The sequence below is a fragment of the Actinoalloteichus hoggarensis genome (genome assembly GCF_002234535.1).
In the GTDB taxonomy this organism is placed as follows: domain Bacteria; phylum Actinomycetota; class Actinomycetes; order Mycobacteriales; family Pseudonocardiaceae; genus Actinoalloteichus_A; species Actinoalloteichus_A hoggarensis.
The window spans coordinates 5,348,725-5,406,395 of record NZ_CP022521.1 but is presented as its reverse complement, the minus strand read 5'-3'; the positions used below and the strand labels follow the sequence as shown (position 1 = coordinate 5,406,395).

45 protein-coding genes (1 of these 45 running past the window's edge) are annotated in these 57,671 nt (G+C 71.6%); 25 read left to right on the top strand and 20 right to left on the bottom strand.

What is annotated here, in order from left to right; translation table 11 throughout:
* Positions 1–1,076, top strand: the 3' portion of a protein-coding gene (locus AHOG_RS23110; protein WP_093943218.1) for a branched-chain amino acid aminotransferase. It extends 25 nt beyond the left edge of the window; only the last 1,076 of its 1,101 coding nucleotides appear in the window; its start codon lies off the left edge, out of view; it ends in the stop codon at positions 1,074–1,076.
* 294 nt (positions 1,077–1,370) lie between these two features.
* On the opposite strand, the gene cobS is transcribed toward AHOG_RS23110, so the two are convergent.
* From cobS to AHOG_RS23095, 3 genes are all read right to left on the bottom strand, one after another.
* On the bottom strand, positions 1,371–2,120 hold the full coding sequence (gene cobS, locus AHOG_RS23105; protein ID WP_093943217.1) for an adenosylcobinamide-GDP ribazoletransferase: 750 nt from the start codon (positions 2,118–2,120) through the stop codon (positions 1,371–1,373).
* Positions 2,121–2,434: 314 nt separating this feature from the next.
* On the bottom strand, positions 2,435–3,502 hold the full coding sequence (gene cobT / locus AHOG_RS23100) for a nicotinate-nucleotide--dimethylbenzimidazole phosphoribosyltransferase (protein WP_093943216.1): 1,068 nt from the start codon (positions 3,500–3,502) through the stop codon (positions 2,435–2,437).
* A 22-nt stretch (positions 3,503–3,524) separates the two neighbouring features.
* Positions 3,525–4,109: a bifunctional adenosylcobinamide kinase/adenosylcobinamide-phosphate guanylyltransferase gene (locus tag AHOG_RS23095; RefSeq protein WP_093944725.1), complete on the bottom strand. Its 585-nt coding sequence runs from the start codon at positions 4,107–4,109 to the stop codon at positions 3,525–3,527.
* Between the two features lie 226 nt (positions 4,110–4,335).
* Here AHOG_RS23095 and AHOG_RS23090 point away from each other — a divergent pair, with 226 nt between their 5' ends.
* Entirely contained in the window at positions 4,336–4,536 is a 201-nt protein-coding gene (locus AHOG_RS23090; RefSeq protein ID WP_093943215.1) for a hypothetical protein, read from the top strand.
* A 174-nt stretch (positions 4,537–4,710) separates the two neighbouring features.
* Here the strand turns inward: AHOG_RS23090 and AHOG_RS23085 are convergent, their stop codons facing one another.
* Together AHOG_RS23085 and AHOG_RS23080 are read right to left on the bottom strand one after the other, a co-directional pair.
* Positions 4,711–5,694 (bottom strand): aldo/keto reductase family protein, encoded by a 984-nt coding sequence (locus AHOG_RS23085; RefSeq protein WP_093943214.1) that lies wholly within the window; start codon positions 5,692–5,694, stop codon positions 4,711–4,713.
* 55 nt (positions 5,695–5,749) lie between these two features.
* The gene (locus AHOG_RS23080; RefSeq protein WP_093943213.1) at positions 5,750–6,406 is read right to left on the bottom strand and encodes a DUF3043 domain-containing protein; all 657 of its coding nucleotides are present in this window, start codon (positions 6,404–6,406) and stop codon (positions 5,750–5,752) included.
* 511 nt (positions 6,407–6,917) lie between these two features.
* Between AHOG_RS23080 and AHOG_RS23075 the strand changes: the two genes are divergently transcribed.
* Together AHOG_RS23075 and AHOG_RS23070 are read left to right on the top strand one after the other, a co-directional pair.
* Positions 6,918–8,045, top strand: a complete 1,128-nt coding sequence (locus tag AHOG_RS23075; RefSeq protein WP_093944724.1) for a glycerate kinase family protein — start codon at positions 6,918–6,920, stop codon at positions 8,043–8,045.
* Positions 8,046–8,190: 145 nt separating this feature from the next.
* Positions 8,191–8,562, top strand: coding sequence for a HesB/IscA family protein (locus tag AHOG_RS23070; protein ID WP_093943212.1), 372 nt, complete (start codon positions 8,191–8,193; stop codon positions 8,560–8,562).
* A 393-nt stretch (positions 8,563–8,955) separates the two neighbouring features.
* Here the strand turns inward: AHOG_RS23070 and AHOG_RS23065 are convergent, their stop codons facing one another.
* Entirely contained in the window at positions 8,956–9,162 is a 207-nt protein-coding gene (locus AHOG_RS23065; protein WP_093943211.1) for a hypothetical protein, read from the bottom strand.
* Between the two features lie 229 nt (positions 9,163–9,391).
* Here AHOG_RS23065 and AHOG_RS23060 point away from each other — a divergent pair, with 229 nt between their 5' ends.
* Positions 9,392–10,327: a carbohydrate kinase family protein gene (locus tag AHOG_RS23060; RefSeq protein WP_093944723.1), complete on the top strand. Its 936-nt coding sequence runs from the start codon at positions 9,392–9,394 to the stop codon at positions 10,325–10,327.
* A gap of 130 nt (positions 10,328–10,457) precedes the next feature.
* On the opposite strand, the gene asnB is transcribed toward AHOG_RS23060, so the two are convergent.
* Positions 10,458–12,386 (bottom strand): asparagine synthase (glutamine-hydrolyzing), encoded by a 1,929-nt coding sequence (gene asnB / locus AHOG_RS23055; RefSeq protein WP_093943210.1) that lies wholly within the window; start codon positions 12,384–12,386, stop codon positions 10,458–10,460.
* Between the two features lie 218 nt (positions 12,387–12,604).
* Here asnB and ctaC point away from each other — a divergent pair, with 218 nt between their 5' ends.
* Both ctaC and AHOG_RS23045 read left to right on the top strand, forming a co-directional pair.
* Positions 12,605–13,522, top strand: coding sequence for an aa3-type cytochrome oxidase subunit II (gene ctaC, locus AHOG_RS23050; protein ID WP_093943209.1), 918 nt, complete (start codon positions 12,605–12,607; stop codon positions 13,520–13,522).
* Between the two features lie 51 nt (positions 13,523–13,573).
* Positions 13,574–13,972, top strand: a complete 399-nt coding sequence (locus AHOG_RS23045) for a cytochrome c oxidase subunit 4 (protein ID WP_093943208.1) — start codon at positions 13,574–13,576, stop codon at positions 13,970–13,972.
* An 840-nt stretch (positions 13,973–14,812) separates the two neighbouring features.
* Here AHOG_RS23045 and trpD read toward each other — a convergent pair.
* The 3 genes from trpD to AHOG_RS30380 form a co-directional block, all read right to left on the bottom strand.
* On the bottom strand, positions 14,813–15,883 hold the full coding sequence (gene trpD, locus AHOG_RS23040) for an anthranilate phosphoribosyltransferase (protein WP_093943207.1): 1,071 nt from the start codon (positions 15,881–15,883) through the stop codon (positions 14,813–14,815).
* A 14-nt stretch (positions 15,884–15,897) separates the two neighbouring features.
* Positions 15,898–16,308 (bottom strand): hypothetical protein, encoded by a 411-nt coding sequence (locus AHOG_RS23035; protein WP_093943206.1) that lies wholly within the window; start codon positions 16,306–16,308, stop codon positions 15,898–15,900.
* A 62-nt stretch (positions 16,309–16,370) separates the two neighbouring features.
* Positions 16,371–17,081: a hypothetical protein gene (locus AHOG_RS30380; protein WP_184451131.1), complete on the bottom strand. Its 711-nt coding sequence runs from the start codon at positions 17,079–17,081 to the stop codon at positions 16,371–16,373.
* Positions 17,082–17,179: 98 nt separating this feature from the next.
* On the opposite strand from AHOG_RS30380, the gene ctaE reads away from it, so the two are divergent.
* Genes ctaE through qcrB form a run of 4 tightly spaced genes read left to right on the top strand, consistent with a single transcriptional unit; the run spans position 17,180 to position 21,472 of the window.
* A complete protein-coding gene (gene ctaE, locus AHOG_RS23020) occupies positions 17,180–17,791 on the top strand; it encodes an aa3-type cytochrome oxidase subunit III (protein WP_093943205.1) in 612 nt (203 codons plus the stop codon).
* Positions 17,792–17,841: 50 nt separating this feature from the next.
* On the top strand, positions 17,842–18,651 hold the full coding sequence (gene qcrC, locus AHOG_RS23015; RefSeq protein ID WP_093943204.1) for a cytochrome bc1 complex diheme cytochrome c subunit: 810 nt from the start codon (positions 17,842–17,844) through the stop codon (positions 18,649–18,651).
* A complete protein-coding gene (gene qcrA / locus AHOG_RS23010; protein WP_093943203.1) occupies positions 18,648–19,775 on the top strand; it encodes a cytochrome bc1 complex Rieske iron-sulfur subunit in 1,128 nt (375 codons plus the stop codon). The genes qcrC and qcrA overlap by 4 nt, the downstream gene beginning before the upstream one ends.
* Positions 19,772–21,472: a cytochrome bc1 complex cytochrome b subunit gene (gene qcrB / locus AHOG_RS23005; RefSeq protein WP_093943202.1), complete on the top strand. Its 1,701-nt coding sequence runs from the start codon at positions 19,772–19,774 to the stop codon at positions 21,470–21,472. Before qcrA ends, qcrB begins: the two co-directional genes overlap by 4 nt.
* Positions 21,473–21,685: 213 nt before the next feature.
* Here the strand turns inward: qcrB and AHOG_RS23000 are convergent, their stop codons facing one another.
* Entirely contained in the window at positions 21,686–21,970 is a 285-nt protein-coding gene (locus AHOG_RS23000; RefSeq protein ID WP_093943201.1) for an Lrp/AsnC family transcriptional regulator, read from the bottom strand.
* Positions 21,971–22,082: 112 nt separating this feature from the next.
* Positions 22,083–23,801 carry a DEDD exonuclease domain-containing protein gene (locus tag AHOG_RS22995; protein WP_093943200.1) on the bottom strand — a complete coding sequence of 573 codons (1,719 nt, stop codon included), beginning with the start codon at positions 23,799–23,801 and terminating at the stop codon, positions 22,083–22,085.
* Between the two features lie 682 nt (positions 23,802–24,483).
* Between AHOG_RS22995 and AHOG_RS22990 the strand changes: the two genes are divergently transcribed.
* From AHOG_RS22990 to AHOG_RS22975, 4 genes are all read left to right on the top strand, one after another.
* Positions 24,484–25,887 (top strand): NYN domain-containing protein, encoded by a 1,404-nt coding sequence (locus AHOG_RS22990; RefSeq protein ID WP_376700108.1) that lies wholly within the window; start codon positions 24,484–24,486, stop codon positions 25,885–25,887.
* 479 nt (positions 25,888–26,366) lie between these two features.
* Complete coding sequence (locus tag AHOG_RS22985) at positions 26,367–27,368, top strand: C40 family peptidase (protein WP_245856402.1); 1,002 nt, start codon at positions 26,367–26,369, stop codon at positions 27,366–27,368.
* 356 nt (positions 27,369–27,724) lie between these two features.
* The gene (locus AHOG_RS22980; RefSeq protein ID WP_093943197.1) at positions 27,725–29,185 is read left to right on the top strand and encodes a hypothetical protein; all 1,461 of its coding nucleotides are present in this window, start codon (positions 27,725–27,727) and stop codon (positions 29,183–29,185) included.
* A gap of 298 nt (positions 29,186–29,483) precedes the next feature.
* Positions 29,484–30,620, top strand: coding sequence for a glycosyltransferase family 4 protein (locus AHOG_RS22975; RefSeq protein ID WP_184451123.1), 1,137 nt, complete (start codon positions 29,484–29,486; stop codon positions 30,618–30,620).
* A 155-nt stretch (positions 30,621–30,775) separates the two neighbouring features.
* On the opposite strand, the gene AHOG_RS22970 is transcribed toward AHOG_RS22975, so the two are convergent.
* Positions 30,776–32,587, bottom strand: coding sequence for an AMP-dependent synthetase/ligase (locus tag AHOG_RS22970; protein WP_093943195.1), 1,812 nt, complete (start codon positions 32,585–32,587; stop codon positions 30,776–30,778).
* Between the two features lie 106 nt (positions 32,588–32,693).
* Between AHOG_RS22970 and AHOG_RS22965 the strand changes: the two genes are divergently transcribed.
* The 6 genes from AHOG_RS22965 (at position 32,694) to AHOG_RS22940 (ending at position 37,956) form a co-directional block, all read left to right on the top strand.
* Positions 32,694–33,092 carry a hypothetical protein gene (locus AHOG_RS22965; RefSeq protein WP_093943194.1) on the top strand — a complete coding sequence of 133 codons (399 nt, stop codon included), beginning with the start codon at positions 32,694–32,696 and terminating at the stop codon, positions 33,090–33,092.
* Positions 33,093–33,263: 171 nt separating this feature from the next.
* The gene (locus tag AHOG_RS22960; protein WP_093943193.1) at positions 33,264–34,049 is read left to right on the top strand and encodes a metallophosphoesterase family protein; all 786 of its coding nucleotides are present in this window, start codon (positions 33,264–33,266) and stop codon (positions 34,047–34,049) included.
* A gap of 54 nt (positions 34,050–34,103) precedes the next feature.
* Entirely contained in the window at positions 34,104–34,568 is a 465-nt protein-coding gene (locus tag AHOG_RS22955; RefSeq protein ID WP_093943192.1) for an SRPBCC family protein, read from the top strand.
* Between the two features lie 8 nt (positions 34,569–34,576).
* A complete protein-coding gene (locus tag AHOG_RS22950) occupies positions 34,577–35,776 on the top strand; it encodes an ArsA family ATPase (protein ID WP_093943191.1) in 1,200 nt (399 codons plus the stop codon).
* 6 nt (positions 35,777–35,782) lie between these two features.
* Positions 35,783–37,012 (top strand): hypothetical protein, encoded by a 1,230-nt coding sequence (locus tag AHOG_RS22945; protein ID WP_093943190.1) that lies wholly within the window; start codon positions 35,783–35,785, stop codon positions 37,010–37,012.
* Entirely contained in the window at positions 37,006–37,956 is a 951-nt protein-coding gene (locus AHOG_RS22940; protein ID WP_093943189.1) for an ROK family protein, read from the top strand. Before AHOG_RS22945 ends, AHOG_RS22940 begins: the two co-directional genes overlap by 7 nt.
* A gap of 514 nt (positions 37,957–38,470) precedes the next feature.
* On the opposite strand, the gene AHOG_RS22935 is transcribed toward AHOG_RS22940, so the two are convergent.
* Together AHOG_RS22935 and AHOG_RS22930 are read right to left on the bottom strand one after the other, a co-directional pair.
* On the bottom strand, positions 38,471–38,965 hold the full coding sequence (locus tag AHOG_RS22935; RefSeq protein WP_093943188.1) for a hypothetical protein: 495 nt from the start codon (positions 38,963–38,965) through the stop codon (positions 38,471–38,473).
* Positions 38,962–39,732 (bottom strand): alpha/beta hydrolase, encoded by a 771-nt coding sequence (locus AHOG_RS22930; protein WP_093944722.1) that lies wholly within the window; start codon positions 39,730–39,732, stop codon positions 38,962–38,964. Before AHOG_RS22930 ends, AHOG_RS22935 begins: the two co-directional genes overlap by 4 nt.
* A 223-nt stretch (positions 39,733–39,955) precedes the next feature.
* On the opposite strand from AHOG_RS22930, the gene AHOG_RS22925 reads away from it, so the two are divergent.
* The 3 genes from AHOG_RS22925 to AHOG_RS22910 all read left to right on the top strand — a co-directional run bounded on the left by AHOG_RS22925 (position 39,956) and on the right by AHOG_RS22910 (position 43,423).
* Positions 39,956–40,702 carry a lysophospholipid acyltransferase family protein gene (locus AHOG_RS22925; protein ID WP_093943187.1) on the top strand — a complete coding sequence of 249 codons (747 nt, stop codon included), beginning with the start codon at positions 39,956–39,958 and terminating at the stop codon, positions 40,700–40,702.
* Between the two features lie 611 nt (positions 40,703–41,313).
* The gene (locus AHOG_RS22915; protein WP_093943185.1) at positions 41,314–41,835 is read left to right on the top strand and encodes a polyadenylate-specific 3'-exoribonuclease AS; all 522 of its coding nucleotides are present in this window, start codon (positions 41,314–41,316) and stop codon (positions 41,833–41,835) included.
* Positions 41,836–42,397: 562 nt separating this feature from the next.
* Positions 42,398–43,423 carry a 6-phosphofructokinase gene (locus AHOG_RS22910; RefSeq protein WP_093943184.1) on the top strand — a complete coding sequence of 342 codons (1,026 nt, stop codon included), beginning with the start codon at positions 42,398–42,400 and terminating at the stop codon, positions 43,421–43,423.
* Positions 43,424–43,717: 294 nt separating this feature from the next.
* Here AHOG_RS22910 and AHOG_RS22905 read toward each other — a convergent pair whose 3' ends face one another.
* Positions 43,718–48,949, bottom strand: coding sequence for a DUF6531 domain-containing protein (locus tag AHOG_RS22905; protein WP_093943183.1), 5,232 nt, complete (start codon positions 48,947–48,949; stop codon positions 43,718–43,720).
* 658 nt (positions 48,950–49,607) lie between these two features.
* Between AHOG_RS22905 and AHOG_RS28885 the strand changes: the two genes are divergently transcribed.
* Positions 49,608–49,754 (top strand): hypothetical protein, encoded by a 147-nt coding sequence (locus AHOG_RS28885; protein WP_157737011.1) that lies wholly within the window; start codon positions 49,608–49,610, stop codon positions 49,752–49,754.
* Between the two features lie 235 nt (positions 49,755–49,989).
* On the opposite strand, the gene AHOG_RS22900 is transcribed toward AHOG_RS28885, so the two are convergent.
* From AHOG_RS22900 to AHOG_RS22885, 4 genes are all read right to left on the bottom strand, one after another.
* The gene (locus AHOG_RS22900; protein ID WP_157737010.1) at positions 49,990–50,571 is read right to left on the bottom strand and encodes a type VII secretion system-associated protein; all 582 of its coding nucleotides are present in this window, start codon (positions 50,569–50,571) and stop codon (positions 49,990–49,992) included.
* Between the two features lie 573 nt (positions 50,572–51,144).
* Positions 51,145–55,212 (bottom strand): type VII secretion system-associated protein, encoded by a 4,068-nt coding sequence (locus tag AHOG_RS22895; protein WP_093943181.1) that lies wholly within the window; start codon positions 55,210–55,212, stop codon positions 51,145–51,147.
* A 62-nt stretch (positions 55,213–55,274) separates the two neighbouring features.
* Positions 55,275–57,011 carry a WXG100 family type VII secretion target gene (locus AHOG_RS22890; protein WP_157737009.1) on the bottom strand — a complete coding sequence of 579 codons (1,737 nt, stop codon included), beginning with the start codon at positions 57,009–57,011 and terminating at the stop codon, positions 55,275–55,277.
* Positions 57,012–57,216: 205 nt separating this feature from the next.
* The gene (locus AHOG_RS22885) at positions 57,217–57,555 is read right to left on the bottom strand and encodes a hypothetical protein (RefSeq protein WP_157737008.1); all 339 of its coding nucleotides are present in this window, start codon (positions 57,553–57,555) and stop codon (positions 57,217–57,219) included.
* Positions 57,556–57,671 lie beyond the last annotated feature (116 nt).

The following is a 57,671-nucleotide window of genomic DNA, read 5'->3' as shown; positions in this document are numbered from 1 at the left end:
GGACCCTGAATCCGAGCCCCGCCACGCCGGAACGCATCGCCGAGGTACTCGCGAACCCCGGCTTCGGTCGGCACTTCACCGACCACATGGTGCGCGTCGACTGGAGCGCGGATCGCGGCTGGCACGAGGCGGGAGTGCTGCCGTACGCGCCCTTCGAGATCGACCCGGCGGCGATGGTCCTGCACTACGGCCAGGCCATCTTCGAAGGCCTCAAGGCATACCGACAGCCGGACGGCACCGTGGCGAGCTTCCGGCCGGCGGACAACGCGGCCCGCTTCCGGGCCTCCGCCCGCAGGCTGGCGATGCCGGAGCTGCCCGACGAGCTGTTCCTGGGCTCGTTGCGGGAACTGGTCGCGGTGGATCGACGCTGGGTGCCCGAGCACGCCGAGGAGTCGCTGTACCTCCGACCGTTCCTGTTCGCCACGGAGGTCGGCCTCGGCGTCCGACCCGCGGTCGACTACGTCTACCTGCTGATCGCCTCGCCGGCGGGCGCCTATTTCGCGGGCGGGCTCAGCCCGGTCACCGTGTGGCTGAGCACCGAGTTCGTCCGCGCCGCCCCCGGCGGGACCGGGGCCGCCAAGTTCGCAGGCAACTACGCGGCCTCCCTGCTCGCCCAGGCCCAGGCCGCCGAACAGGGCTGCGATCAGGTGGTGTGGCTCGACGCGGTGGAGCGCCGCTGGGTCGAGGAGATGGGCGGCATGAACCTCTGCTTCGTCCGGGGTTCCGGGGCGGACGCGACCATCGTGACCCCGGAGCTCACCGGGACGCTGTTGCCGGGCATCACCAGGGACTCGCTGCTGCGGCTGGCCCGCGACCTCGGCTACCGGACCGAGGAGCGTCGGATCTCGGTCGAGGAGTGGGAGGCCGACGTCGCCGCGGGCGAGATCACCGAGGTGTTCGCCTGCGGCACGGCGGCGGTGATCACTCCGGTCGGCGGCGCCAAGTACGAGGGCGGCGGCTTCGTCATCGGCGACGGCACGACCGGCGAGGTGACTCAACGGCTGCGGGACGCCCTGGTCGCGATCCAGCGGGGCACGGCTCCCGACGACCACGGCTGGATGCACGGCCTCGGCTGAACCGCTCCGGTCGTCGGGGTGATCCGGTCGTCGGGGCGATTCGGCGGGCCGGCGCGATCCGGTTTGTCGGCGCGGTTCGGCGGGCGGCGGGGATAGACGGGCGTGATCCGGCGGGCGGCGTCTACTCGGACGTCGGGGCGGTTCGGCGTTGCGGCGGACAGGCGCCGGGGTCCGGCGTCGCGGCGGACGTCTAGGACCGGTACGACTGCCGGGTCTTCCGCGTCCCGGTCCGCAGGCTGCGGGGACTCGGGGACTCGGCGAGGTCGTCGCTCGCCGCCGAGCCGGGCGGTCCGCTCAGTGCGCGGCGGCAGCGGCGACCAGGACGATGGTCACCGCCGTCTCGCAGGCCGCGCCGAGGACGTCGCCGGTCATCCCGCCGAAACGTCGAGTGGTGTGTCGAGAGAGGACGGCCACCGCGCCGAAGGCGGCGGCCACCCCGATCGCGGGCGCCCAGGGGCTCTGCGGCGCCGTCGCGGCCGCCGCGATCAGGATCACCGCCCACCAGCCCAGCGCGACCGATCGGCGTTGTCCGCCCGCGACCAGCGCGCCGAGCCCGTCCGGCCGCGCGGCGGGCACTCCGCGTCGCGCACACCAGACGAAGGCCGCTCGGCCCGCCGCGAGCGCCACGGGGAGGACGTGCCAGGCGCCCGCCTCGGCCAGCGCCGCCAGGGCCGCCGCCTGCACCCCCAGGGCGACGACGAGGGTGACGACGGCGAACGGGCCCGCGCCGCCGTCGCGCATCACCGCCAGCGCGCGCTCCCGCGGCCCGTAGCACCCGAGTCCGTCGGCCGTGTCGGCCAGGCCGTCCAGGTGCATGCCGCGCGTGGCCAGGGCGAGGAAGCCCACCACGAGCAGTCCGACGGCCGCCGACGGCACCCCGACGGCGGCGAGTCCGAGCAGCACGCCCGCGCCCAGCAGCCCGAGCAGGCCGCCCACCAGCGGCGCCAGCGTGATCGCGTGTCGGGCGGTGCGGGCGTCGACGACCGTGGTCGGCACCGGCAGCACGGTGAGCCAGCTCAGCGCCAGCCGCAGTCCACCGCCCATGTCGCCGCTCCCCGTTCTGCCGTCTCTCCGTGCCCCGTCTCTCCGTGCCCCGGCCGTCCGTGCCCCGGCCGTCGGAGTGTCGCGGCGCCGTCCTGTCCGGCGCTCATGACTCGGTGGGCCGTCGTCTTGTGAGCAGGCCCGACGCGCTCCGACCGCCTGGCGAGCATCGGCGGACACAGCGAGGTCGGCTCGGCGAGTCGCGTGCCCGGCCAGGGCCCGCGCACCGGATCCGGATCGGCGCGCCGCGACGACGACGCCGTGGACCGACGCCGGCGTCGGGTTCGCCGAACACCGTGACCGCCCGCCATCCTCGCTCAGGCCGTGCCGGTCACCCCGGCCTCGTCGAAGGTGGCCATCTCGGTCAGCACGCGAGTGGCGAGGGTCAGCAACGGCAGCGCCGCCAACGCACCGGAGCCCTCGCCGAGCCGCAGGCCCAGGTCCAACAGCGGATCGAGGTCGAGCTGGTTCAAAACCAGTGCGTGCCCCGGCTCCGCCGAGCGGTGGGCGGCCACCCACCAGTGGCGCGCACCCGGTGCCAGCTCCTCGGCGATCAACGCCGCCGCGCCGACGATCAGGCCGTCCAGCAGCACCGGCGTCCGACGCACGGCGGCCTGGGCGAGGAAGCCGGCGATCGCCGCCAGATCGGCGCCGCCCGCGACCCGCAGCAGCGCCGACGGGTCACTCGCGACCGGCCGGGCTCGACGCAGGGCGTCACGGATCACCACGGTCTTGCGCATCCAGCCCGCGTCGTCGATGCCGGTGCCGCGCCCGACGACGGCCACCGGCTCGGTGTCGGTGAGGGCGGCGATGAGGATCGAGGCCGGGGTGGTGTTGCCGATGCCCATGTCCCCGGCGATCAGCAGATCGGCTCCGCCGTCGATCTCCTCGTCGGCGATCGCCCGGCCCGCCGCGAGCGCCGCGGCCGTCTCCGCCTCGGTCAGCGCGTCCTCCCGGTTCACCGCGCCCGAGCCGCGCCGGACCTTGTGTGACGCGATCAGCTCCGGAGTGTCGCCCGCCACCGCGATGTCGACGACCCGGACGGTGGCGCCCGCGTTGGTCGCCGCCACGTTGACCGCGGCCCCGCCGGTGAGGAAGTTCGCGACCATCTGGCCGGTGACCTCGCTCGGATAGGCGGAGACGCCCTCGGCGGCGACACCGTGATCGCCCGCGAACACGACCACCCTGGGCCTGCTGAACGGCCGGGGCGGGCAGAGGCCCTGGCAGGACGCGATCCACACGCCCAGCTCCTCCAGCCTGCCGAGGGAACCGGCGGGCTTGGTGAGCTGCGCGTGCCGGGCCACCGCCTGCCTGCGGGCCTGCTCGTCCGGCGGCGTGATCGCGGGGAACGCTGCCTTCGATCCGTCGGCGTCTACCGTGCTCACGTCCTGCCTTTCGTCGGGCCCGTCACCGCAGCCGCAGCGGCAGTCCGGCGACGAGCAGACACACCTCGTCGCAGACGTCGGCCAGCCGTGCGTTGAGCGCGCCGAGTTCGTCGCGGAAGAGCCTGCCAGAGCGGGTGGCGGGGACGACACCCAGGCCGACCTCCGCGGAGACGATCACCAGCCGTCGATCGTGTTCCGCGACGGCGGCCACCAGTCCGTCCAGTCGGGCGCGGGCCTGCATCCAGCCCGCCTGCGAGCCGGACCAGACGTCGTGGTCGTCGAACAGGCCCGTCAGCCAGGTCGCCAGATCATCGATCAGCGCCGCGTCCGAGCCCGCGCGCAGCTCGGCGAGTCGGGTGGGCAGCTCGGCGGCCGCGGTCACCTCCACGGTTCGCCAGGACTCGGGGCGTCGTCGTTCGTGGGCGGCGATCCGCGCGGTCCAGTCCGCGTCGGCGGGGTCACGGCGGCCGGTCGCCAGGTAGACGGCGGGCTCGTCGGCGGGCAGCAGTCCCTCGGCGTGGGCCGACTTCCCGGAACGGGCGCCGCCGAGGATCAGGCTCCGGCGGCCGGTGGTCGACCGCACGGTGTTCGACTGCACGGGGGTCATCTGAGTCCTTCGTCGCGGGCGTCCTCGGTCGGCGTACGGCCGTCGCGGCCTGTCGTCGCCGTGCGTCACCGGGCAGGTCGACCGCGCCCGACTTCCCGGCCGGATCGTCGGTGCGGTTGCCACCGCGAAGTATCGGACGTCTCCGGGGTCGGCGGGCCGCCGGGTCTGACAGGCTGGTCACGATGGGGCGGCGACGCCAGAACCCCGAGGACGACGAGGAGTTCCGATGGCCTATCACTGGCGATATCACGACGGGGCCGGTCGCGAGATTCCCGGACCGCAGATCGGCTTCGCGGAGCAGACCGCCGCGGAGCGCTGGTTCGAGGACCAGTGGCCGGAACTGGCCGAGGCGGGCGTCGAGCAGGTGACCCTGGTGCACAACGGAGCCGACGTCTACGGGCCGATGAGCCTGAGCCCGGAGGACTGAGCCGGCTGGTCGATCGGTGCGGCCAGGGGCCCGCCCGGACGTTCGGAGCAGGCATCGGCTAAGACGGAAGGCCGATCGGCCGCCACGTCCGCCGCCGAGTCGACCCGAGTCGACGCCGAAGCGCGCAGGCCCGGACCGCCGCCCGTTCGGGCGAGGTCCGGGCCGGTCCGGCACTCAGGGGGAGACGGTGAGCATCGGGTCACGCTCGACGACGTCGCCGAGGATCGAGTCGATCTTGTCGAGGACGTCCTGGTCCAGCGTCACGCCAGCCGCCTTGACGTTCTCCGTGACCTGTTCGGGCCGGGAGGCGCCGATGATCGCCGAGGCCACGTTCTGGTTCTGCAGCACCCAGGCCACCGCGAGCGCCGCCATGGACAGCCCGAGATCGGCAGCCACGGGCTTGAGCTGCTGCACGCGCTCGAGCACGTCGTCCCGCATGAAGCGGGAGATCATCTTGCCACCCGCCTCGTCGGTGGCCCGCGATCCGGCGGGCGGCTGCTCGCCCGGCAGGTACTTGCCGGTCAGGACGCCCTGAGCGATCGGGGACCAGACGATCTGGCTGATGCCCTCGCGCTCACAGGTCGGCACCACCTGCGGCTCGATGACCCGCCACAGCGCCGAGTACTGCGGCTGGTTCGAGATGAACGGCACCTTCAGCTCTCTGGCCAGCTCGGCACCGCGGGCGATCTGCTCGGCATTCCACTCGGACACGCCGATGTAGAGCACCTTGCCCTGTCGGACCAGGTCGGAGAAGGCCAGGAACGTCTCCTCCAGCGGCACGGTCCTGTCGAACCGGTGGGCCTGGTAGAGGTCGACGTAATCCGTCTGAAGCCTCTCCAGCGATGCGTTGCAGGACTCGATGATGTGCTTGCGGCCGAGGCCACGGTCGTTCGGCCCCTGGCCGGTCGGCCAGTAGACCTTGGTGAAGATCTCCAGGCTCTGCCTGCGCTTGCCCGCGAGGGCGCGGCCCAGCACCGACTCGGCCTTGGTGCCTGCGTAGACGTCGGCGGTGTCGAACGTGGTGATGCCCGCGTCGATGGCGGCCTCCACACACGCCTTCGCCCGCTCCTCCTCCACCTGCGAGCCGTGGGTGAGCCAGTTGCCGTACGAGATCTCACTGATGGACAGGCCGCTGCGGCCCAGACGACGGAACTCCATACGGACGATCCTAAGGGTCGTTCGCCGGGGTAACGATCGATGTGACGCAGTCGCCTCAGCGCTTGGCCGCCCACAGCTTCGGCGCGTCGGTGTAGGTCACCCTCGGCCGAGGCACCCGCAGCTTGCGGATCTGCGTGGCGCGCGTGAAGCAGTACCAGCCGATGCCGAAGCCCTTGTCCCGCGCCTCGGGGAACCTCGCCCTGACCCGCTTGGTGACCATCCGCCCGAGCATCACGCCCTCGAAGATCATGGTGATCAGCATCAGCGAGGTCGCCAGGCTGGCGTACTGCTGGACGGCCGCCGAGGGCAGCAGGATGGCGACGAACACCAGGATCGCCAAGGGCATGAACAGACCCATGATGTTGCGCCGGGAGTCGACCAGGTCTCGGATGTAGGCCCGCACCGGGCCCCGGTCACGCGGCAGCAGGTACCGGTCGTCGCCGGACATCATCCGCTCACGCCGTTCGGCGCCCGCCTTGCGCCGGTCCTCCTTGGTGCCCCGCATCCGCTGGACGGCCTCGCGCTGATTCTTCGGGGCCGACACCGGGCCCCGCCGCTTGCCCTCGGCCTCCCGACGGGAGGGCGTGGGGCGGCCCTTGGCGGGTGTGTAGCCCTTGGGGCGTGTCTCCGCCGCCGTGTCCTGCACGGTCGCCACCGATTCGGCGGCGTCGGTCGACACGGTGTCACTCGTATTGCGGCGAAGGAACCTCACGCCACCAGAGTAAAGGAGGCCGCTCTCGCCTCGTGGGCGCGGCAGGAATGCGGCAGGAATGCCGCGGGAACGCGGGGGACGGCGGCTCGGCGGCACGAGTCCGCCCGCCCCGCCTCGACCCCGACCGCCCCGCGGCCCCGTCGACGCGCGCGGGGCCGACGGCGCCGACGGTCGACGGGCTCGCGGCGCGGCAGGCGCCGGGCCCGGTCGGGCCGATCCGGTGCGGCGGGTCGGAGTGGCAGGCCACCCCGCGCATCCGGCCTTGAGCGGCGCAGTTCCACCACTCCGCCTGCCGTACCTCTCCCAGGGCGGCCGCTGTCCGCGACCGGCCGCTGTCCGCCACTGACTGCCGGCCGCCACCGGCCGCTGACCGCCACCGACCACGGCCCGCCCGCGCACCGATCACCGCCCGCCCCCCACCCGACACGCCGGGGGAACGGCCCGTTCGGGCCGAGGAAAGTCGCCGTGACGTCGCAGGCGAAGGCCCCGCCGCTCGCTAGGCTCTGTGGGCATGCGCATCCTGGTGGCACCTGACTGTTTCGGCGGCACGTTGACGGCACGCGAGGCGGCGGAAGCCATCGCGGCGGGCTGGCGACGCGGCGCGCCCGGCGACGAGCTTGCGATCCGGCCGCTGGCCGACGGCGGGCCCGGCTTCGTCGAGGTGCTCGCCGTCGCCCTCGGCGGCACCGTGCGTCGATCCGAGGTGACCGGTCCGCTCGGCGAGCCGGTGACCGCCGAGTGGCTGACGGTCCCCGGCGACGACGGCGACACCGCCTACCTGGAGGCCGCGCAGGCCTGTGGACTGCATCTCGTCCCCGGCCGCGACCCGGCCTCGGCGGTGCGCGCCACCAGCCGGGGCGTCGGCGAACTGATCGCGGCCGCCCGTGACGCCGGAGCCCGTCGAGTCGTGATCGGGCTGGGCGGATCGGCCTGCACCGACGGCGGCGCCGGGATGCTGGCCGCGCTCGGCGCGGTGCCGGTCGACGTCGCGGGTCGGGTGCTCGCCGACGGCGGCGCCGCGCTGCGGGACTGCGCGGCCCTGGCAGGCGAGGCCGCGCTGGGCGATCTGATCCTGGTCGCCGCCTCCGACGTCGAACACCCGCTGCTCGGCGAGCACGGCGCCGCCCACGTCTTCGGCCCGCAGAAGGGCGCCGACGCGGCGGCGGTGGCCGCGCTGGACGCGGCGCTGACCGTCTGGGCGGACGTCCTGGCGACCGCGACCGGTCGGGACGTGCGTGCCGTGCCGTCGGCGGGCGCCGCGGGCGGCCTCGGCGCGGGGCTGCTCGCGCTGGGCGCGAGCGTCGAGTCCGGCGCCGAGCTGGTGCGGCGGCTCACCGGGCTCGACGACGCGCTGAACGCCGCGGACCTGGCGGTGACCGGCGAGGGCAGCTTCGACTGGCAGTCGCTGCGCGGGAAGCTCGTCACGGCGGTGGCCCGCGGCGCGGCGGAGCGCGGTCTGCCGTGCCTGGTGCTGGCAGGCCAGGTCTCGGTCGGGCGTCGGGAGGCCGCCGCCGCCGGGGTGGAGCGTTCCTACGCGGTGGCCGAGCACGCCGGATCGGTCGACGCGGCCTTCGCCGACCCGGCGGGCACGCTCACGGCGCTGGCCGCCGACGTCGCCCGTCAGTGGAGCACCGGCTGACAGCGACTACCGTCGAGGGTGCGCCGCACGCCGCGGGGCGAGTCGACTCGGACTCGTACCGCATCGGGCGGGGCAGTCGGGAATATCCCGCTGCCTGCTCGCGTTAGGCGAGTCGGTACGGGCAAGTTGGGACTTGAGGAGAGCCATGACCGGCCAGGACATTGGGATCGACGTGCAGACTGACGCGCCGGCACACGGCGTGAAGCTCAGCGACGCCGCCGCGGCGAAGGCCAAGGCGCTGCTCGACCAGGAGGGCCGCGACGACATGCACCTGCGGATCGCGGTGCAGCCGGGCGGCTGTGCGGGACTCCGCTACCAGCTGTTCTTCGACGAGCGCTCCCTCGACGGCGACGCACGGGTGGACTTCAACGGCATCGGCCTCGTCGTCGACCGCATGAGCGCCCCGTACATCCAGGACACCGTGATCGACTTCGTGGACACCATCGAGAAGCAGGGCTTCACCATCGACAACCCGAACGCGGGCGGCTCCTGCGCCTGCGGCGACTCCTTCCACTGACACTCGGTCACCCGCACCGGCAGGCGTCTCCTCCGGGGTCCGCCTGCCCTTCCGCGCTCCGGGCCGGGCACGCCATGCGTGATGCGCGCGGCGTCCCCGGCCGGGTGAGCGGATCGCCCGGCGGCGTCCGTGGTCGAAGCAGGCCGCGTCGCAGACGCCCCGGACCCGAAGTCCCCGGCGCGGCGGGTCGGCCGCACCGTGCCGACGACGTGGCGACGCCGACGACGCCGCGGCGCTCGCCCGCGGGAGGCCCTGTCGACGGCCGAGCCGCGCCGACGCCCGTCCCGCACCCTCGAACGACGGTCGCCGACGATCGGAGAAGGCGCGACGGCTGGAGGAGGTCCGGCGGGACCCGTGGGTGCCCGGGCCAGGCCGACCCGGCGTGCGCCTGCCTCAGGTGCCGTAGTCGTCGAGTCCGCCCAGCTGCTCCCGGCATGCCCGGTCGATGCGCAGGCTCGCGGGTCGTGGGGCGGCCGAGGCGCGCCGGGTCCGCTCGGCGGTGAACCGGGCGGGCAGCGCCCGGCAGTCCCGGATGAGCTGGGGCAGTGAGTCGGGCTCGGTGGAACCCGGCCTCGTGGCGTCGGTCCTCCTACGGTCCATGACCTCGACGGTAGGTCGGTCTGCCGCCGCCCGCACCCTTACCAGCCGGTAGTCTTCCTCGCTCGGACTTCGAGACCGATCAGCTCGTCTCATGGCAGGGTTGTCCTGCTTCGACGTGTCCTTCGGGCCCGATGCGTCGAGGTGACCAGCCCGGTGGGCTCTTCAAGACGAGCGAGGTGTGCAGGACGTGCCTGTTGCTGTGACGGGAAGCATCGCCACAGACCATCTGATGCACTTTCCGGGGAGGTTCGCCGACCAGCTCATCAAGGAACAGCTCGACCGGGTCTCGTTAAGCTTCCTCGTCGACGACCTGGTCATCAGACGTGGCGGGATCGCCGCCAACATCGCCTTCGGGATGGGTGTGCTGGGTGCCCGGCCCCTGCTGGTCGGCGCGGTGGGCTCCGACTTCGCCGACTACCGCTCGTGGTTGGAGCGGCACGACGTGGACTGCACCGGGGTGCACGTCTCGGAGCTGGCGCACACCGCCCGCTTCGTCTGCACCACCGACGAGGACATGTGTCAGATCGCCTCCTTCTACGCCGGAGCGATGGCCGAGGCCCGCAACATCGAGCTCGCGCCCGTCGCCGAGCGTGCGGGCGGGCTGGAACTGGTGCTCATCAGCCCGAACGATCCCGAGGCGATGGTCCGGCACACGCGGGAGTGCCGCCAGCGCGGCCTGCCCTTCGCGGCCGACCCCTCGCAGCAGCTCGCCAGGATGGACGGCGAGCAGGTGCGGGACCTGATCGACGACGCCCGCTACCTGTTCTCCAACGACTACGAGTGGGGTCTGCTGCTGCAGAAGTCCGGCTGGAGCGAGCAGGAGATCCTGTCCAGGGTGGAGATGCGGGTCACCACCCTTGGTGAGAAGGGCGTGGAGATCGTCGGTCGGGACATCGAGCCGCTGCACGTGGCGGCCGTGCCCGAGACGGCGAAGGTCGACCCGACGGGCGTCGGCGACGGCTTCCGCGCCGGTTTCCTCGCGGCCCGCTCCGCCGGGCTCGGTCTGGAGCGTGCGGCGCAGCTGGGCTCGCTGATCGCCGTGCACATCCTCGAGACGGTCGGCACCCAGGAGTGGACGCTGGACCCGGACGCGGCCCTCGCCCGTGCCGAGGCGGCCTACGGTTCGGCGGCAGCCGAGGAGCTGACGCCGCTCGTGCGGCGCTGAACGACGCCGAAGGCGGGGCAGGCGCACCCGTGGTCACCAGGGAACGCCTGCCCCGCCTCCGCGTGCGACCGTCGGGCGGTCCGGTGTCGGCGGAGCCGACCCCAGCGGCGGGTGCCGGGCCCGCCGTCGCTCAGAGCTTCACCGGGTAGTGCGGCTCCGGGATGATCGGGTTGATGCGGTTCTCGATGAAGATCCCGTGCCAGATCATGAAGACCAGCAGCGCCCAGATCCGCCTGCTGTGGTCCAGGGTGCCCGCCTTGTGCTCCTCCAACAGGACCAGCGCGGCGTTCTTGTCGATCAGCGCGGCGGTGTCGGACCGCTGGATGATGTCGCGGGCCCAGCCGTACATCTCGTCCTTGAGCCACAGGCGCAGCGGTACCGGGAAGCCGAGCTTGCGCCGGTTGAGGACGTGCGCGGGGACGACGTCGCGCAACGCCTGCCGCAGTGCGAACTTGGTCGTCTCCTTGGTGATCTTCTCCGACTGCGGGATCTGCGCGGCGACCTTGAACACCTCGGCGTCCAGGAAGGGCACCCGCAGCTCCAGCGAGTTGGCCATGGTGACCTTGTCGGCCTTGGCGAGGATGTCGCCTCGCAGCCAGGTGAACATGTCCACGTACTGCATCCGCGTCACCGGGTCCCAGCCCTCCGACTCGCGGTAGGCGCGCGCGGTGATGTCGGTGTGCGACACGGCCGGGTCGAAGGTGTTGAGCACCCGGCGGAGCTGGTCGTCCCGGAAGATCCGGGCGTTGCCGTAGTAGCGCTCCTCCAGCGACAGCGAGCCTCGGCGGAGCAGGTCCTTGCCGCGCACGCCCTCCGGGATGTGGGTGGAGACCTTGCCCATGATCCGTCGCAGTCCGCCGGGCACCCGGTCGAACGGCGCCAGCGACAGCGGCTCGCGGTAGATCGTGTAGCCGCCGAACAGCTCGTCGGCGCCCTCGCCGGAGAGCACCACCTTGACGTGCTGCCGCGCCTCGCGGGCGATGAACCACAGGGGGACCAGCGCCGGGTCGGCCACCGGGTCGTCGAGATACCAGACGATCAGCGGCAGGTGCTCCATCATCTCTTCGGGGGAGACGGTGCGGACCACGTGCTTGACCCCGAGGGCCGCGGCGGACTCGGCGGCGACGTCGACCTCCGAGTAGCCCTGGCGTTCGAATCCGGTGGTGAAGGTGATCAGGTCGGGGTTGTGCTCCTTGGCCAGGGCCGCGATGGCCGTGGAGTCGATGCCGCCGGAGAGGAACGATCCGACGGTGACGTCGGCCCGCATGTGCTTGGCGACCGAGTCCCGCATCACGTCGGTGATCTGCTGGTACAGCCGGGCCTGCTCGGTGGGGCCGCTCACCGGCCTCGGGGTGAAGGTGGGCGAGAAGTAGCGCTGCATGACCGGCTGGCCGCCGGGCTCGACGGTGAAGGAGGTGCCCGACTCGATGCGACGAATGCCGTGGTGCAGCGTGGCGGGCTCCGGCACGTACTGGAGCGTCAGGTAGTACTGGAGGCCGCTGCGGTTGAGGGCGGGCTGCTGACCGAGCGTCCCGGACAGGTCGAGCAGGCTCTTCTTCTCGCTGGAGAACGCGGCGCCGTGCGGACCCGTCGCGTAGTAGAGCGGCTTGATCCCGAAGGGGTCCCGACCGCCGAAGATCAGCTGCTTCTCGGAGTCCCAGATCAGGAACGCGAACATTCCTCGCAGCTTGCGGATCATGGACTGCCCGAGGTAGTGGTACGCCGCCACGATCGACTCGGTGTCGCCGTCGGTGGTGAAGCGGGCGCCGTGGCGCTGGGCCAGCTCCGCGCGCAGCTCGAGATAGTTGTAGATCTCGCCGTTGAAGATGATGGTGTATCGCTCAGGAGCCTCCGGCGGACCCCAGGTCAACGGCTGATGCGAGTGCTCGACGTCGATGATCGAGAGGCGGTTGAAGCCGAAGACGGCCTCGTCCTTCTGCCACGTCTCCGACTCGTCCGGCCCTCTGTGTCGCTGACAGGTCAGCGCTCTGCCGACGGAGGCGCGAGCCGCCATGGCGTCGTTCTCGGTCGGGCAGACCAGTCCCAATAGCCCACACACGCTACTCGAGCACCTTCCGTCCCTGCTTGGCTTCTCGGCTCCAGATCAGTATGACCCGGTCCGGCGGATGTGCTGTCGACTCACCCCGAAGCGGCCGGTCACAAGTTGCTGGGCTACTCTTCCGCTCGGAATGCGGCGGCACGGCTGAAGTGTCGACCTCGATGGCGTCCCCCGCGATGGCGTCGAGGCGGTGAGCCTGATCAAGGAGGCGTCGAGCAGTGGGCCAGAAGGCAACGCGGCTGGCGAAGCTGGGTGGATCGTTCGGCCTGGTAGCCCTGGCAACCACCGGCTGCTCCGCGAGCGATGTGCTTCGCTTCGGCTGGCCGGAGGGAGCCACCCCCCAGGCCGATCAGATGCGCAACCTGTGGACATGGTCGGTGATCGCGGCGCTGCTCGTCGGCGTCCTGGTCTGGGGCCTGATCCTCTGGTCGGTGGTGTTCCACCGCAAGCGCGGTGACGAGATGCCCCGCCAGACTCAGTACAACGTTCCGTTGGAACTGGTCTACACCGTCATCCCGCTGGTGATGGTGACCGTCCTCTTCTACTTCACCGCGACGACGCAGAACTACGTGCTCGCGCAGGAGGAGGATCCCGACGTCACCGTCGAAGTGGTCGCCTTCCAGTGGAACTGGGAGTTCCGTCACCTGGACGAGATCACGCCCGACGGCGACCCGGTGAGCACCCTGGGCAGCAGCGACGAGATCCCCCTGCTGGTGGTCCCGACGGACCAGGTCATCCAGTACGAGGTGCGGTCCAACGACGTCATCCACTCGTTCTTCGTCCCGGAGTTCCACTTCAAGCGCGACACGTTCCCGCATCCGGAGAAGAACAACCAGGACAACGTGTTCCAGAACGTGATCGACCAGCCGGGCGCGTTCGTCGGTCGATGCGCCGAGCTGTGCGGCACCTATCACTCGATGATGAACTTCGAGGTCCGCGCGCTGCCCGGCGACCTGTACGACGAGTTCATGGATCTGCGCGTGCGGGAGAACCCGGAGACCGGCGACCTCTACACGGCCTCCCAGGCGCTGACCGAGATGGACTGCGGCGAGCTGTGCGCGCCGGAGGCGGTCACGACGCATCCGTTCAACACGGACCGCACCGCCCGCGAGGCCAGCACTCGCGAGCAGAACTAAGAACGCCGCAGGACCGGGCCGGAACGCAGAAGTACTGAGAGTGAGGACTCGATGAAGGTCGAGGCGGGGATCTTCGAGGGCACGGCGGTGTTCGCCTTCGTCGTCGCGATCGTCTACGGATTCTGGGCGCAGGAGCCGATCGGCACCACGGCCCTGGTCCTCACCGGCGGGCTCGCCCTGCTGGTGGGCACCTACTTCCGATTCGTCTCCCGGCGGATGGAGATGCGTCCGGAGGACGACCCGGAGGCCGAGGTCAGCGACGGCGCGGGGGAACTGGGCTTCTTCAGCCCCGGCAGCTACTGGCCGTTCGGCCTCGCGGCGGGCTGCGCCCTGGTCGGTCTGTCCTTGGCGTTCTTCCACATCTGGATGCTGGTCGGTGCCACGGTGGTCGTGATCCTCACCATCGGCGGGCTCCTCTTCGAGTACCACCGCGCTCCGCAGAAGCACTGACTTCTCTGCTGTTCGCCACTCGGCACCGCGGGCCTCGCCTGCGGTGCCGAGTCGTGTTCACACCGCCGAGCCGGATGAACACCGCTGCGGCGCCCGGGTCCGCACCGCCGCGTGCGCGTGCCGTCCGCCGGGGCGGCCCGCCGCGCCGCGCGCCGGCATGGCGGGGCTCGGAACGGCGTGGCTCGTCGGTTCTCCCGCATGAGGCGTCGGCGACCGCGCCGCGGAGATCGACGGATCGCGATCCGGCCGCCGCGCGGCACTCGCCTGTATCGTGCCGGCGCCCTCAGTCGATCGTGAGCGCCGTCGAGAGCGATCGCGCCCTCGTGGGCCGAGACGGGCCCGTCGGCCCGTCCTCGGCATGCTCAGCGCCCGCTACGGGACGGTTGGCGGCCGAGTACCGGCGATGATCCCACGACGAGGTCCACGACTCGGTGTCGGTCGACATCGGACAGCGCGCCGCGTCCGAAGCTCCGCGCGCCGTGCCGAGGGCTCGGCGGTCGCCCCACCTGTCCGTCGCCCTGCGGGCAGGCCGTACCGAGGCACGCCCCGACAGCGCCCGCCGCGGAAGGCTCCGGCTCGACAGCGTCCCGTCCGAGACGGCGTCCGGCCGGATCGAGCGTCCGACCCGAGACAGCGCCCGGCCACCGTCAAGCGCCCGGCCCGGAACGGCCGCGAGCCCTGGAGACGACGTCGAGGGCGAACCGGATCGAGACGGAGGATCGAGACGAAGGTCGGGGCGGCGGCTCGGCCCGGCGACGTCGACGACCCGACACGGCGGTCGGTGGCGACCGGAACGGTCCGCGGCCGAGCCTGCGCCGCCTGCCTCGGCCGGATACCCGCTCAGCGGGCGAGTTCGTCGCGGAGCTGGACGGAGCGAGCGGCCCATCGGTCCAACAGGTCGGCGGCGGCGCCGGAGTCGACGGCCTTGGCGGCCTCGGCCAGTCCCGCCCGCAGCACGTCGTCGAGATCGCCGTCGAAGCCCCGGTGCGCGGCCAGCGCGCCCGCCGCGTTGAGCAGCACGGCATCGCGAATCGGGCCGGTCCGGCCTGTCACCAGATCGCGGACGACGGCGGCGTTGTGCGTGACGTCGTCGCCTCGGAGGTCCTCGGCGGTCGAGAGTGGGATGCCCAGCACCGTCGGGTCCACCGTCACCTGGCGGACTCGACCGTCGTGGACCATCCAGGCCGTGGAGGTCGTCGTGGTGGTCAGCTCGTCCAGGCCGTCGTCCCCGCGCACCACCAGTACCGACTGGCCGCGGTCGGCGAACACCCGCGCCATCACCGGGGCGGTCCGAGAGTCGGCGCAGCCGATGAGACCGCCGTGCGGCCTGCCGGGGTTGGTCAACGGGCCGAGCAGATTGAAGGCGGTGCGGATGCCGATCTCGCGCCTGGGACCCGCCGCGCGTGCGTAGGCCGGATGGAAGACGGGCGCGAAGCAGAAGCCGATGCCCAGTTCGGTCACCGAGGCCCGCACGCCCTCCGGCGGCAGGTCGATGACGACGCCCAGGGCCTCCAGCACGTCCGCCGTGCCGCAGCTGGACGACGACGCCCGGTTGCCGTGCTTGACCACCGGCACGCCCGCCGCCGCCACGACCAGGGTGGCCATGGTCGAGATGTTGACGCTGTTGGAGCGGTCACCGCCGGTGCCGACGATGTCCATCGCCCGCATGTCCAGATGGATGAGTCGAGCGTGGGCGAGCATGGCGTCGGCCATGCCCCGGATCTCGCTCGGCGTCTCGCCCTTGGCGCGCAGCGCCACCGCGAACCCGGCGATCTGGGCGGGAGTCGCCTGGCCGGTCATCACCTGGTCCATGGCCCAGGCGGTGTTCTCCGTGCTCAGATCGTGCCCGGTGACCAGCCGCGTGAGCAGCGCAGGCCAGGTGTGGGAGGTCGATCCTGCGCTCTCCTGCATCCGCGAGATCCGTTTCAGCCGTTCGTGACGGGAAGCCGAGTGGACCGCAGCACCTCGGCCACGGTCTCGGCCGCGGCCAGCGGGTCGAGCGGGTGCACGAGCACCGCGTCGGCCTGCGACCAGGTCGCGAGCCAGCGGTCGTCCCTGCGGCGGACGGCCACGACGATGGGCGGGCAGTCGGCGATCTCGTTCTTGAGCTGGCGGGAGATGCCCATGCCGCCGGTCGGCTGCGCCTCGCCGTCGAGGATCAGCAGGTCGGCCTGTCCCTCGTCGACGATGGACAGCACGGCGGCGATCCCGTCGGCCTCCAGGTAGCGCACCCGGCCGATGTCGGCGGCGGGACGGCGTCCGACGGCCGTCATGATCGCCTCGCGGACCTCGGCGCGGTGGCTGAACACCAGGATGGTCGTGATGCTCGTGCTCATCTGCGCAGAACCCTCCGGCGACATCGGTCGTTGACTGGCCCTGATGCTAGCCGCTGGCCCGGTCAGGCTTGCAGGGCGTCCCATCCGAGCGCGTCGCCGCCGAGGCGTTGCGCCAGTCCCGCCATCCGTGATCGGGCCTGCGCGCAGTGCAGCGCGTCCAGGGACTGCACTCGCACTGCCTCCAGCCGGACCATCCCGTCGACCGACGGACTCGCCGCGGCCCCGGCGGCCGGTCGGCGGTCCGCACCCGCGGCATCGACGCGCGCGAGCATGCCGGGCGGAGCCCCGTCCTCGGAACCCTGGCCCGCGGTGTCGTGTGCCGGGGCACCCTCGGCCGAGAGGCCCGCCGCCGGGGAGTCCCGCGTCGGGGAGTCCGGTGCCTGCGAGTCGTCGGTCGGAACCGCGTCGGTCGGGGAGCCGTCGGTCGGGGAGCCCTCCGTCGGAGACCCGTCCTCGGCGGAGCCCGTGTCCGGACGGCTCCCGTCCCGGGAGGATCCGCCGGGTTCGCGGAGAAGCCAGCCCTCCTCGGCGAGGAGCTCCGCCGCCCGCGCCACCGAGGCGGCGGGCAGTCGCAGATGGTGGCGCAGCACCGCCTGACGGTCGGGGTCCCAGCGCTCGGACCTGGCCAGCACGGCCGAGTCGGCCTCGGCGGGATCGAAGGCCTCGACCACCACGACCAGCCCGGGATCGGTCACGACCGGCGGCGGAGTCCGGGCGGCACGCCGTCGAGATCGGAGTCGTTCCCACCACCGGAGCACGCCGTCGAACAGCACCCTCGCCTCATCTCATCCTCGGTTTCGCCTGCCCGTTCACGACGATCGCCGCGCCCGAGGAGGACCCGGCACGACATCCGGAGTTCTCGCAAGTAATAATGCGTCGCGTGACAACGGCATCGCCTCCCATCGCCCAGCGGGTGCATTCGCTGAACCGGCCGAACATGGTCAGCGTCGGCACGATCGTGTGGTTGTCGAGCGAACTCATGTTCTTCGCCGGCCTCTTCGCGATGTACTTCACGGTGAGGGCGCAGCACGACGGCCCGTGGCCGCCGGAGCCGTCCGAGTTGAACCTCGGCTACGCGCTGCCCTTCACGATCATCCTCGTGGCGTCCTCGTGGACCTGCCAGCTTGGTGTGTTCGCCGCGGAGCGGGGCGACGTCTTCGGCCTTCGCCGCTGGTATCTCCTCACCCTGGTGCTCGGCACGATCTTCGTCGCGGGCCAGGCAGGTGAGTACTACACCCTGATGACCGCGCACGACACCACGATCGCGTCCTCGCCCTTCGGCACCGTCTTCTACATGACGACCGGGTTCCACGGCTTGCACGTCATCGGTGGTCTCATCGCGTTCGTGTTCCTGCTCATGCGCACCAGGATGAGCAAGTTCACGCCTGCCCAGGCGACCTCGGCGATCGTCGTGTCCTACTACTGGCACTTCGTCGACATCGTGTGGATCGGGCTGTTCGCCGTCATCTACCTGGTCCCCTGACGCCGATCGACTAGAAGCCGGAACTCGACAGCAAGGGTTGTGCAGCACACATGACCACCACAGACAAGCCGCGGAGCACCTTCCGCTCCAAGCTGCGACGGCGGATCTCGGGCGTGCTGGCGCTGGGTGTGGCACTGGCGGCAGCCGGCGCGCTCTACACCGCCTTCATGCCGAAGCCGCACGTCGCGCAGGCCACCGAGCAGGCTGAACTGGAACGGCAGGGCGAGGAGCTTTACAACAACGCCTGCATCACCTGCCATGGCGTCAACCTCGAGGGTGTCCAGGACCGCGGTCCCAGCCTGATCGGCACCGGTGAGGCCGCCGTGCACTTCCAGGTCTCCACGGGCCGGATGCCGTTGATGCGCCAGGACGCCCAGGCGCTGCGCAAGCCCTCTGTGTACGACTCCGGTGAGATCGAGGCGCTGGGGGCCTACATCCAGGCCAACGGCGGCGGCCCGGAGACACCGGAGGCACGCGGAGCCGAGCTGCGCGGCGACAACCCCGCGCGCGGTGGTGAGCTGTTCCGGCTGAACTGTGCCTCCTGCCACAACTTCACCGGTCGAGGCGGGGCACTGTCCTCCGGCAAGTTCGCGCCGAACCTCGACGGGGTCTCCGAGGACGAGATCTACACCGCGATGCTCACCGGCCCGCAGAACATGCCGGTGTTCTCCGATCGGCAGCTGACGCCGACGGAGAAGGAGGACATCATCGCCTTCGTCAAGTCCGTCACCGACGGCAACAACAACCCGGGCGGCCTGTCACTCGGCGGGTTCGGTCCCGCCGTCGAGGGTGTCGTCGTCTTCGTGGTCGGGATTGCGGCGCTGGTCGGCGTCTCCCTCTGGATCGGAGCCAAGCAATGAGCGAGCCGGGCAAGGGCGTCCCCAGCGACGCCGAGCTCGCGGAGCTGAGCCGGGACGAACTCGTTCGCCTCGGAACCGAGCTCGACGACGTCGAGCTCGTCAAGTATCAGGACCGCTTCCCCGTCAAGGGGACGCGCGCCGAGAAGCGTGCCGAGCGTCAGGTGGCGGGCTGGTTCCTGCTCGCGGGCCTGTCCGGCCTGGCCTTCCTCGGCGCCTACCTCTTCTGGCCGAGCGAGTATCAGGGACCCTTCTCCGAGGGACACTTCGTCTACTCGCTCTACACGCCGCTGATCGGGGCCACCCTCGGCCTGTCGGTGCTGGCGATCGGCGTCGGCGTCATCTCCTACGCGAAGAAGTTCGTGCCGGAGGAGGAGGCCGTTCAGCAGCGGCACGAGGGCGGCTCCTCGGAACTGGACAAGAAGACGACCGCGGCGCTGCTCGCGGACGCGGGGCAGCGCAGCGGCATCGCCCGGCGGTCCATGATCAAGCGCTCCGCCGGCTTCGGCGCGGGCGTGTTCGGTCTCGGCGTCGGCGTCTTCGCCCTGGGCGGACTGGTCAAGAACCCGTGGGCTGAGGGTGAGACGCCGGACTCGCTGTGGCACACCGGCTGGATGCACACCAGCGACAACGAGAAGGTCTACCTGCGTCGCGACACCGGCGACCCCGGCGAGGTCTCGCTGGTCCGTCCCGAGGACATCCAGCCCGGCGGCTTCGAGACGGTCTTCCCGTTCCGCGAGTCCGAGCGAGGCGATCACGACGCGCTGTACTACGCGCTGCGTCGCTCGGACAACCCCGTGATGCTCATCCGGCTTCGTCCCGGATCGCAGCCGGTCAAGCGCAAGGGGCAGGAGGACTTCAACTACGGCGACTACTACGCCTACTCGAAGATCTGCACCCACCTCGGCTGCCCGACCTCGCTGTTCGAGCAGCAGACGGGCCGCCTGCTCTGTCCGTGCCACCAGTCGCAGTTCGACGTGGTGAACACCTACGCCAAGCCCGTCTTCGGCCCGGCCACGCGCTCGCTGCCCCAGCTGCCGATCGACATCGACGAGGACGGCTTCCTGGTGGCGCGCAGCGACTTCATCGAGGCCGTGGGCCCTGGCTTCTGGGAGCGTAAGTCATGAGCTCGATCACCACGCCGACGAAGCCCAAGAGCATCGGGGTGCGTGCGGCGGGAGCGGCGGCGACCTGGGCCGACGATCGCTTTCACATGTCCAGGGGCATCCGCAAGCAGCTCAACAAGGTCTTCCCGACGCACTGGTCCTTCATGCTCGGCGAGATCGCGTTGTACAGCTTCATCGTGCTGCTGCTCACGGGCACGTACCTGGCGTTGTTCTTCGACCCGTCGATGGCGCACGTCGAATACCAGGGCAGCCTGGAGAACATGCGGGGCATCGAGATGTCCCGGGCCTACGCCTCGACGCTGGACATCTCCTTCGAGGTCCGCGGCGGTCTGTTCGCCCGTCAGGTGCACCACTGGGCGGCGCTGCTGTTCATGGCCGCGATCGTGGTCCACATGCTGCGGGTGTTCTTCACCGGTGCCTTCCGCAAGCCGCGTGAGGTCAACTGGGTCATCGGCGTCCTGCTGTTCATCATGGGCTTCTTCGAGGGCCTGACCGGCTACTCGCTGCCCGACGACCTGCTCTCCGGCACCGGCCTGCGGATCGTCTCCGGCATCACCATGTCGATCCCCGTGATCGGCACCTGGGCCAACTGGGCGATCTTCGGCGGTGAGTATCCGGGCACGGAGATCATCCCCCGGTTCTACACCCTGCACATCCTGCTGCTGCCCGGCCTGATCCTCGGCCTGATCGCCGTCCACCTCGGCCTGGTGTGGTACCAGAAGCACACCCAGTTCCCCGGCGTCGGTCGCAAGGAGACCAACGTCGTCGGCGTTCGGATCATGCCGGTGTTCGCACTCAAGGCAGGCGGCTTCTTCGCCGTCGTCGCGGGCGTGCTGGCGATCATGGGCGGCATCTTCCAGATCAACGCGATCTGGCACATCGGCCCGTACAACGCCTCGCAGATCAGCGCGGGCTCCCAGCCCGACTGGTATGTGATCTGGCTGGACGGCATGACCCGGATCTGGCCGTCCTGGGAGCTGTATCTCGGCAACTATCTGGTACCGGCGGCCTTCTTCCCCGCGGTGCTGGGCATGGGGTTGATCTTCACGATCGCGGGTGCCTATCCGTGGATCGAGAAGGCGTTCACCAAGGACGACGCGCATCACAACCTGTTGCAGCGGCCCCGCGACGTTCCGGTGCGGACCAGCCTCGGCGCGATGGCGCTGGCCTTCTTCGGCGTCCTGATGTTCACCGGCGCCAACGACATCATCGCGGAGCAGTTCGACATCTCACTGAACGCGATGACCTGGGTCGGCAGACTCGGCGTGCTGTTCTTCCCGCCGATCGCCTACTACATCACCTATCGGATCTGCATCGGACTGCAACGTGCGGACCGCGAGGTGCTGGAGCACGGCATCGAGACCGGCATCATCAAGCGACTGCCGCACGGCGAGTTCATCGAGGTCCACCAGCCGCTCGGCGAGGTCGACGAGCACGGCCACCCGGTGCCGCTGGACTACCAGGGCGCGGCGGTGCCGAAGCGGATGAACGAGCTCGGCGCGGCGGGCAGCCCGGTGCGCGGCAGCCTCCTCACGCCGGACCCGGCCGAGGAGACGGCGGCCATCACGCAGGCCGAGCGCGAAGGCAGGCATCTGCTGGGGCCCGCCAAGTCCGCCCCCGCGGAGTCCACTTCGAAGGACGCAGGCGACGAGCCGACGGACGAGGACGGGGACGCCCCGAGGCGGCCGCGCGGCTGACGCGGCGCGAACGTGCGAGGACAGGGCCCGGAACCGACTGGTTCCGGGCCCTGTCTCGTGTCGCGGTCGGTGTCGCGGTGCGGGCGGGCCGGCGTCGGCCCGCTGTGTCGGTTCGGCGGGCCGGGCGCGGCCGTTCGACGCGGCCGGTTCCTCGACGGCGTCCCCAGCCGGCAGGCGGTGGTGCGGCGGGTCGGCCGTTCGGGCGTCGGCGGCTCAGTCCGCGTCGGAGCCGATGGAGAACGACTCCTCGGCGTCGCGTCGCGAGTAGGAGCGGAACGCGATGTGCGTGTCGGTGTTCAGCACGCCGTCGACCTTGCCGATACGGCCGGGGATCAACGCCGCGAGGTCGGCGTGTTCGGCGACCCGGACGAGGACGACGAGGTCGACCTCGCCGGAGCAGGAGTAGACCTCGTCGACGCCCTCGATGTCGGCGATCTCCTGGGCGGCTTCAGGAATGCGGTCGGCGACGGCGTTGACGAGCACGAACGCGGTGATCACGAAAGAACCTCCCGAAGTCCTGCGGAAACTGTGGCGATGGTAGTCCAGCGGCGGGGGGCTGATCGGCGCGCGGCGCGGGGCGGGGTGCGGCCGGCGACCGTCGGTCCGGTGGTCAGTCGGCGGCCGCGTAGCCCGCCCGGCCCGCGTCGGCCTTGGCCGCCCACCGCTGCCAGCGGCCGGCGCCGCCCGTCTGCTCCGCCCACGGCACGTCGGAGTCCACCAGGCGGGTGCCGCCGGTCGTGAGCCAGCGGCGGATCACGATCACCTCGTCGGCCGTCGCGCCGCGTAGCGGTCCGGGTTCGGGCAGCACGGTCTCGGCGCTCGCCCGCAGCATCTCGACCACGGGCATCGGCGGGACGCCGCGTCGGGCGGTGCCTGCGGAGGCGAGCCTGCCGTGGCGGATCACGGCGAGATGCCAGCCGCCCGCGCCGTCGGGCCGGGCCGCCACGAGTTCGCCGACGGCGGCCAGGGCGGCGAGCCGCTGGCCCCGGTCCAGGGCGCGCACGAGGGTGGCCAGCCGGTCGCGATGCCGGGCCGCGTCCTCGAAGCGCTGCTGATCGGCGAGTTCGCCGAGTCTGCCGTCGAGCCGTTCGAGCACGGCGGTCCTGACACCGCTGAAGAGGTCGGCGACCTCGATCACCGACGGCGCGTAGTCCTCGACGCTCTGCCTGCCCGCGCAGGGCGCGGCGCAGCGGCCGATCTCGGCGAGGGCACACGGTCGGCCGCGTTGGTCGCGAGCCGGAATCCGTTCGGCGCAGCGACGTACCGAACTGCCCTCGTGCAGCGTCTCCAGTGCGTCCTGGGCCGCACGCCGGGTGCGAAACGGCCCCATGGCGCCGTCTCGCGGCCGTCGAACCACGGAGAGCCGAGGAAAGGGCTCCTCGGTCAGCACGATCCACCACGCGCGATGCGGGGTGGTGGACCGGCGGTTGTAGCGGGGGCGGTGGGCGGCGAGCAGTCGTAACTCGCGGACCTCCGCCTCCAGGGAGTGGGCGCACTCCACCACGTCGACGCGCTCGGCGAGGGCGACCATCTCCCGGACGCGCGCCCGCGTCTCGCCCGCGGTGAAGTACTGCCGGACCCGACGTCGGAGGTCCACGGCGGTGCCCACGTACAGCACCTCCTCGCGGGGGCCTCGGAACAGGTAGACGCCGGGGGCGTGCGGCAGGTCGGCGGCGAGCTGGCGCTTGCGTCGCTGTGCGGTGCTCACCTGCGGCAGGTAGTCGAGCAGCTCCTCCAGGGACTGGACGCCGACGGGGCCGACTCGTTCGAGCAGTCCGTGCAGCACGTCGACGGTGGCGCGGGCGTCGGTCAGCGCGCGGTGGCTGGGGGTCGTGGGGGAGCCGAACAGCCGGGCCAGGGTGGCGAGCTTGACGTTGGGCGCCTCGTCCCGGCGCAGGACCCGTCGGGCCAGCTTCACCGTGCACAGGACGGTGGGCCGGGGCCAGGGGCGGTCGAGGCGTTCTGCGGCGGCGCGCAGGAACCCGACGTCGAAGGGGGCGTTGTGGGCGACCAGGACGCAGCCCGCGGCGAACTCCAGGAACGCGGGCAGGACGGAGTCGATGCGGGGCGCCTCGGTGACCATCGCGTCGGTGATGCCGGTCAGCGACATGATCATCGGCGGGATGCCTCGGCCGGGATTGACGAGGGTGGCGAACTCGCCGAGCACCTCGCCGCCGCGAACCTTCACGGCGCCGATCTCGGTGATGGCGTCGCCCCGACCGCCGCCGGTGGTCTCCAGGTCCACCACGACGAACGTGACGGCACGCAACGGTGTGCCGAGTTCGTCGAAGGTGAGCTGGAGCTCGGGAGGGCGTGCCAGGTCGGTCATCGCGGGCAGGCTAACCGGCGGGCCGGACACCGACGGCGTGCCCTGGACTCGGCGGCCGGACCGTGGACGGCGGGCGTGGTCCGCGACGGGTCTCGACAAGTCTGGGCAGTGCGTTCGGGTCTGCGACTCCGAGGCACGGGAGTCGAGGGGAGGGGAGTCGAGGGAGGGGAGTCGAGGGGACGGGACAGACGGTGTCGACTCCCGAGTCGACGGTGCCGAGGCACGGATTCCCGGCGTGCCGGTGCCGCGCCCGGCCGTGATCGCGGAACACAGCAGGTCGCCGCGCCGACGGGGCCGTAGCAGGAGAACGGGGACACCGGGCAGGCTCTAACCTGACGGGATGCCGAGTTTGAGTTCACCGGCCGGTTCGGACGAACCGGGTGCCGGCACCGGGTCCCCGCGACGGGGCGACGCGGCGGCCGACGACGACGCCGCCGAACTCCCCGCGCGCGCCGAGTCCGCCGGACCCGTGTCGCCCCCCGCGCCGCCGGAGCCCCCCGCACCTCCGGTGTTCCGGCAGCCCGTCGATGCCGCCGCCGACGGGCTCGCGTCGACGCGGCCGTCGGACGAGGTACGGGCGGCCGGGGAAGAGCCGGCCGGGGGCGAGGCAGCCGGGGAACGGGTGACCGGGGAACCGGCGGCGGCTGAACAGACGGCACACGAACAGCCGGCACACGAACAGCTGGCGGACGAAAAGACGGCCGGACCGGCGGGGGCCGAACACACGGCGGCCGAACACACGGCGCCTGAACGGGCGGGAGACGGCCAGACGGCACACGACCACCCGGCGGCTGAGCAGGAGATCGACTGGGAGCAGCTGCCCGAGCCGATTCGCGCTCGGCTGGCCGAGGTGGCCGCCGCCGCGCTCGGCGGTCTCACCCCGGCGGAGGTGCCCCGTCCACTGCGGCCGGTCGCGAAGTTCACGCCGGGCAAGCGCGCTCGTTTCGGCCGGGGGCCGCTGCTGGCGGAGTTGCGGACCTCCACGGCCTTCCGATCCGCCGTGCTCGTGTGGGCCGGGCAGCATCACCCGGCCTCCATCGACCTGGAGTCCGACGATCCGGTCACACGGGCCGTCGCCGCGTTGCTGGCGGGCGACGAGCGGTCCGCTCGCTGGGTGCGGGTGGTGGCGCGTCGCGCCGAGGACGCGCAGCTGCGGTCCGAACGTGACGTCGCCGTGACCCGCGCGGAGCGGATGGCCGCGGAGCTGGACCGGCTGCGCGCGGAGAACGGCGCTGCGCGGGCCGCCGTGGAGCTGGCCAGAACGGAGTCGGAGGCGGAGCTGGACCGGCTGCGGCGCAGACTGCGGGAGCAGGGCGTGCGGCTGAGACAGGCCAAGGACGCCGCCGCGGCGGCGCTGCTGGAGGCGGAGCAGGCGCGGGCCGCCGCCGAGGAGGCGGTGCGGGAGCTCACCGAGCAGCGCGACCGGGAACGCGACCGGGCGGAGGCCGAGCGGGCCAGGGCACGGCGGGCGCTGGCCGATGTGGAGATCGCGCGGCAGTCGGCGCGCGAGGCCAGACAGGCGGACGAGGTTCGGCTGGCGTTGCTGGTGGACACACTCGGCGGGGCGGTGACCGGTCTGCGGCGTGAACTGGGGATCGGCGGCGGCAGCGGCCCCCGGCCCGCGGACCTGGTGAGCGGGGCGAGCGTCTCGCAGGGCATGGGCGCCCGGGTGACGGATTCCGCCGCGCTGGATCGGCTGCTCGCCCTGCCCGCCGTGCACCTGGTCGTGGACGGCTACAACGTGACCAAGACCGGGTATCCCGAGCTGACGTTGGCGGCGCAGCGGGAGCGGCTCGCCCAGCAGCTCGGTGCGCTGGCGGCGCGGACCGGCGCCGAGGTGACGGTGGTCTTCGACGGCGCGGACGTCGTGTCGGTGCCGACGGTGGTGAGTCGAGGGACCCGCGTGCTGTTCAGTGATCCCGGTGTGCTGGCCGACGACGTGATCCGGGCGTTGGTGGCGGCGGAGCCGGAGGGCAGGCCGGTCGTCGTGGCGACCTCGGATCGGGCGGTGGCCGACTCCGTGCGTCGGCGGGGTGCGCATCCGGTCGCCTCCGCGGTCCTGCTGGCCCGGCTGGGCCGAATCTGATCCACGATCACGGCGATCGCGGGCGAGGCGCGTGATCGATCGCACACCGCCGTGTTCCGGGTGGCGGATGCTTACTGTTTGTTCGCACTGGAGCGGGAACAGCAGGTCGCGTGATCCAGAATTGATGAACACACCGTGATCAAAACTAGCCCTTTCGAGACCTTGTGCACTCGTTCACAACTTTTCCTTCTGAGCAGTGGACTCTGTAGCTCACTACTCGTAACCTATCCGAGACCTCGCGGCGGGCAGTCGTCCACAGGGGGCGACTCCGCAGGTCACCGCCGAATCGGCCTGTCGGGGAGCCGAGCCGGAGTCGATCAACGGAACACCCGGCGAAGTCGGTCGAAGATCGACGAACTTCGTCCGCTGATCGTCGGCCCGGTAGGCGGTATGAGAAGTACGAAGGAGTTGCTCGCGACGTGGCGTCGCATCGAATGAGAAGAACGATGCGTGGGGCACTGGCGGCGACCGTGGTGGCTATGGCAGTCAGCCTCGTCCCCGCGCCGGTGATGGCCCAGGAACTTCCCGACAACAAGTCAGACGCGGTGGCTCAGCTCGAGGAACTCGATCATGAGGCCGTGCTGCTGACCGAGGAATGGCACCGCGCCAACGACGACCTGGCCGCCCGAGAGGCGGAGCTCGAAGAGGCCACCGCCGCCTTCGAGCAGTCCCAGGAGTCGGCAGAGCAGGCACGAGGAGACGAGGAGCTGTTCCGCGGCAACGTGGACGAGCTCGCCAACGCCTCGTACCAGGGCGCTCGATTCAACAAGCTCTCCGCACTACTGGTCGCCGAGGACCCGCAGGCCTTCCTCGACCAGCTCTCGGCCCTGGACGTGCTGGCCGCCGGGAACGCCGAGTCGCTCGATCGGCTGACCGCGGTGGTCCGGCAGGCTGAGGAGGCCGAGGCCTCCGCGGCCGAGGCGGAGAAGGCGGCCGCCGAGGCGGCGGTCGAGGCCGAGGAACTGCGCGCCGAGATCGACGAGCGCAGGACCGAGATGGACGAGCAGATCGCCAAGGTCCAGGCGCACATCGACGACCTCACCGCGGAGGAGCAGGCCGAGTACGACCAGGGCTCCGGCGGGGGCGCGGGCGAGACCGACTACCAGGTGCCGCCCGGCACCGGCACCGGCTCCGCCGCGGTGCAGGCCGCGCTCACGCGGGTGGGCATGCCCTACGTGTACGGCGCCACCGGCCCCGGCACCTTCGACTGCTCCGGGCTCATGCAGTGGGCCTACAACCAGGTCGGCGTGTCGCTGCCCCGGAACAGCGCCGCCCAGGCGTCCACGGGAACCGCGGTCTCCCGTGCCCAGCTGGCGCCCGGCGACCTGATCGCCTACGGAAACCCGTCGGTGCACCACATCGGCATGTACGTCGGCAACGGCAACGTCGTGCACGCCCCGACCACCGGGCAGAACGTGAAGGTCGTTCCGATCGACCGGGGCTCCAACAGCCCGATCGTCGCGATGCGGCGCGTGGCCTGAGCCTGGAACCATCAGGCACCCCGTGACACCCTCGAGCGGCCCGGCTCACCGAGAACTCCGGTGAGCCGGGCCGCTCGGCGTCTCGGCCGCCTCGGACCGCCGAGTCCCGCCCCGCTGAGCCCGGCACCGGCGTGGCGGACACCGGACCGCCGAGGCCGCTCCCGACGGGTGGCGTGCCGGGCAGAGCGCGGGTGCCGCCTCCATCGAGCGTCGCCGCGCCGACGAGCCGCCCGCCGCGTCGACCCGCGCGCCCGCAGGGCGGAGAGCACCGCCCGCCTGCGGCATCGAGTGATTCATCGGACGCGGAAGGGCGCGCCCGCCCGCGACAGGCCCTAAGATCCTGTCTCGTGTCGGGGATGTCGCGGTCCCGCAGCTGGGCGGCAGCCGCGATCACCGCTGTGCTGGTGACGGCGCTCGCCCTGATCACGCTCCCGAGGGCCGATCGGCTCGATGACCACCGACTCGACGGCCGCAACCAGGCCGACGGGATCGACTCGACGACGGCCGCGATCGAGCCCCCGCCGCTGCCCTTCCGCTCCCGTTCGCTGGAAGGCGGCCCGTCGGGCGCGGACGAGGACGCCACACGGCTGACGGCCGAGGACGAGGCCGTCGCCCGGCTGCTGGATCGACGGGCCAGGGCGGTGCTCGACCGAGACGAACAGGCCTTCCTGTCCACCGTGGACCCGGCCGCGAATCCGGAGTTCCGCCGCTCCGAACGGAACCTGTTCCGCAACCTGGCCGACGTGCCGCTGGACGAGTGGAGCTATCGGCTCGTCCGATCCTCGGCGTCGATGCCGCCTGCCGACGTCCGCCCCGCCGGGGCCGACGCGGTCGCGGCACCCGAGGTGGAGCTGCGATACGCCCTGTCCGGGGTCGACGAGGCGGACATCGGCAAGCCGATGGCCTTCCTCTTCGTCCGACGCGGTACACAGTGGTACGTCAACTCCGACACCGTTCTGGAGCCGCAGGGCCGCCGCACCTGGCGGGGGCCCTGGTCCTTCGGCCCGAGCGTGGTGCTGCGCGTCCGCTCCGGTCTGGTGCTCGGGCATCCGGAGAACGCGGCGCTGACCCGCCGGGTGGCCGACGAACTGGACGACGCCGTCCGCTCGGTCGGCGAGGTCTGGGGCACCGACTGGTCTCGACAGGTCGTCGTGCTGCTGCCCTCCTCCGCCGAGGAGTTCCACGCCCAGGCCGGACACGCCTTCTCCCTGACGGACATCGCCGCGCTCGCGGTCGCCGACACCGTCGACACGACCGCGGGCGTCGCCACCGGGCAGCGCGTCGTGGTCAACCCGACGGCAGCCGCTCGACTCTCCGACACGGCTCTGCGTGTCGTGCTGCGGCACGAGGTCACCCACGTCGCGGCCCGCAGCCGGACCGCCCCCGGCGCGCCGATGTGGCTGCTGGAGGGCTTCGCCGACTACGTCGGCTACCGGGACAGCGGGCTGTCCTCGCGGCAGATCGCGCCCGAACTGCACGAGCTGATGTCGGGGGCTCCCGACGTCGATCTGCGGCGGCCTGCCGCGGAGCCCGGTGGCGGGTCCGGCTCGGCCTCGGTGCCGCCGCTGCCCGCCGACGGCGAGTTCCACGAGGGCGGCAGGCGGCTCGACCTCGCCTATCAGACCTCGTGGTCGCTGATCGACTTCCTGGCCACGCGCTACGGCGAGGCCGCCGTGGTGGACATGTACCGGCGGCTGGCGATCCGAGGCGAGGCGACGGACGACGAGGTCGACCGGGTGCTGCGGTCGGAGTTCGGTCTTGGCCGGGCCGCGCTGCTCGCCCAGTGGCGCCGCGCGGTGGCGGACGACTTCGGCTGACGGCGTGCCCGTCTCCGCCTGCCCGTGCCTGCGTCCGTCTGCTCGCGTCGATGCCGGCCTGCCCGGTCGGGACGACTTCGGCCGGTCTCACGGGCGCCGGAGTACGTCGGGTGCCGTCTGCGGCCGTCCACGGCCGTACGTCGTCGAGTCCGTCACGTCGTCGTGTCCGGCATTCTGTCGGATGGGGCATTCCGTCGGGTCCGGCACCCCTCGGGCCCGCCACTCGTCGGCGCCGCCACGTCGTCCGATCCGCCGCCCCGTCCGGGACATCCGGCGGCGGCGCATTAGTCTCGGTGCGGTGCGTCGGACCCTCTTGGTGACCAACGACTTCCCGCCGCGTCCGGGTGGCATCCAGGCCTACCTGCACGCCTTCGCGACCCGGCTGCCCGCGCAGGAGCTGACCGTCTACGCGCCCTCCTGGGAGGGACGGGCCGGTTCCCACGTCGACTTCGACGCCGCGCAGCCATTCGAGGTCGTGCGGCATCCGACGAGCCTGATGCTGCCGACCGGCGACGTGCTCGCCCGCGCCCGTGACATCCTGCGCGCCAGACGGTGCGACACGGTGTGGTTCGGCGCGGCGGCTCCGCTGGCGCTGCTGGGCCCGTGGCTGCGCGAGGCCGGGGCGCGGCGCGTGGTGGCCAGCACGCACGGCCACGAGGTCGGCTGGTCGATGCTGCCCGGCGCCCGGTCGGCGCTGCGGCGGATCGGCACGTCCTCGGACGTCGTGACCTTCGTCAGCCGCTACACCAGGGGGAGGTTCTCCGCCGCCTTCGGACCGGCCGCGGCCTTGGAGCACCTGCCCTCCGGGGTGGACACCCAGACCTTCCGGCCCGACCCGGCCGCCCGCGACGAGATCCGGCGTCGCCACGGCCTCGGCGATCGCCCGGTGGTGGTCTGCGTGTCCCGGCTGGTGCCCCGCAAGGGCCAGGACATGCTGATCCGGGCGCTGCCGCGGATCCGCAGGCAGGTGCCCGACGCGGCGCTGCTGATCGTGGGCGGCGGGCCGTACGGCGATCGGCTGCGCCGCCTGGCCCTGGACCGAGGGGTCGCCGGACACGTCGTCCTGACCGGGTCGGTGCCATGGGAGGAGCTGCCCGCGCACTACGCCGCGGGCGACGTCTTCGCGATGCCCTGCCGGACCCGGGGCCGCGGGCTCGACGTCGAGGGACTCGGCATCGTCTTCCTGGAGGCCTCGGCCACCGGGCTGCCCGTGGTGGCAGGCCGGTCGGGCGGCGCCCCGGAGACCGTGTCGGACGGCGTCACCGGATTCGTCGTCGACGGGACCGACGTCGCCGCCGTCGCCGAGCGGGTCGGCGCGCTGCTCGCCGACCCGGAGCGGGCCGCGGCGATCGGCCGAGCGGGCCGCGACTGGGTCTCCCGGCACTGGCGCTGGAGCGACCTCGCGGGCAGGCTGGCCCGGCTGCTCGACGGCTGAGCGGCGGCCGGGCGCGGGACGGGCCGGCCGAGAGCCGCGGAGGCCGTGGGCCGGGGTCGGCGGTCGCCGCGCCGGACGGTGCCGTCTCGGCCTCTCTCGCCCCGCCGACGCCCGCGCTGGTGGGCTTCCCAGCCGGGGTTCCCACCGCCGGTCGATCAGGTGCGGTAGATCGACTCGATGTCCATGGCCCTGCTCCGCGCGATGACGCTCCTCCGCAGCTTCATGCTGGGCGTCAGGTCGCCGTTCTCCTCGCTGAAGTCCTCGTCCAACACCCGGAACCGCTTGATCGACTCCGTCGTGGACACCGACTCGTTGGCCGTGTCCACGGCCCGCTGCAGCTCGCGGAGCAGCTCGGGATCCTTGCCTGCCTCGCCCGCCTTCGCCGCGCCGAGACCTCGCCGGGCCCGCCAGCCCGCCAGCGCGTCGACGTCCAGCGTGATGAGCGCGCCGATGAACGGCCGCCGGTCGCCGACCAGCATGCACTGGCTGACCAGCGGATGGGCGCGGACCCGGTCCTCCAACGCGGCGGGCGCGACGTTCTTGCCGCCCGCCGTCACGATGATCTCCTTCTTGCGGCCGGTGATCTTCAGGAAGCCCGCCGAGTCGAGCTCGCCGAGGTCGCCGGTGTGGAACCAGCCGTCGGACATGGCCTGCCGGGTGGCCTCCTCGTCGTTCCAGTACCCGCGGGTGACGATCTCGCCCTTGATCAGCACCTCGCCGTCGTCGGCGATGCGCACCGACGTGCCCGCCACCGGCCTGCCCACCGTGCCGATCCGCGCGGCGTCCAGGGTGTTCACGCACGCGGCGGCGGTCGTCTCGGTCAGCCCGTAGCCCTCGAGGACGGGAATGCCGACCCCCCGGAAGAAGTGCGTCAGCCGCTCGCTCAGGGGCGCTCCGCCGGAGACGGCGGCCACGCAGCGCCCGCCGAGCGCCGCCCGCAGCCGCCGGTACACCAGCCGGTCGAACAGCGCGTGGCGCAGGCGCAGCCCCAGCGAAGGACCGCCACCCTCGTGGGCCCTGCTGTAGGCGATGGCGGTCTCCTCCGCCGCGTCGAACACCCGACCCCGACCGCTGTCCTGCGCCTGGGCCCTGGCCTTCGCGTGGACCTTCTCGAAGACACGGGGCACGGTGAGCACGAACGTCGGCCGGAAGGTGCCCAGGTCGCTGACCAGGCCGGCGATCTGGCTGGTGTGGCCGAGCGTGGTCCTGGCGTACACGGCGCAGATCGCGATGGCCCTGGCCAGGACGTGGGCCATCGGCAGGAACATCAGCACCGAGTTGCCCGGCTCCAACAGCCTCGGGTAGGCGTGGATGTCGGCGCGGACCTCGGCGAGGATGTTCCGGTGGGTCAGCTCGCAGCCCTTGGCGCGGCCGGTGGTGCCGGAGGTGTAGATCAGCGTCGCGAGGTCGTCGGCGTGCACGGCGCGGCTGCGGGCGCGTACCCGCGTGTTGGGGATCGCGCCGCCCAGCGCGGTCAGCTCGTCCACCGCCCCCGCCGCGCCGGTCCGCGCGTCCGGCCCCTCGATCTGCCAGACGTGGCGTACCTCGGGCAGCAGGTCGACCACGGCGCCGACCCGGCTCCGATGATCGGCGTCCTCCACGATCACCGCCTTGGCCTGTGAATCGGCGAGCACCCATTCGACCTGGTCGGGGGAGGACGTCTCGTAGATCGGAACACTGACCAGGCCTGCCGCCCAGATCGCGAAGTCCAGCAGGCTCCACTCGTAGCGGGTGCGCGACATCAACGCGATCCGCTCACCCGGCTGTAAACCGGCGGCGATCAGACCCTTCGCCACCGCCATGACCTGGGCGGCGAAGTCGGCCGCCGTCACATCGATCCAGCTGCCCTCCACCCGACGACGGAAGCTGACCGTGTTCGCGAAGCGATCCGCGTTGGCCCACACCATGTCGGTGAGGTTCTCCTCGGGGGAGACGGTCGCGGAGGCGGGGACACTGAACTCACGCACCGGTACCTCCTGGTGAGACTGTCACGGGCAGCAACCTAACCAACCACCCGCCGGGGGAACAGGGCCGGTGTCGGCTGGCGGCCCTTCTTTGGCAGGCTCGACGGTCATGCACGTGTTGGATCTCGCCGACGACACCTTCCTCGCGGTGCCGCCGCGCGTCGTCGCGGCCGAGGTGGCCGCCCCCGCGTTCGCCGCGCGCTACTGGCCGGAGCTGGATCTTCGGGTGTACGCCGACCGAGGAGTCAAGGGTCGCTGCTGGACGGTCGCCGGACCGTTGCACGGCACCATGGAGATCTGGCTGGAGCCGGTGCTCGACGGGACCGTCCTGCACTACTACCTCCGCGCCGACCCGCTCGCCCCCGACGGAAGCTGGCACCCGGTCGGCGGCGCGGCGCTGGGCAGGCTCGCTCGCCGGTGGCGGGTGGCGGGACGTCGGGCCGCGCTGGAGCTCAAGGACCGGCTGGAGACGGGCCGGGTGCCGGGCGGCCCGCCCGTGCCGGATTGACGGGGCGGATCGCGCCGGTCGGGGCGGCGACCGTCGCACGACGGGGGCAGCCGCTGGGCGTTCGCGCGTGCTCCCGGCCGCGCCCGTCCGGCGCCGTGTCCCGCTCCGTCCGCGGCCCCGCACCGGCCGCCGGACTCCCCACGAGGCGCGGCGACCGGTAGGTTCGGCCGAGTGCGGGTTCATGTGGTGTCCGACGTGCACGGCAACGTCGAGGGTCTGGCCAAGGCGGGCGAGGGCGCCGACGCGCTCGTCGTCCTCGGCGACCTGCTCGACTTCGTCGACTACCTGGAGCCGGGTAACGGCATCTTCGGCGCCCTCTTCGGCGCCGAGCAGGTGGCGCGCTTCGGTGAGCTGCGCCGCTCGCCGAGCGGCGAGGCGGGCGCCTACATCCGCTCGTTGTGGGCGGGGCTCGACGACGCCGAGGCCAAGGTCGACGCCGCCGTCCGCGAGCAGTACGCGCGGCTCTTCGCCGCCATGACCGTCCCGACGTTCGCGACGCCCGGGAACGTCGACAACCCCGAACTGTGGTCGGAGTTCGCCGGGCCGAACGTGACGGTGCTCGACGGTCAGGCCGTGGAGCTCGACGGGATGCGCGTCGGCTTCGTCGGCGGTGCGCTCTACCCACCCGGCGTCCGACCCCGGCCCGGCTCGCCGTGGCGGCCGTACCTGCGATCGACGGCGGAGTTCGACGCCGCGATCGAGGGGCTGGGCCCGGTCGACATCCTCTGCACCCACATCCCGCCGTCGGTGCCGGAACTCTGCTACGACGTGGTGGCCCGACGTGGTGAACTCGGCTCGGACGGCATCCTGCGGGCGCTGCGGGAGCACCGGCCGCGCTGGTCGGTGTTCGGGCATGTGCACCAGCCGCTCGCCCGGCGGATGCGCGTCGACGGCACGGAATGCGTCAACGTAGGACACTTCCAGCAGACCGGGGTCCCGTACGTGCTCCAGTGGTGAGACGCCACGAGCACGCTCACCGACGGCGGGTTCCGACACGGTAGCCTGCCTGGCATGGCCGATGAGTCCACCCAGTCCCTCGTGATCGATGCACCCGCCACCCGCATCATGGGGGTCATCGCGGATTTCGCGGCCTACCCCGAGTGGGCGGGCAACCTCAAGAGCACGGAGGTCCTCGCCGAGGACGACGACGGTCGGGCCCGGCAGGTGCGGTTCTCCCTCGACGCGGGCGTTCTCAAGGACAAGTACGCGCTGGCCTACGAATGGGCGTCCGACGGGCTCTCGGTGAGCTGGACCCTCGTGGAGGGCCAGATGCAGAAGGCGCAGCGCGGCAGCTACCGGCTCGATCCGAAGGGGCCGGAGGGGCCGACGACGGTGACCTACACGCTGTCGGTCGACCTCACCATCCCGATGATCGGACTCTTCAAGCGCAAGGCGGAGAAGGTCGTGATGGACACGGCCCTCAAGGAGCTGAAGCGTCGGGTCGAGGGCGACTCCGACCCGGCGCGACCGGAATAGACGAGACCGTGCGGCTGCTGCTGTTCACCGGCAAGGGCGGGGTCGGCAAGACCACCCTCGCCGCCGCGACCGCCGCCCGGCTGGCCCGGGACGGCGTGAAGACCCTGATCGTCTCGACCGACCCGGCGCATTCGCTGGGCGACGCCCTGGGCCTCGCCCTCGGCGACGAGCCGGTGGAGGCCGAGCCCGGCCTGTTCGCCGGGCACATCGAGACCAGAGGCCTCGTCGACCAGGCGTGGCGGACGCTGCGTGAGCATCTGCGGACCCTGCTGGCGGGCGCAGGCCTCGACGAACTGGACGCCGAGGAGCTGACGGTGCTCCCCGGCATCGAGGAGCTGCTCGCCCTCACCGAGGTCGCCAGGATCGCGCGAGCGGGCCCCTGGGCGACGGTGATCGTCGACTGCGGGCCGACCGCGGAGACCCTGCGGCTGCTGGCCCTGCCGGAGGCGTTGGCCGGCTATCTCGAACGGCTCTTCCCCGCCCATCGTCGCGCGGTGCGCGGTCTGCTCGGCACCCTCGCGGGCGGGAGCCTCGACAAGTGGGACGCGGTCGCGAGCGGGCTCGGCGACCTCGCGGGCAGGCTCGAAGGGCTGCGGACGCTGCTGGTCGATCGCGAGGTGACCGGGGTCCGGCTGGTGCTGACGCCGGAGCGCGTCGTCGCAGCCGAGACCCGCCGCACGATCACCGCCCTGACCCTCCAGGGCATCGCGGTGGACGCCCTGCTGGTCAACCGGCTGGTGCCCGATCCGGGGGAGGATCGCGGCGTCGCGGCCGACTGGCTGCGCATCCGACGCGCCGAGCAGCAGGCCGTGCTGGATCAGGTGCAGCGGGAGACGACCGTGCCCGTGTGGACCGCCGGGCACCGGGCGGGCGAGCCGGTGGGCGCGCCCGCGCTGCTGGCCGTCGCCGACGACCTCTACGGCGACCGGGACCCGCTGCGCCGGGCACCCGACCGGCCGCTGCTGTCGGTGCGGCGACCCGACACGGCCGACGGCGAGTACGTGTTGACCATCGCGCTGCCGCTGACCGCCGAGGACCGGCTGGACCTGGCCAGAGCGGGAGACGAGCTGGTGGTGACCGTGGACGGCCGCCGCAGACTCATCGCCCTGCCCTCGGTGCTCCGACGCTGTGTCGTCACGGGCGCAGGCGCCGACGACGACGGCGTGACCGTCCGTTTCCGACCGGACCCGGCGCTGTGGATGCGGTGATCGACGATGACTGAGCAGGCGGGCTCACCCCGGCGGGGCGGCGGCACGGCCGGCGAGGTCGTGACGGAGCTGCGTCGCACCCTGGAACTGGTCCACGATCGCGCCCAGCCGCTGTTGGCCTCGCTGCGCGTCCGGGCGGCGGAGGCGGCGGCCGAGCGGGACGCCGGGGCCGGGTTCTCGGAGCACGGGGACGCGCCGGCTGGTGACGCGCCGGACAGAGCCGCGACGGGCGGGGACACGGCGGGCGGGGACGCCGGCGCCGGTGCCGGCACGTCGGCTGCCGCCGAGGACGGCGGTGAGCCCCGGACGACGCGGACGGGCGGATCGGGAGTCGACGCGGGGCCCGGACGTCCGGACCCCGGAGACGGCGCCGCGACGGAGGACTCGCGACGGTCGTCCACCGAGTGCGGGTGGTGTCCGGTGTGCGCCGCGATCGGCCTGCTGCGCGGCGAACGTCCCGATCTCGGCCTCCGCCTGGCCGAACAGGCGATGAGCGTGCTCACGGCCGTGCGGGCCATGGTGCACGAATCTGCCGCCGATGCCGGGTCGAACGGGCAGACCTCGGCGCAGGCCGCACCCGGGCCTGCCGCCCGAGAGGGCGATCCGTCCCGTCCGGGGCGCTTCCCGACGGGCTTCACCGGGTCCGCCGAGGACGGGGCCGACTCCGCCGGGCATGCCTCCGCCGGGCTCGGATGCGAGAGGTCGGACACCGGCGGGGTCGATCTCGCCGGGCCGCGCTCCGCCGGACCTGTCGGGGACACCACCGCCGGTGACGACGCCGGTCACGCCCGTGCGGATGTGGATCGCGGCGCCGGTGATCGCGCGGATCGCACCGCCCGCGCGGGCGCGGACGCCACGGCGCGAGCCGACTCCGCCACGGCGCGAGCCGACTCCGCCGCTCGCCGCGACCTCGTGATTCACCCGGACGACGCGGGCCACCCGGAGAACGCGGGCCACCCGGACCACCCGGACGCCGAGGTCGCGGGTGACACCGCCTCGTCGAGAGTCCGCCGCATCGTGATCGACCGGTCCGCCGGAGCCGGCCGCGACACCCCGGAGCACCCCCGGCCGAGCCGGTCCGGTGACGCGGGTGCGCCGCGGGCCGCCGCGGCACCGCGTGCGGCGGCGTCGGGCGAATCAGGAGCGGTCGACTCGGGCTCGGGCGAGTCCCGTCCGAGTGAGTCGGAGTCGGGGCGCGTGCAGCGCATCGGAGTCGTGCGGGCCCACCGGTGCTGACCGTGGGCCTGGACGTCGGCGGGACGAGCGTTCGCGCGGGCGTGGTCGACGAGCACGGCACGGTGCTACGTCTCGAGCGCACCGAGACGCCTGCCGAGGAGCAGCGCCTCGACGACGCGGTGGTGAACATCGTCTCCGACCTGGTCGGCGAGTACGAGGTGGCCGCGGTCGGGCTGGCCGTCGCCGGGTTCGTCAGCGAGGACCGGGCGTCGGTGCGGTTCGCGCCCCACCTGGCCTGGCGGCACGCGCCGGTCGCCGAGCGGATCTCGCGACGGCTCGGCCTGCCGGTGGTGCTGGAGCACGACGTCAACGCCGCGGCGCTGGCCGAGCACCGCTTCGGCGCGGCTCGTGGGGCGGGTGTCGCCGTGCTCGTGGCCGTCGGCACGGGTATCGGTGCCGCGCTGTTGATCGACGGACTGCTGTTCCGCGGCTCGTTCGGTGTCGCGCCCGAACTCGGACACCTCGTCGTCGTCCCCGAGGGGCGACGGTGCCCGTGTGGGAAGTCGGGCTGCTGGGAGCGCTACACCAGCGGCACCGCGCTGGCGAGCAGGGCGCGTGAGCTGCTCGCCGAGCGACCCGAGACCGACTCCACACTGAGGGTGTTCGCGGCCGACCCCGCGCGGCTCACCGGGGAGCGGGTCGCCGAGGCGGCCCGGAAGGGCGACGAGATCGCGCTGGCCGCGCTGGCCGAGTTCGCCCACTGGCTGGGCAGCGGGCTGGCGCTGGTCTCCGACGTCTACGACCCCGAGGTCATCGTGCTGGGCGGCGGAGTGGCGGCCTCGGCGGAGCTGTTCCTCGATCGCGCGCGAGACCGACACGCCGAGGCGACGACCGGGGCCGGGTTCCGGCCCGCCGCCCGAATCCGCGTCGCGGAGCTGGGCGGCGTCGCGGGGATCGTCGGCGCCGCCCAACTGGCCAGGGAGCACGTGGAGCAGACGAGCTGACCGCCGTGCCCGGTCGCCGCGCGGCACAGGCCTCCGCCCCGATGCGCCGGGCACACCGTCGCGGCGCTCCCCTCGGCGGAGGCTCGATCTGTGTCGGTGCCCCGGGCACCCGACGCGTGAGCCGCCACTCGACCTGCCGCCTCGTCGGCGGTGCGATGCGACCGGTGGCGAGCCCGCCTGCCGGGGCAGCCGGCCCTCCACGGGCGTCCTGCGCGCGTGCGAGGCCGACCTCCGAGCGTCGATCTCGGGTGTCCCGTCGGGTTCGGCTGCCTGCCCGCCGCCCTGGCGAAGACGCCGCCCTGGCGAAGACGCCGCTGGGTCGGGACGCCGCTGGGTCGGGACGCCGCTGGGGGAGCGCCCGCGGCGTCACCACTGGGCGTCGTCGAGCCGGGGCGAGGCCCAGCTCGTGATGGTCCGCCTCGGGTCGGCTCCCGCTCGGCGCGCCACGTCCCCGACCCCGAGCCGGAGCGCTGCACGGCCCGATCGCCGCATCCGGGCCGCATCTCGGCTCGGCCTAGATCTGCGCTCCGTCGTGCCAGCCGGAGTCCGGCGGCGGTCCCTGCCGCATGCGGTACACCAGCCAGCCCACGCCCGCGCTGATGACCAGCAGGCCCAGCGGCAGCCCGACCTGCCGGGTGAGGCCGATGACACCGGGAATGATCAGCAGCACGAGTCCCACCGCGAACATCACCAGCGCGCCGATGGTGCTGCGGCGCAGGCGGGGCAGCGGCGGCGGCTCCGGCGGCTCGAAATGACCCTCGTCCGGAACCGGCTCGACCGGCGCGGGCGTCGGCTCCGGCTCGGCCTCCGGCTGGGCCTGCTTCTCGCGGGCGGCGCGCTCCTCCGTCTCGGCTCGCCTGCCACGCTGGCCGCCGCGCTCGGCGTCGGCCTGTTCGTCCTGCGGCCAGCTCGGCACCGCGTCCGACTCTCGCTTCAGGCCCGCCACGATCTCGGCGAACGCGGCGTCGATGTCCTCCGGCCCGTCCGCGCTGCCCATTCCGCGTGTCATGACCGGCTCCCGGCTTCCTCGGCGCCCACTCGTCTGGCGAACTCGACGCTGTGCGCGAAGATCCGCGGCGCGTCGTGGTCCAGCGTCGCGACATGAGAGCTGTCGTTCAACGAGATCCGCACCAGGTCCTCGCTGCGCACGCCGTCGGCGATGATCTGTGAGTTCACCGGCTCCACCACGGGGTCGGCGGGCGAGGTGCACAGCACCATGGGCGTGGTGACCACCGGCAGGTCGGCGCGGACCAGTCGCCACAGTTCGGCCAGGCTCGCCATCGCACGCAGCGGGAGGCGGTCGTAGGCGATCTCCGCCACATCCGGCTTGGCGATGCCGCCCGCGATGCCGGGCAGCGACGGCCACAGGCGGGACAGCAGCGGCAGCGCGGTGACGCCCTTGCGCAGCGTCATCACCGACGGGTTCACCAGCATCACGCCCGCGACCTGAGCGCCCCGCTGCTGGGCCAGCCGCAACGCGAGCGTCCCGCCCATCGACTGGCCGAACACGAACACCGAGTCGCAACGAGCACGAAGGTCGTCGAACGCATCGGCGTCACAGTCGTACCAGTCCTGCCAACGAGTCCGGTTCAGTTCACGCCAGTGCGTCCCATGGCCGGGGAGCAGCGGCGACCGCACACTGAACCCGGCCTCGGCGAGATGTCGCGCCCACGGCCGCATGCTCTGCGGCGACCCTGTGAAGCCGTGGCAGAGCAGGACACCGATCTCACCGGAGGCGTCGTGACTGAACGGCTCGGCACCGGCCATCACGGGCACCGTCGTCTCCCTCGCATCCGTGATCGACACCGCAGAGAAGCGGCAGCGCCATCGTGCCACGCCTGCCGGACCTGCGGGAGGAAAGCCTGCCTGCGGGCCCTCCCGGCCTCGGCTTTATCACAGGCGCTCACGTTGTGCGACCGGTGGTGTGGTCCGTAGTCTTGGTCGGCGATGCCCGCAGGCTGGTCCGCCGGGCGGTGGTCGTTAGGGAGGCGCACGGTCAGTGGTCTACTGGTTGATGAAGCACATCTTCTTGGGACCCCTAATGCGGTTGTTCTTTCGGCCTCGGATTGAAGGCGCCGAAAACATTCCGCAGCGCGGCGGGGCGATCCTGGCAGGCAACCACGTGGCGGTGGCCGACTCCTTCTTCATGCCGTTGAAGATCCCCCGGCGGGTGACCTTCCTCGCCAAGCGGGAGTACTTCACCGGCAAGGGGGTGAAGGGGCGGCTGAAGAAGCTGTTCTTCACTTCGATCGGCCAGGTGCCGATCGACCGCTCCGGTGGTTCGGCGGCCCAGGCCACCATGAACACGGCCGTGCGGCTGCTCAAGGAGGGCAGGCTGCTCGGCATCTACCCCGAGGGCACCCGCTCCCCGGACGGCAGGCTGTACAAGGGCAAGACGGGCGTGGCACGCATGGCGCTGGAGGCCGAGGTGCCGGTGATCCCGGTGGTCGTCTTCGGCACGGACAAGGCCAACCCCATCGGCTCGAAGATGTGGCGGCCGTATCCGATCAAGATCGTCGTCGGGAAGCCGCTGGACTTCTCGCGCTACGAGGGCCTGGCGGGCGACCGGTTCGTCGAGCGGTCGATCACCGACGAGATCATGTACGCCCTGATGGAGCTGTCCGGTCAGGAGTACGTCGACATCTACGCCACCAAGGCCAAGGCGGAGCTGTCCGGCGAGGCGGAGGCCGCCGCGCCGAAGAACCGGTCGACGAGCGACCGACTCCCGGAGTCCAAGGCGGGCTGAACGGATCCGCCGTCCTGGCGGCGGCCGCGCCGGAATCCGGTGCACGACGGCCTGGGCGGGGAGCTGGACGGCGGCGTCGATTGTCGCCGTCGACGCTGGACGGGTTGCGGCGTCACCGGTCCGCTCGGCCCGAGAACGGGCGTGAGGCCTCGCCCGTGACCCCCTTATGGGTCGCGGCTCTCGTTTCTCGTCGGTTCCCCCGGGGGCCTCGACCAGTCGCTCCGAGGCCCGCGCGGGCGGACCGACTCCGCCCGGCCCTGCGACGGTCGGCGCGATCGAGCCCGCGTGCCGACTCAGGAACTCGACTGTGGACGACGCCCGCCGGGCGACTTCGTCCGCCGTCGCCTCCGCCGTCGCGGCGAGTTCACGTCGCCGACGGCAGGCATGTGAGATCGCCCGCCGCACGGCGATGCTCGCCAAGCCGAAGCGGACCGTCACCCGATCGGCCTGTGGTCGAGCCGCCCGGCAGACGTCCTCGGCCGTGGACGTCGAAGACCATGCGGATCACCGGGAGCTCGGTGGTCCCGCGCCGTGGGTGCGACTCGCCCCGGATCACGGCGGAAGCAGCGGCGCCCGGATCGTGGTCGCGCGCTGCCCCTTAGGGTGGTTCGGTGCGCTACTTCTACGACTGCGAGTTCATCGAGGACGGTACGACGATCGAGCTGGTCTCGATCGGAGCAGTCGACGAGCAGGGCCGCGAGTTCTACGCGGTCTCCACCGAGTTCGATCCGGAGCGGGCCGGGCCGTGGGTGCGGCGCAACGTGCTGCCCAAGCTGCCCCCGCCCGCCGACCAGGCCTGGCAGAGCCGCGACGCGATCCGCCGGAACCTGCTCGAATACCTGCGCGCGCCGGGCGAGGAGATCGAGTTGTGGGCGTGGTTCGCCGCCTACGACCACGTCGCGCTGGCCCAGCTCTGGGGTGCCATGCCCGCGCTGCCGCGCCCGCTGCCCCGCTTCACCCGCGAGCTGCGCCAGCGGTGGGAGGACGTCGGCAGGCCCACGCTGCCGCCCGCCCCGCTGGACGCGCACGACGCGCTGGCCGACGCCCGCCACAATCTGGCCCGCTGGCGGGTCATCCAGCGGCACTGGGAGCAGCGCGAGGCGGCGGGCGCCTCGAAGTCCTCGTCGGACTAGGGGCGCCGTTCTGTCGGGGTGTCGAGCTGTCCGGCCGGCGGCGCGGCGGCCGGTCGGCGCCGCCGCCGTGTCGGTCGTCGATGACCGCGCCGCGTCGCCCGTGCCCGATGGCGGTGCGTCGCCTCACACGGTGGCGGCGACGAGACGTGCCCGGCCTCGCGCCTTCCCTCGCGCCCGCCGAGCCGGGGCGCGGCGAATCGAGCACCCGCCCGGCGAACCGACGGGCCGTCGCGCCTTCACCCGGCCCGCCGCGCCGAGACTTCGGCCCGCCGCGACTCGTCACAGCACCGCGACTCGGGCGCCGGCCGCCGCGCCGGCGCCGTACGCCCGGCCGATCCACGGCCGGTGGTCGCCGATCCAGCGGTCGGCGGATCATGTCGATGTGGGGTCGGATGGTCCACCCCCATTGCTGCACCGATCCAGTCCGTGGCAGGCTCACGGCGCCCCTGTTCTTCGCCGCGGCCGCTCGGGCGTGGTGCTGCCCGCAGGTCGGAGAACGGTCGGGCACGGCGAGGCCGGTCGGTCCGACCGGCGAGGTCGACACAGGAGGCGAGACGAGAAGATGCGCATCGGTGTGCTCACCGGCGGCGGCGACTGCCCGGGTCTGAACGCGGTCATCCGAGCGGTGGTCCGCAAGGGCGTCGAGGTCTACGGGCACGAGTTCGTCGGGTTCCGCAACGGCTGGAGAGGCCCGATCGAGGGGCTGACCAAGCCGCTGGGGCTCGACCAGGTGGAGGACATCCTCACCAGGGGCGGGACCATCCTGGGCTCCTCCAGGACCAACCCGTACAAGACCGAGGGCGGCGTCGACGCCATCCGCGCGACGCTGGCCGACCAGGGCGTCGACGCGCTGGTCGCGATCGGCGGCGAGGACACCCTCGGCGTGGCGAAGCGGCTCACCGACGACGGCATCGGCGTCGTCGGCGTCCCGAAGACGATCGACAACGACCTCAACGCCACCGACTACACCTTCGGCTTCGACACGGCGGTCCACATCGCCACCGAGGCCATCGACCGGCTGCGGACCACGGCGGAGTCCCACCACCGCGCGCTGGTCGTCGAGGTCATGGGCCGTCACGCGGGATGGATCGCGCTGCACTCCGGGCTGGCGGGCGGCGCGAACGTGATCCTGACCCCGGAGCGGGAGTTCGACATCGACCAGGTCGTCGGCTGGGTCGAGCGCCGCTTCGAGCGGGAGTACGCCCCGATCATCGTCGTCGCCGAGGGCGCGGTCCCCAAGGGCGGCGAGGCCGTGCTCAGCCACGGTGAGAAGGACGCCTTCGGTCACGTCCGCCTCGGCGGCGTCGGCAACTGGCTGGCGGAGGAGATCGCCACCCGGACCGGCAAGGAGTCGCGGGCGGTCGTCCTCGGCCACGTCCAGCGCGGCGGCACCCCGACGGCCTACGACCGGGTGCTGGCCACCCGCTTCGGCCTGCACGCCATCGACGCGGTGCACGACTCGGACTTCGGCGTGATGGTCGCCCTGCGCGGCACCGACATCGTCCGCGTCAAGCTCGCCGAGGCCACCGCCGAGCTGAAGACCGTCCCCGCCTCGCGCTACGCCGAGGCCGAGGTCTTCTTCGGCTGATCCATCCCACTCGGCGTGCCCGGCGCCCGCGGGCGCCGGGCACGCCGAGTGGAGCGAACGTCTCTCGGATCTTCTGTATGGCGTGTGCACCGGACATGCGGTGGATCGTCCTGCTCTCACATCGCCGTCGGTGCCGGCTCGCGCGAGGAATCGATCGAAGTCGCCGGGAACCTGCGAAGCCCGACGGTAAGAGGCTTCCTCGGGAGACGGAGGACGTGAGCCGAGACATGCGGTGCGCGGACGGCTCACACCACGCCGCGATCATAAGAAGGCCGCAGGAGACTGCACCGGCCGCTACCGACGCGGTGAATTACGTGATCGATCGGAATCGGAATCGAAATCGGAATAGGAATTCGGATCGGAAGCGCGATCAGGGGAATTCGGCACGGCGTCATTCATTCCAGGATGGAATTCGTCTAGGTTTGCGCCCGCCTGCTTCAGATGGCTCATCGTGAACATGGCCTGGTCGACGTAGGCCTGCCTTTCGGCGTAGCCCGCGTTGGCCTGGCGGGGCATCTGCGGGTCTTGCAGGTCGATTTTATAGTCGTAACGCATATTCGGGTTGGCAGCGGAATGAAAACGGTAGGTCGCATCGGCGTACGAGTTCGTACCGGCGTTGATCGGGAGGTCGGGGATGTACGTCGAAACCGACACGCCGTTCATCGGCACGCCGACGTTCCTTCCGGCATCTTCGAGGTTGAGATGTCGGTAGTTCGCGCCAGCCGTGCCTGCTACCATGTTGTCAGGCTGTTGCGGGTTCCGATGATCGATGCCGCCGTTCGCCGCCGGTTGTTTATGGTTCCAATGATACGGGGAATCATAGGTGGGACCGGAATGCCGTGCAGCATCCGAGGCGGATCCGCCCATGGTCTGATTCTGGCTCGGGAACTGGTCTCTCCTGCCGGCGAAGCGGTCGATCTCCTGCTGAGAGACGTAAGCGCTGGCCGGGAGTCCGGAATCCGTGGTGCCATGCCGGGGCGGTGGCGCGGAAGGGTCCTGCGGGCGTGTATCGAATCGCTGCGACTCATCCACTTCGTGATCCACTCGGAAGCGGCCGTAGTTCTGGTTCTCGCGCTCACCAGGCGAGGCGCTGCCAGGGGGGTCCTGGTCGGTACGCTCCACGCGGTGACGCCGTCCATCCCAGCCGGTGAGGACGGCCGAGTCTCGATGACCGTTGGGCAGTGCGAATCCCCCGCCGCCTGGTCGTGCAGGCTCCCCCGCCCTGTCGTCGTAGGGGATCTCCGGCGGCTGATTCTGATTGCGGCGGGACCTCTTGGGTGGTGGCGCGCTGCTGTCGCAGCCGCCGAGGCGTTTTCCGTTCCCGCCGTTCCCGCCGTTCCCGCCGTCTCCGCCGGAAGCCGCGGTGGCGCTCGACCGCCGTAGTCCCAGCGGGTCCAGCTCGTGGATGGGATTGGTGACGTAGGAGTGGTTGTCGGGTGCGGGGTCCAGCCCCAAGGGGTCGGCGGAGAGGTAGCGGGCCGTTGCCGGGTCGTAATACCGGAAGCGGTTGTAGTGCAGGCCCGTCTCACCGTCGTGGTACTGGCCGGGGAACCGCAGCGGCGTGACCGACTCGGCTGCGGGCAGCACCTGGCGGCCCCAGAGATCGGCAGGTGCCTGCCGAGTCACCCGTCCGTGTTCATCAACCAGTTCCGAGGGTGTCCCGACCAGATCGGCCACGATCGCGTGGAAGCGTTCGGTGGTCGACTCCGCGTCGGCGGATCCGAGGGCGTGCTCGTGTTGACTGAGGGCACGTGGACCGGACAGCTCCCACTCCCAGGTGGTCACCGTGGCCGTCTTCTCCCCGTCGACGGTCCGGGTGTGTACCTGTTCGGCCAGTACCTCGCCGTCCCAGACGAAGTCGACACGCTCCACGACGATCTGCTCGGTCCCGCCGTTCTCGGCCAGTCGCTCCTTGGCGATGCGTCGTCCGATCGGGTCGTATCGGTATCGCCAGCTCTCGCCGTCGGGGCTGCGCACGCCGACCAGCCGGTCGTAGGAATCCCAGGAATAGGTCCAGACCCGGGAGTCCTCGCCGACCTGACGTCGTCGGGCGATGACCCGGCCGTGCCCGTCGTACTCGAAGGTCTCGTCGCCCGCCCGGGTGATCAGCGTTCCCGAGTATTCGCGGAGCCGCGACGCCTGCTCGGCGGTGTGCTCTGCGTCACGGCTGGCCCGGACGATCGCGCCTCGGCCGTCGTAGGCGTACTGCTCCGTCCAGTCCGCTCCGTGTGGTGAGGTGCCGCGTACCGATGTCACCCGGCCGGACGGATCGAGTTCGAACTCCTTCGGACCGGCGAGCTGATCGGTGACCGCCAGCACCTCGCCGCCACTGCGGTAGACATAGGCCCGTCGTTGAGCCACCACCTCGACGGCCGAGGCACCGCTGACGGTGAGTGCCTGGCTGCGCAGCCTGTCCGCGTCGTCCCAGGTCTGTGTGAGGGCCGCGCCTGCGCCGAGGTCACGTCGTACCTCGCGTCCTGTCGGGCTCCATTCGAAACGCAGCGTTCGCCCAGCGGTGGTCAGCGAGTCGGGACGGCCGTTCGTGTCGTAGGTCCACACGCTCTCCACGCCAGAGGGAGTCGTCCGGGTGAGCCTGCGCCCGGTCGCGTCGTGGGTGGTGGTCACCGCGGCGCCGTTCCAGCTCTGCGAGATGACTCGGCCCGAGTCGTCGTAGGCGAGCCGGAAGTCGACGTGGTCGTTGACCGCTCGGACCCTCCGTCCCGACTCGTCGTGGCTGTACCTGGTCGTGACACCGTCCGCGGTCTCGGCGACGATCCGGCCCGTGGCGTCTCGTTCGTAGGAGATGGTCTGCCCGACGCTGTTGGTGCGGGAGAGCAGCAGCCCGGTCGCATCTCTCGTGTAGGTGACGGTGTGGCCGTCGAAGTCCGTCTCGGACACGAGACGGCCCGCGGCGTCGCTCTCGTAGGTCCACCGGGCGCCGTCATGGTCGGTCACGGCCGCCAGTCGCAGTTCGGTGTCGTAGTCGAAAGTCAGTCGACGGCCGTCGGGTCCGACGCGGCTGGTGGGCAGGTTGAAGGGGCCGAACTCGGTGCGGGTGACCCGGCCGAGCACGTCGACGTATTCGACGCAGTTGCCCTCGCCATCGTACGACCAGCGTTCGGTGCCGCCGTCCGGGTCGGTCCGCCATGCGGGCAGGCCATCGCCCGTCCAGCCGTAGCGGGTGATCCGGCCGAGTTCGTCCACGGTCTCGACGACGCGGCAGAACAGGTCACGGCGACAGCGGATGGTGTTGCCCGCCGGGTCGGTGACGGCCGCGGGAAGCCCGAAGGAGTCCACCGTGACCAGCGTGGTGCGGCCCATCGGGTCCGTCGTCAACCGGGTACGGGTCTCAGCGTCGAAGGAGTGGGTGGTCCGGGTCCCATCAGGCGCGATCTCGGCCGTCAGGAAACCGGCTTCGTCGTATTCCCAGGCGAAGGCGGCACCGTCCGGACCGGTCTCCCGAATCAGGCGGTGCTGGGCGTCGTACTCCCGGTGGGTCCGACCGCCGTCGGGATGCGTGACGGCGATCAGATCGCCCGCCGCGTTCCACGAGTTACGGGTGATCCTGCTGGCCGCGTCGGTGACGGCGACGAGCCGGTCGTGCCGATCCCAGTCGTAGCGGGTGACCGCCCCGGTCGCGTCGACCTCGGCGACAACCTGTCCGGACGGGGTGTATCGGAAGGTCTTGACCGCGCCGAGGGAGTCGGTGGCGGTGGTGGTCAGCCGGGCACGGTCGTAGTGGAACGAGCCGTTGACGTAGTCATGCGACCCGGTGGTGCGGACGCAGAGTCCCGCCGCGTCGTACTCGTAGCGGTACCAGGCGCCGGTGCGGTCGACCCAGCCGATGATCCGGTGCTCGGCGTCGTACTCGAAGCGCATCGCGTTCGCCGAGTCGTCGCCGTGGAACACCGCTACCAGGTCGCCTGCCGCGTCGTAGCGGAAGGTCGCGACGAGGACGTCGGGGCTTCGTCCCGCCCCCAGCAGAGTGAGAGTCGTGATCCGACCCTGGTCGGACCTGACCCCCACCAGGTAGCCCCCGGAATGGCGCAGCAGCACCGGTGCCCCTGCGGCATCGTGGTCGATTCCGATCTGGTGACCCTGCCGATCGACGATGCCGCGCAGCGGCAGCCGGGAGTCGGCCCCCGACAGCGGCGCGAAGTAGGAGCGCCTACCGCTCGTCGGATCGAACAGGACGTACGTGCCGCTTGCGTCGCGGGCGAGCAGCAGTTTCGGCCCGGTGATCGGCCACACTGCCTCACCCGGCCCTGACGGTGGGAAGTGCAGCACCATGCCGTCCGCGGAGAAGTACCGAGGGCCGGTCGGCGTGATCTCCAGACGCTGGTCGAGCGTCGCCGCCCAGGAGGGGCCGAACAGCCGGCCGGACCGGTAGGCGGATCCGTGCATCCGTTCCAGCACGAGAGGAAGGACTCCGGGCAGATCGAGATCGGTCTGGCTGATGATCATCTCGCCGGTGACGACGTCGACGGGATCGGACTCGCAGAACCTGTCGTTCACCGGAATGGCTCGGTCTCGGGGGTTGTCCGGGCCCTGTGTTCCAGCCGGAGCGACGTCCGGCCCGCCTCGGCTGCCGGTGGGTCCGATGTCCGGTCCGCCTCGGGGTGCGTCCGGGCCTGCGTTGGCGGGGGAGATGTCGGGGCCGCCCCGGCTCCCGCTGCCGCCGTGGAGGTCGGGCTGGATCGGCGGCGGCATCTCGCCGCCGCCTCGGCTGGCGCTGGGGTTGATCGTCGGGGGTGCGTCGAGGCTGCGTGCGTGGTGGTTGTCGCTGGTCTTGATGGCTTTGAGGCCGTTGCCCGCGCTGGCGAAGTCGTCGCCGAGTTTTTTGAGTAGTGGGGTGAGTCTGGACATGGACGAGGTGAGCTTGGTGATGAGTTGGGCGATCTTGGCGGCGGTCTGGGCGACTTTGGCGACGACTTTGGGGACGACCCAGATGAGTCCGATGCCGAGGGTGAACAACACCTGGAGTGCCCAGGAGACCATGGAGCCGACGACGTCGGCGATGATGTCGCGGACGGCGTCGCGGACGGCGGTGACGACCTCGCCCGCCAGCTGGATGCCGTCGGCGGCTCCCTGGGCGGCGTTGCCCGCGGCGAGGATGAGGTTGGCGGTGTCGGCGGCGCGCTCCCGGTAGGCGTCGGCGGCGGCACCGGTCCAGGTGGTGATGTCGGACTTGATGAGGTTGCCGAGTTCGGTGGAGACGGAGTTGACTTCGCCTGCGACGTTGGTCCAGGTCTCGGCGTGGGAGCGGATCTCGTCGGGGTTGCCTGCGAGGGAGTCGAGTGCGTCGGAGAGGGGTCCGACGTGTTCGAGGAGCCAGCCGACGCCGTTGGAGATGATGGCGGCGAAGGGGTCCAGGGCGGTCATGACGAGGTCTGCGGTGCCCAGGCCCGCTTCGAGCCAGTCGCCGTTCTGAATGGCGGTGCTGGTGGAGTTCACCGATTCCACCAACGACAGACCCGACGTGGGCGTCGTCGAGTCCACCACCTCGGCCACCAGTGGATTGCTCACCGCGACCGCCCCACGACATGGGCCTGAGCATGCGCGGAGAGTCGACGACGGGCGGCGGCCGCGCCGTCGGTCCTCCGCATCCTCCGCCGCGCCGGGCTGAACTCGGATGACGTCAAGGCCGGGACCTCCGAAGTGCGCCGGACTAGGTGGGCCGCCACACCAGTGCGATGACCGCCCGTAATCGAAGGCTACTCTTCGAATTTGTCAGCGGGAAGGGGAGATTCACTCTCCGCGTACATCGGCCGCCACTCCGTCACATCGGCCCGTCGATGGCCGATACGTCGACACGGCTCGTGAGGCACTGGGCGGCCGAGCGGGCTGCGCGACCACCCCGGACGTGTCGACGTCGCATGCGCCCCTAGGCGTGCTTGTGCTCCGTGAAGACTCCCGGTCGGCCCGGGGCCGCATCGTCGAGAGAGAACACCGCGTCGCCCAGCGTGGGATCGTTCTTGTCGACCAGTCGGCCCGTGAACAACGTCGTGGTGGGTGCGTAGACGTCGGTTCGTCGTCGCCGCTCGCCTTCAGCGCGTCCGCGAAGTCCTGGCTCGCCCGGCCACCTCCGACCTCATACGAACCCAGGATCAAGGGGTTGTCGTTGCCGTTCATCGCATCCTGGTAAGGACGATCGCTGCTCAAGAGCTTGTAGTACTCGACACCGTTGAGCTCCACGTCCATCTCGGTCCCGCCGGGTCCGATGGCGGCCTCGACGAAGGGACTCGCGGTGGTGTCGGCCGCCCACGGCGCAGGCTGCGAGGTCATCGTCCGAAAGTCGCCCGTGTCGCCGATGTCCTGGAAGTACTCCTGATTCCCGTTCGGATCCCGCAGCAGCGCAGGGCGGGTCGCTGATTCATCAGGTGCCGACAGTGGAGAGGATTCGATTCGGCGAGCGGAAACCGCGGCGACACGAGACCGCCCCGGTGCACCGGCGTTGGGGCGGGCCCGGCTCGATCACCGAGTTCGAGCGCGGCCGGTCGGCGTCGACGGGGAGATCGACGCCTCGCCCGCCGCGGGCGAGGGCGACCGCGGCACGACGGCGGTCCTCACATGCCGAGTTGCTCGGCGATCTCCGGGCCCGCGGGCCGCGCGTCCGACGGCGGACCGTCTCGGAAGACGTCGGCGAGCAGCCGCATGGCCGCCGGGCCCCCTGGATTGATCAGGACGTCCGTCTCGGAGGGCAGCAGGCCCACCAGCTCCGCCGCCGTCACCCGGCGCCACAACGGCGCCTCGATCCGCGCCCGGTTCACCGCGGCTGTGGCCACGACGACACAGGGCACGCCATCGGGCGCCGACGCCACCAGCGGACTCCCGTCCCGCGCCACCGGAGTCTCCAGAACCGCGTTCCACAAGAGCGGGACGATCTGGTCGCTCGCCGTCACGTCACCGGTCAACGCCGACCGGATCGACGCGTCCACCGGGTCCGTCGGAACCTCGGGCCCGCCCGGCACATAGCCCGGATTGGGCTCGAACAGTCCCACACCCTTGTCCGCGCTCAGCGGCCAGGCACCCACGATCGCCTCGGGCGGCGGCGGTGTCGCGTCGTCTCGGCTTCGCCACTCCGGCGACATCAGCGTCACCCAGTCCTGCCGATCGCCTGAAGTCGTCTGGGGCGTGTGATCATTCACCGCGTCGTGCTCATTCCTCGTCGATGTGTCTCACTCGCCGTCGGCGCGGCCGGGTGAGACGGACTGCCTTGGTGCATGTTGCCGTGGCCCGACACGCCCAGCCTGTTCCCGCGGATCGCGGGCGAGAACCCGGACGGGGCGTCAGCGTCGACGATCGTCATGGCCGGACCGGTCGCAGCCGCGTCCGGGGCGGCGTCCGCCGCCGTAGCGGCAGGCACAGGCGTCCCGCGGCGGCTCGCGTGCGTTCGCGTCATCGGATTCCCTTCGACACGTCCCAGGCCTCAGGCGACCCGGTGGCTCCGGGGCGCGTCGCCGACGGGACCCGGCAGTGGCCGATCCTGCCGTATCGGACTCGAGCGGCGACAGGCGATGTGCCCGGTCCACACACAGAGTGCCCGTGCGGGCAGTCCGATCGTGCGCCCGTCGCGTGCCGTCGACCGCGTCGTCGGCGAGGTGTCGCTCGCCGGCTGTCGCCCTGCGGCAGGACGGCTCGTGTCGAGCCGTCCTGCACGGCGAGAGCCCGTCCCACCCGATCGTCCTCGGGATGAGAGCAGCACGACGGGCGTCAGGGAGTCAGCTCGTGCTCGCCGCCGCGGCGTCGGGATTCGCACCCAGGTAGCGCGCGTACCTCGGGTCCGACGTGAGAGGGGCGGGCAGACAGACCGACTGCCGTGCCGCAGGTCGACCGGCTTCGATCCGCGTGTTCGGCCCGGCCTGCGAGGCATGCTGCGATCCCGGGCAGGCCCACGATCCGAGGCTCGGCGCGCGCCGGGCGCCGTGCGCTGCGCCGTCCGTCCGCCCAGGGGCCACGCCGCGGCCGAACGGCGCCGGGCCGACGTCATGCCGCCGATCGACGCCCAGCCCCGACGGTGCGCTGGAGATCACCGGGTTGACGACGTAGTCGTAGGGGTTGTCCGCCGGTGCGAGTCCGAGTGGACTCTTGCTCAGATAGCGGCCCGTGGTCGGGTCGTAGTAGCGGTGCCGGTGGTAATGCAGGCCGGTCTCGTCGTCGTGGTGCTGTCCCGGGAACCGCAGCGGCGTCGGCGGCGTGGCGTCCCCGCCGAGATACCGACCCCACAGCGTGTGGTGGGCGTGCCAGACGATGCTGCCGTCCTCGGCGACGAGTTCGGCGGGGAATCCCACCAGGTCGGTGACGACATGGTGGAACCGTTCGCCCACCCAGTCCTGCTCGGCCGCGGCCGGCCCGACGGCGGTGCTGCGTTCGAGTTGAGTCAGGACGCGGAAGCCGTCGGGTTCGAAGTCCCAGGCGGTGACCCGGCTGACCAGTTCGCCGTCCGAGTTCGGTGCGGTGTGGATCTGCTCGACGATCCGATCACCGTCCCAGACGAAGTCGACCCGTTCCACGACGGTCCCTGCCTTCAGACCGTCCTGCCCCACGCTGCGCCGCTCCTTGCGGATCCGCCTGCCCTCGGTGTCGTAGCGGTATCGCCAGTGCTCGTCGGTCGGGGTGAGCACGTCGGTGAGTCGATCGAAGGAGTCCCAGTTGTAGTGCCATTCCTCGACGATCCCGCCGTCTCGGGGCACCTGCCGCGCCACCACCCGGCCTTGCGCGTCATGCTGGTAGACGACTCCTCCGGCGCTGTCGATCAGCGTGCCGGTGTAGGTGCGAGGCCCCTGACCGACCGCCGAGGGGATTCGCGTCGTGACGGCGACGTCCGGTCGATCGTCGGTCTCGGCGACCTCGGTATGGGTGATGTTGCCGAGGTGGTCGTAGGCGTAGGTCTCGGTCCAGCCGGAGGCCTCGACGGCCGTGACCCGGCCGCGGGCGTCGAGAGTGAACTCGCGGGGCCCGGAGAGCTGATCGGTCACCGCGACGACCGCGCTGTCCGCCCGATACAGATAGGCGCGGCGCTGTGAGACCGAGGAGCCCCTGGGTACGCCGTCGACGAGGATCGCCGTCGTCAAGGCCTGGGAGCGCAGCCGCCGGCTGCCGTCCCAGGTCTGGGTCAGCGTGGCGTTCGAGCCGAGGGCCCGGTGGGTCTGCTCGCCCGACGCGCCGTGGTCCAGGGCGATCGTGTGCCCGTCGACCGTCAGGCTTGTCGGGCGGCCCGCCGCGTCGTAGCTCCAGACGCTCTCCAGCCCGACCGGGGTGGTTCGCCGCACCCGGCGGCCGAGCGCGTCGTAGCCGAAGGTGATCGTCGCGCCGTTGCAGGTCTGCGAGACCACTCTGCCGAGGGCGTCGTACTCGACCGAGGTCTGCACGCCGGGACCGCTGGTGGCGATCACCCGGCCTGCCGCATCCCGGGTGTAGACCGTGGTGGCCTCGTCCGCGGTCTCCTCGACGACCTCGCCCGCCTGGTCGCGGACGTAGGTGATCGTCTGGCCGACCGCGTTGGCCCTGGCGACGATTCGGCCCGCGGCGTCGTGCCGGTAGTACAGCGTCCGCCCGTCGGAGTCCGTCTCGGCCACCAGATTGCCCGCGACGTCGTAGTCGTAGGTCCGCATCAGACCTGTCGGGCCGGTCACCGAGACCAGTCGCAGTTCGGAGTCGTAGTCGTATCCGGTACGGGCGCCGTCCGGTGCGATCCGAGCCGTCATCAGGCCGAAGGCCCCGTACTCGGCGCGGTGAACCTGACCGAGGGCGTCGACGTGCTCGACGCAGTTGCCCTCGCCGTCGTGCCGCCAACGCTCGGTGCGGCCGCCGGGCTCGGTCCGCCACGCGAGCCGGTTCTCCACGGTCCAGCCGTAGCGGGTGACGTTCCCGGCGGCGTCGGCGGCGGAGACGACCCGACCCAGCGCGTCGAGTTCGTAGCTCGTCCGGTTGCCCAGCTCGTCGATCCGCGCGGTCAGCAGGCCGCGTGCGTCGCGGAACAGGAGGGTGAGGCCGCCGAGCGCGTCGCGGACGGTCGTGACCCTCTCGGCCTCGTCGTAGCCGTAGGTGGTCGTCACGCCCGCGGCGTCGGTCTCGGACAGGAGCCTGCCGAGGCCGTCATACCGCCAGTGGTGGCGCGTCCCGTCCGGTCGAATGAGACGGATCGGCCTGCCGAGTGCGTCATGGACGGTCTCGGTCCGGCCGCCGTCGGGGTGCAGGACGGCGACGAGATCGCCGTCCGCGTTCCATTCCCGGCGAGTGACGCCGCCCAGCTGGTCGATGTCGGCGACCAGCTGATCGTGGTGGTTCCACTCGAAGCGGGCGGTGTTGCCGAGCGCGTCGGTCACGGCGACGACCTGGCCGAGGTCGTTGAACTGGTAGGCCCTGGTCGCGCCCGCCGCGTCGGTGACGGCGGTGAACCGCTGTCGGCGGTCGTAATGGAAGACGGCGCTGGCCCTGTCCTCCGTCCCGGTGGCGCGGATGCAGCGGCCGTCGGCGTCGTATTCGTAGCGGTACCCGGTCGTGGCCCGGTCCTGCCTGCCGATGATGCGTTGTTCGGCGTCGTAGCCGAACCGGTATGCCAGTCCGGCGGAGTCGATCACCTGGGTGAGGTTTCCCGCCTCGTCGTAGCCGTATCGGGTGATCGTCACGGGTTCGGCGTCGTCGCTCGCGTGGAGCCGCAGTCGGGTGACCCGACCGTCGGCGATGTCGATCGACACCCGGTGACCCGCGCTGTGCCGGAGTCCGACGGGCATGCCGTGGGCATCGTGCTCGATCGTGAGGCGGTGGCCGCTCTGGTGCTCGACGGAGACCAGTGGAAGGCGGTCTCCGCCGCCGGGCACCGCGGCGAAGTACGACAGCCTGCCCTCCGCCCGACTACCCAGCACGTGGACACCGCTGTCCGTCAGGGTCAGCGGCAGCCGCGGCCCCGCCAGCGGGAGGGCGGGCACCCCCGTCTCCAACGCCGGGTAGTGCAACACCATGCCGTCCGGCGAGAAGTACCGGAGTCCGTCCGCGTGGTGTTCGAGGCGCTGGTCCAGCGTGGACGCCCAGGAACCGCCGAAGAGCCCGCCCGCCCGATAGGACGAGACATGGGTGCGGGTGAGCAGGATCGGCAGCCAGCCCGGCAGGTCGAGATCGGTCTGGCTGAGCACCACGTCGCCGGTGACGACGTCCACCGGTCCGGACTCGCGGAACCGTCCTTCCGGTGGCACGGCCCGGGCACGCGGCCCGTCCACCAGATCGACCAGATCACCGGAACCGACGGCCGCCGGCTGCTCGCCCTCCGGCGCCCCCTCCCGGAACGCGCCGGCGGCCAGTCGCATCGCGGCGGGGCCGTCCGGGTTGAGGAGCAGGTCGGTCTCGGGGGGAAGGAGTGCGACGAGTTCACCGGCGGTCACCCGTCGCCAGAGCGGGGCCTCGACACGGAATCGATTGACCGCGGCGGTGGTGACCACCACGCAGCGCACGCCGTCCGGCGACGTCCTGATCAGGGGGGTGCCGTCGTCGGCCACCGGCGTCTCCAGGGCCGCGTTCCACAGCAACGGCACGATCTCCCCGATGGCCGACTCGTCACCGCCGAGCGCGAGCCGGATCGCCGCGTCGGCCGGGTCGGTGGGGATCTCCGGGCCGCTGGGCACATAGCCGGGGTTCGGTTCGAAGATGCCGAAGCCGCCGCTCTGGCGGTCGAGCGGCCACGCTCCGACGATCTCCTCCGGCGGCGGTGACTCACCGTCGACGTGCTGCCAGCCGGGGGCGGGAAGAACCACCCAGTGTTGCAGGGCTGCGGCGGGCTCGTTGTCGGTCACCGTGCTGTGCTCCGATCTTCATCCAGGTCAGACGGGATGCGGGGATATCGCGGAACGAGACGTCATTGATGCGGGTATCGCACGAACCGACCCGGCGAGCTGCTGCTCTCGGCGTCGACCTTGAGATCCGCCGTGGCGGGCGGACGACTCGACGTCCCGTCGGGGGTGTTGGCGGTAGCCGAGGTCCACGCCGTGGTCGTCGGCGCGTAGACGTCGTGCTTGGAGTCGCTGCTCTTGCCGAGCGCATCGGCGAAGTCCTTGCCCGCCTTGCCCGCTCCGGTGTCACAGGACACCAGGAGCAGCGGATTCTCGTTGCCGTTCATGGCGTTCTTGTATGTCTGGTGACTGCTGAGGAGCTTGTGATACTCGCTGCCGGAGAGCTCGACGTCCATCTTCGCCCCGCCGGGCCCGATGGCGGCCTCGACGATGAACTTGTTCTTGCTGCCGTGTGCCAGCACGGGGAACGGCGTCGACCCGAGCGGGGAGTTGATCGCCCACGGGGCCGGCCTCTCCGTGGCGTTCGGGTTCTTCGGGTCGTGCGGCGCCTGAAAGTATTTGAACTTCCAGGCCTGGTTCGGCTTCGCACCCCAGATGGTGTCGGCCTTGACGTCCTGCTTCTGCGACGGGAATCCAACGCCGAGCGGCCGCCCGTGCTGGTCTTTGATCGTGTGCTGGGTGACCTTGTCGGCCGAGAACTTCGAGTTCCACATGCCGAATCCGAGGCTCGGCTTGCCCTCGATCGTCGGCGGGTTGGCTCCCCACGGGCCGGGCGCGGGGGCGGGTGCCGCCGGCGTGTTGTTCCCGCCGAGGCCGGGCATCGTGCTGCCGGGGGCCGACCGGGGCTGATTGACGCTGCCGGAGGTGTTGATGTCGGGTGCGCCTCGGGAGGTGTCCGGCGTGGTGCTGTTGGGCGAGACGCCCGATGCGCCGCCGCCTCTGTTGGTCGGCCCGCCTGTGGCGTCGGGGGTGACGGCCGGTCCGGAGTCGCCGCCGCCTCGGCTGGCGCTGGGGTTGATCGTCGGGGGTGCGTCGAGGCTGCGTGCGTGGTGGTTGTCGCTGGTCTTGATGGCTTTGAGGCCGTTGCCCGCGCTGGCGAAGTCGTCGCCGAGTTTTTTGAGTAGTGGGGTGAGTCTGGACATGGACGAGGTGAGCTTGGTGATGAGTTGGGCGATCTTGGCGGCGGTCTGGGCGACTTTGGCGACGACTTTGGGGACGACCCAGATGAGTCCGATGCCGAGGGTGAACAACACCTGGAGTGCCCAGGAGACCATGGAGCCGACGACGTCGGCGATGATGTCGCGGACGGCGTCGCGGACGGCGGTGACGACCTCGCCCGCCAGCTGGATGCCGTCGGCGGCTCCCTGGGCGGCGTTGCCCGCGGCGAGGATGAGGTTGGCGGTGTCGGCGGCGCGCTCCCGGTAGGCGTCGGCGGCGGCACCGGTCCAGGTGGTGATGTCGGACTTGATGAGGTTGCCGAGTTCGGTGGAGACGGAGTTGACTTCGCCTGCGACGTTGGTCCAGGTCTCGGCGTGGGAGCGGATCTCGTCGGGGTTGCCTGCGAGGGAGTCGAGTGCGTCGGAGAGGGGTCCGACGTGTTCGAGGAGCCAGCCGACGCCGTTGGAGATGATGGCGGCGAAGGGGTCCAGGGCGGTCATGACGAGGTCTGCGGTGCCCAGGCCCGCTTCGAGCCAGTCGCCGTTCTGAATGGCGGTGCTGGTGGAGTTCACCGATTCCACCAACGACAACCCCGACGTCGACGACGTCGAATCCACCACATCAGCCACTAAAGGATTACTCATCGTCGGTCCCTCTCTGATGCTCGTCGTCCGTCGAGCGGACAGAACTCACCGGTGTCTCGCCTCGTCTGCTCGGCCCGCGGACGCCGCGCAGACGAACCGGCGTCATTCCAAGCATCACAGTCGGGTGGCGCACCGCCACAGACGCCCATCCTCGTCCGACTCCTGCGGAGCGTCGAGAACCGGGTCGCCGTGGTGATCGACCCTCTCATCCGATGTTCGCCTTCGTCGAGGGGTGGTCACCCCGTCTCGGCGCCGGATCCGCCTGCCTGTTCGCCGTCATCCAGTTCTCCAGCCAGAATCCGTTGTATCCAGTGGGAACCCTGTTGACTCGATCAACCGAGATGACGGCCTGGTCATCCGGCATGACCCCGTGGCTCGCCAGGCTGTCCGGGGCGTAGACCAACCGATGGTCGCCGCTCTGGCGTAGTGCGTCGGTGAACTTCGACGCCTCTTTCTTCTCCGGCGCACCCGTGTGGCACGACACCATGAGGAGCGGGTTCGAGTTTCCGGCCATGCGGTCCTGGTAGGCCTGGTGACCGGTCACGATCCTGTGGTACGACTCGGGCATGACCGTGATGTTCTCCATCTGGTTGTTCGGGCCCGTCGGAGCCTGAGCGTGAAACTGGTTTCCGTCCCGAGCGAGTCACGCGAATCCCGCAC

Coding starts and splice junctions, on each gene's coding strand:
- AHOG_RS22985 (WP_245856402.1), top strand. CDS start 26,367: ATGGCAGTCAGCCTCGTCCCCGCGCCGGTGATGGCCCAGGAACTTCCC.
- AHOG_RS23060 (WP_093944723.1), top strand. CDS start 9,392: ATGCACTTTCCGGGGAGGTTCGCCGACCAGCTCATCAAGGAACAGCTC.
- qcrB (WP_093943202.1), top strand. CDS start 19,772: ATGAGCTCGATCACCACGCCGACGAAGCCCAAGAGCATCGGGGTGCGT.
- AHOG_RS22965 (WP_093943194.1), top strand. CDS start 32,694: ATGCACGTGTTGGATCTCGCCGACGACACCTTCCTCGCGGTGCCGCCG.
- AHOG_RS22890 (WP_157737009.1), bottom strand. CDS start 57,011: ATGAGTAATCCTTTAGTGGCTGATGTGGTGGATTCGACGTCGTCGACG.
- AHOG_RS22980 (WP_093943197.1), top strand. CDS start 27,725: ATGTCGCGGTCCCGCAGCTGGGCGGCAGCCGCGATCACCGCTGTGCTG.
- AHOG_RS23085 (WP_093943214.1), bottom strand. CDS start 5,694: ATGGAGTTCCGTCGTCTGGGCCGCAGCGGCCTGTCCATCAGTGAGATC.
- AHOG_RS23065 (WP_093943211.1), bottom strand. CDS start 9,162: ATGGACCGTAGGAGGACCGACGCCACGAGGCCGGGTTCCACCGAGCCC.
- trpD (WP_093943207.1), bottom strand. CDS start 15,883: ATGCAGGAGAGCGCAGGATCGACCTCCCACACCTGGCCTGCGCTGCTC.
- AHOG_RS23095 (WP_093944725.1), bottom strand. CDS start 4,109: ATGACCCCCGTGCAGTCGAACACCGTGCGGTCGACCACCGGCCGCCGG.
- cobS (WP_093943217.1), bottom strand. CDS start 2,120: ATGGGCGGTGGACTGCGGCTGGCGCTGAGCTGGCTCACCGTGCTGCCG.
- ctaE (WP_093943205.1), top strand. CDS start 17,180: ATGCGTCGCGTGACAACGGCATCGCCTCCCATCGCCCAGCGGGTGCAT.
- AHOG_RS22955 (WP_093943192.1), top strand. CDS start 34,104: ATGGCCGATGAGTCCACCCAGTCCCTCGTGATCGATGCACCCGCCACC.
- AHOG_RS23075 (WP_093944724.1), top strand. CDS start 6,918: ATGCGCATCCTGGTGGCACCTGACTGTTTCGGCGGCACGTTGACGGCA.
- AHOG_RS22910 (WP_093943184.1), top strand. CDS start 42,398: ATGCGCATCGGTGTGCTCACCGGCGGCGGCGACTGCCCGGGTCTGAAC.
- AHOG_RS22945 (WP_093943190.1), top strand. CDS start 35,783: ATGACTGAGCAGGCGGGCTCACCCCGGCGGGGCGGCGGCACGGCCGGC.
- AHOG_RS23090 (WP_093943215.1), top strand. CDS start 4,336: ATGGCCTATCACTGGCGATATCACGACGGGGCCGGTCGCGAGATTCCC.
- AHOG_RS22995 (WP_093943200.1), bottom strand. CDS start 23,801: ATGACCGACCTGGCACGCCCTCCCGAGCTCCAGCTCACCTTCGACGAA.
- qcrA (WP_093943203.1), top strand. CDS start 18,648: ATGAGCGAGCCGGGCAAGGGCGTCCCCAGCGACGCCGAGCTCGCGGAG.
- AHOG_RS23035 (WP_093943206.1), bottom strand. CDS start 16,308: ATGAGCACGAGCATCACGACCATCCTGGTGTTCAGCCACCGCGCCGAG.
- AHOG_RS22935 (WP_093943188.1), bottom strand. CDS start 38,965: ATGACACGCGGAATGGGCAGCGCGGACGGGCCGGAGGACATCGACGCC.
- AHOG_RS23045 (WP_093943208.1), top strand. CDS start 13,574: ATGAAGGTCGAGGCGGGGATCTTCGAGGGCACGGCGGTGTTCGCCTTC.
- qcrC (WP_093943204.1), top strand. CDS start 17,842: ATGACCACCACAGACAAGCCGCGGAGCACCTTCCGCTCCAAGCTGCGA.
- AHOG_RS23070 (WP_093943212.1), top strand. CDS start 8,191: ATGACCGGCCAGGACATTGGGATCGACGTGCAGACTGACGCGCCGGCA.